At 39.3% G+C, this 57,671-nt stretch carries 54 protein-coding genes (2 of these 54 only partly in view); 1 reads left to right on the plus strand and 53 read right to left on the minus strand.

Annotation, left to right across the window (positions count from 1 at the left end; translation table 11 throughout):
- From mrdA to VRHSUH10_RS03285, 9 genes are all read right to left on the minus strand, one after another.
- On the minus strand, positions 1 to 1,668 hold the 5' portion of the coding sequence (gene mrdA / locus VRHSUH10_RS03245; RefSeq protein WP_105089429.1) for a penicillin-binding protein 2. Its footprint begins 255 nt before the window's first position; 1,668 of the gene's 1,923 nt are visible here — the first part of the coding sequence; it begins with the start codon at positions 1,666 to 1,668; its stop codon lies beyond the left edge, outside the window.
- Positions 1,669 to 1,691: 23 nt separating this feature from the next.
- Positions 1,692 to 2,183, minus strand: a complete 492-nt coding sequence (gene mreD / locus VRHSUH10_RS03250) for a rod shape-determining protein MreD (protein ID WP_105085900.1) — start codon at positions 2,181 to 2,183, stop codon at positions 1,692 to 1,694.
- Complete coding sequence (gene mreC / locus VRHSUH10_RS03255; RefSeq protein WP_105089430.1) at positions 2,180 to 3,097, minus strand: rod shape-determining protein MreC; 918 nt, start codon at positions 3,095 to 3,097, stop codon at positions 2,180 to 2,182. Before mreC ends, mreD begins: the two co-directional genes overlap by 4 nt.
- A gap of 1 nt (position 3,098) precedes the next feature.
- The gene (locus tag VRHSUH10_RS03260; protein ID WP_105089431.1) at positions 3,099 to 4,136 is read right to left on the minus strand and encodes a rod shape-determining protein; all 1,038 of its coding nucleotides are present in this window, start codon (positions 4,134 to 4,136) and stop codon (positions 3,099 to 3,101) included.
- 326 nt (positions 4,137 to 4,462) lie between these two features.
- Entirely contained in the window at positions 4,463 to 5,161 is a 699-nt protein-coding gene (gene radC / locus VRHSUH10_RS03265) for a DNA repair protein RadC (RefSeq protein WP_005386030.1), read from the minus strand.
- 187 nt (positions 5,162 to 5,348) lie between these two features.
- Positions 5,349 to 5,915 (minus strand): nucleoside triphosphate pyrophosphatase, encoded by a 567-nt coding sequence (locus tag VRHSUH10_RS03270; RefSeq protein ID WP_105089432.1) that lies wholly within the window; start codon positions 5,913 to 5,915, stop codon positions 5,349 to 5,351.
- Between the two features lie 114 nt (positions 5,916 to 6,029).
- Entirely contained in the window at positions 6,030 to 6,653 is a 624-nt protein-coding gene (locus tag VRHSUH10_RS03275) for a hypothetical protein (RefSeq protein ID WP_105089433.1), read from the minus strand.
- Positions 6,654 to 6,804: 151 nt separating this feature from the next.
- Positions 6,805 to 8,010, minus strand: coding sequence for an acetate/propionate family kinase (locus tag VRHSUH10_RS03280; RefSeq protein WP_105089434.1), 1,206 nt, complete (start codon positions 8,008 to 8,010; stop codon positions 6,805 to 6,807).
- A gap of 3 nt (positions 8,011 to 8,013) precedes the next feature.
- Positions 8,014 to 8,577 carry a hypothetical protein gene (locus VRHSUH10_RS03285; protein ID WP_039969076.1) on the minus strand — a complete coding sequence of 188 codons (564 nt, stop codon included), beginning with the start codon at positions 8,575 to 8,577 and terminating at the stop codon, positions 8,014 to 8,016.
- 185 nt (positions 8,578 to 8,762) lie between these two features.
- Here VRHSUH10_RS03285 and VRHSUH10_RS03290 point away from each other — a divergent pair, with 185 nt between their 5' ends.
- The gene (locus VRHSUH10_RS03290; protein WP_105089435.1) at positions 8,763 to 9,956 is read left to right on the plus strand and encodes a nucleotidyltransferase family protein; all 1,194 of its coding nucleotides are present in this window, start codon (positions 8,763 to 8,765) and stop codon (positions 9,954 to 9,956) included.
- A gap of 44 nt (positions 9,957 to 10,000) precedes the next feature.
- Here the strand turns inward: VRHSUH10_RS03290 and pyrR are convergent, their stop codons facing one another.
- The 44 genes from pyrR to VRHSUH10_RS03505 all read right to left on the minus strand — a co-directional run.
- Positions 10,001 to 10,522, minus strand: a complete 522-nt coding sequence (gene pyrR / locus VRHSUH10_RS03295; protein WP_105089436.1) for a bifunctional pyr operon transcriptional regulator/uracil phosphoribosyltransferase PyrR — start codon at positions 10,520 to 10,522, stop codon at positions 10,001 to 10,003.
- 168 nt (positions 10,523 to 10,690) lie between these two features.
- Positions 10,691 to 11,614 carry an RluA family pseudouridine synthase gene (locus tag VRHSUH10_RS03300; RefSeq protein WP_105089437.1) on the minus strand — a complete coding sequence of 308 codons (924 nt, stop codon included), beginning with the start codon at positions 11,612 to 11,614 and terminating at the stop codon, positions 10,691 to 10,693.
- Positions 11,615 to 11,675: 61 nt separating this feature from the next.
- The gene (gene lspA, locus VRHSUH10_RS03305; protein ID WP_105089438.1) at positions 11,676 to 12,116 is read right to left on the minus strand and encodes a signal peptidase II; all 441 of its coding nucleotides are present in this window, start codon (positions 12,114 to 12,116) and stop codon (positions 11,676 to 11,678) included.
- A gap of 107 nt (positions 12,117 to 12,223) precedes the next feature.
- Positions 12,224 to 12,388 (minus strand): DUF362 domain-containing protein, encoded by a 165-nt coding sequence (locus VRHSUH10_RS03310; RefSeq protein WP_005386021.1) that lies wholly within the window; start codon positions 12,386 to 12,388, stop codon positions 12,224 to 12,226.
- 490 nt (positions 12,389 to 12,878) lie between these two features.
- Positions 12,879 to 13,142 carry a SemiSWEET family transporter gene (locus VRHSUH10_RS03315; protein ID WP_004696474.1) on the minus strand — a complete coding sequence of 88 codons (264 nt, stop codon included), beginning with the start codon at positions 13,140 to 13,142 and terminating at the stop codon, positions 12,879 to 12,881.
- Positions 13,143 to 13,381: 239 nt separating this feature from the next.
- The gene (locus tag VRHSUH10_RS03320; RefSeq protein ID WP_105089439.1) at positions 13,382 to 14,680 is read right to left on the minus strand and encodes an SLC13 family permease; all 1,299 of its coding nucleotides are present in this window, start codon (positions 14,678 to 14,680) and stop codon (positions 13,382 to 13,384) included.
- Positions 14,681 to 14,718: 38 nt separating this feature from the next.
- A complete protein-coding gene (locus VRHSUH10_RS03325; RefSeq protein WP_005377387.1) occupies positions 14,719 to 14,976 on the minus strand; it encodes a hypothetical protein in 258 nt (85 codons plus the stop codon).
- A gap of 192 nt (positions 14,977 to 15,168) precedes the next feature.
- Positions 15,169 to 16,290 carry a sodium ion-translocating decarboxylase subunit beta gene (locus tag VRHSUH10_RS03330; RefSeq protein ID WP_005386017.1) on the minus strand — a complete coding sequence of 374 codons (1,122 nt, stop codon included), beginning with the start codon at positions 16,288 to 16,290 and terminating at the stop codon, positions 15,169 to 15,171.
- Positions 16,291 to 16,360: 70 nt separating this feature from the next.
- Complete coding sequence (locus VRHSUH10_RS03335) at positions 16,361 to 16,744, minus strand: biotin/lipoyl-containing protein (RefSeq protein WP_105089440.1); 384 nt, start codon at positions 16,742 to 16,744, stop codon at positions 16,361 to 16,363.
- 101 nt (positions 16,745 to 16,845) lie between these two features.
- Positions 16,846 to 17,013 (minus strand): hypothetical protein, encoded by a 168-nt coding sequence (locus VRHSUH10_RS09500; protein ID WP_004696483.1) that lies wholly within the window; start codon positions 17,011 to 17,013, stop codon positions 16,846 to 16,848.
- A gap of 23 nt (positions 17,014 to 17,036) precedes the next feature.
- The gene (locus VRHSUH10_RS03340) at positions 17,037 to 17,381 is read right to left on the minus strand and encodes an OadG family protein (protein WP_105089441.1); all 345 of its coding nucleotides are present in this window, start codon (positions 17,379 to 17,381) and stop codon (positions 17,037 to 17,039) included.
- Positions 17,382 to 17,454: 73 nt separating this feature from the next.
- Positions 17,455 to 18,984: a carboxyl transferase domain-containing protein gene (locus VRHSUH10_RS03345; RefSeq protein WP_005386013.1), complete on the minus strand. Its 1,530-nt coding sequence runs from the start codon at positions 18,982 to 18,984 to the stop codon at positions 17,455 to 17,457.
- Positions 18,985 to 19,135: 151 nt separating this feature from the next.
- The gene (gene mce / locus VRHSUH10_RS03350) at positions 19,136 to 19,558 is read right to left on the minus strand and encodes a methylmalonyl-CoA epimerase (RefSeq protein WP_005386012.1); all 423 of its coding nucleotides are present in this window, start codon (positions 19,556 to 19,558) and stop codon (positions 19,136 to 19,138) included.
- Between the two features lie 51 nt (positions 19,559 to 19,609).
- Positions 19,610 to 20,548 carry a methylmalonyl Co-A mutase-associated GTPase MeaB gene (gene meaB, locus VRHSUH10_RS03355; RefSeq protein WP_005386009.1) on the minus strand — a complete coding sequence of 313 codons (939 nt, stop codon included), beginning with the start codon at positions 20,546 to 20,548 and terminating at the stop codon, positions 19,610 to 19,612.
- 78 nt (positions 20,549 to 20,626) lie between these two features.
- Positions 20,627 to 21,022, minus strand: a complete 396-nt coding sequence (locus VRHSUH10_RS03360) for a cobalamin B12-binding domain-containing protein (protein WP_005386008.1) — start codon at positions 21,020 to 21,022, stop codon at positions 20,627 to 20,629.
- A gap of 28 nt (positions 21,023 to 21,050) precedes the next feature.
- The gene (locus VRHSUH10_RS03365) at positions 21,051 to 22,697 is read right to left on the minus strand and encodes a methylmalonyl-CoA mutase (RefSeq protein WP_005386006.1); all 1,647 of its coding nucleotides are present in this window, start codon (positions 22,695 to 22,697) and stop codon (positions 21,051 to 21,053) included.
- 28 nt (positions 22,698 to 22,725) lie between these two features.
- Positions 22,726 to 24,231 (minus strand): acetyl-CoA hydrolase/transferase family protein, encoded by a 1,506-nt coding sequence (locus VRHSUH10_RS03370; RefSeq protein WP_039969068.1) that lies wholly within the window; start codon positions 24,229 to 24,231, stop codon positions 22,726 to 22,728.
- 519 nt (positions 24,232 to 24,750) lie between these two features.
- On the minus strand, positions 24,751 to 25,989 hold the full coding sequence (locus VRHSUH10_RS03375) for an O-antigen ligase (RefSeq protein ID WP_105089442.1): 1,239 nt from the start codon (positions 25,987 to 25,989) through the stop codon (positions 24,751 to 24,753).
- A 9-nt stretch (positions 25,990 to 25,998) separates the two neighbouring features.
- Positions 25,999 to 27,306 carry a folylpolyglutamate synthase/dihydrofolate synthase family protein gene (locus VRHSUH10_RS03380; RefSeq protein ID WP_105089443.1) on the minus strand — a complete coding sequence of 436 codons (1,308 nt, stop codon included), beginning with the start codon at positions 27,304 to 27,306 and terminating at the stop codon, positions 25,999 to 26,001.
- 12 nt (positions 27,307 to 27,318) lie between these two features.
- On the minus strand, positions 27,319 to 29,976 hold the full coding sequence (locus VRHSUH10_RS03385; protein ID WP_105089444.1) for a valine--tRNA ligase: 2,658 nt from the start codon (positions 29,974 to 29,976) through the stop codon (positions 27,319 to 27,321).
- A 21-nt stretch (positions 29,977 to 29,997) separates the two neighbouring features.
- On the minus strand, positions 29,998 to 30,888 hold the full coding sequence (gene tatC, locus VRHSUH10_RS03390; protein WP_005385998.1) for a twin-arginine translocase subunit TatC: 891 nt from the start codon (positions 30,886 to 30,888) through the stop codon (positions 29,998 to 30,000).
- 1 nt (position 30,889) lies between these two features.
- Positions 30,890 to 31,861, minus strand: coding sequence for a polyprenyl synthetase family protein (locus VRHSUH10_RS03395; protein WP_105089445.1), 972 nt, complete (start codon positions 31,859 to 31,861; stop codon positions 30,890 to 30,892).
- Positions 31,858 to 32,556 carry a ribosome biogenesis GTP-binding protein YihA/YsxC gene (gene yihA / locus VRHSUH10_RS03400; RefSeq protein WP_105089446.1) on the minus strand — a complete coding sequence of 233 codons (699 nt, stop codon included), beginning with the start codon at positions 32,554 to 32,556 and terminating at the stop codon, positions 31,858 to 31,860. The genes VRHSUH10_RS03395 and yihA overlap by 4 nt, the downstream gene beginning before the upstream one ends.
- Positions 32,556 to 34,865, minus strand: coding sequence for an endopeptidase La (lon, locus tag VRHSUH10_RS03405; RefSeq protein ID WP_105089447.1), 2,310 nt, complete (start codon positions 34,863 to 34,865; stop codon positions 32,556 to 32,558). The genes yihA and lon overlap by 1 nt, the downstream gene beginning before the upstream one ends.
- A gap of 65 nt (positions 34,866 to 34,930) precedes the next feature.
- Complete coding sequence (gene clpX / locus VRHSUH10_RS03410) at positions 34,931 to 36,184, minus strand: ATP-dependent protease ATP-binding subunit ClpX (RefSeq protein WP_105085922.1); 1,254 nt, start codon at positions 36,182 to 36,184, stop codon at positions 34,931 to 34,933.
- A gap of 12 nt (positions 36,185 to 36,196) precedes the next feature.
- Complete coding sequence (clpP, locus tag VRHSUH10_RS03415; RefSeq protein ID WP_005385987.1) at positions 36,197 to 36,790, minus strand: ATP-dependent Clp endopeptidase proteolytic subunit ClpP; 594 nt, start codon at positions 36,788 to 36,790, stop codon at positions 36,197 to 36,199.
- Between the two features lie 36 nt (positions 36,791 to 36,826).
- A complete protein-coding gene (gene tig, locus VRHSUH10_RS03420) occupies positions 36,827 to 38,131 on the minus strand; it encodes a trigger factor (RefSeq protein WP_105089448.1) in 1,305 nt (434 codons plus the stop codon).
- Between the two features lie 163 nt (positions 38,132 to 38,294).
- Positions 38,295 to 38,750, minus strand: coding sequence for a CBS domain-containing protein (locus VRHSUH10_RS03425; RefSeq protein ID WP_005385985.1), 456 nt, complete (start codon positions 38,748 to 38,750; stop codon positions 38,295 to 38,297).
- A gap of 202 nt (positions 38,751 to 38,952) precedes the next feature.
- A complete protein-coding gene (rlmH, locus tag VRHSUH10_RS03430) occupies positions 38,953 to 39,432 on the minus strand; it encodes a 23S rRNA (pseudouridine(1915)-N(3))-methyltransferase RlmH (RefSeq protein ID WP_105089449.1) in 480 nt (159 codons plus the stop codon).
- Between the two features lie 3 nt (positions 39,433 to 39,435).
- The gene (locus VRHSUH10_RS03435) at positions 39,436 to 40,242 is read right to left on the minus strand and encodes an MBL fold metallo-hydrolase (protein ID WP_005385983.1); all 807 of its coding nucleotides are present in this window, start codon (positions 40,240 to 40,242) and stop codon (positions 39,436 to 39,438) included.
- Between the two features lie 81 nt (positions 40,243 to 40,323).
- Positions 40,324 to 41,511: a RuBisCO large subunit C-terminal-like domain-containing protein gene (locus tag VRHSUH10_RS03440; RefSeq protein WP_105089450.1), complete on the minus strand. Its 1,188-nt coding sequence runs from the start codon at positions 41,509 to 41,511 to the stop codon at positions 40,324 to 40,326.
- Positions 41,512 to 41,716: 205 nt separating this feature from the next.
- A complete protein-coding gene (locus tag VRHSUH10_RS03445) occupies positions 41,717 to 43,102 on the minus strand; it encodes a nucleobase:cation symporter-2 family protein (RefSeq protein ID WP_105089451.1) in 1,386 nt (461 codons plus the stop codon).
- A gap of 145 nt (positions 43,103 to 43,247) precedes the next feature.
- On the minus strand, positions 43,248 to 45,797 hold the full coding sequence (gene xdh, locus VRHSUH10_RS03450; protein WP_105089452.1) for a selenium-dependent xanthine dehydrogenase: 2,550 nt from the start codon (positions 45,795 to 45,797) through the stop codon (positions 43,248 to 43,250).
- 17 nt (positions 45,798 to 45,814) lie between these two features.
- The gene (gene hydA, locus VRHSUH10_RS03455) at positions 45,815 to 47,164 is read right to left on the minus strand and encodes a dihydropyrimidinase (RefSeq protein WP_105089453.1); all 1,350 of its coding nucleotides are present in this window, start codon (positions 47,162 to 47,164) and stop codon (positions 45,815 to 45,817) included.
- Entirely contained in the window at positions 47,161 to 48,852 is a 1,692-nt protein-coding gene (locus VRHSUH10_RS03460) for a selenate reductase (RefSeq protein WP_105089454.1), read from the minus strand. Before VRHSUH10_RS03460 ends, hydA begins: the two co-directional genes overlap by 4 nt.
- A gap of 28 nt (positions 48,853 to 48,880) precedes the next feature.
- Complete coding sequence (gene ssnA, locus VRHSUH10_RS03465) at positions 48,881 to 50,209, minus strand: putative aminohydrolase SsnA (protein WP_105089455.1); 1,329 nt, start codon at positions 50,207 to 50,209, stop codon at positions 48,881 to 48,883.
- Positions 50,210 to 50,261: 52 nt separating this feature from the next.
- Positions 50,262 to 51,197: a carbamate kinase gene (arcC, locus tag VRHSUH10_RS03470; protein WP_105089456.1), complete on the minus strand. Its 936-nt coding sequence runs from the start codon at positions 51,195 to 51,197 to the stop codon at positions 50,262 to 50,264.
- A gap of 69 nt (positions 51,198 to 51,266) precedes the next feature.
- Positions 51,267 to 52,460, minus strand: a complete 1,194-nt coding sequence (gene ygeW, locus VRHSUH10_RS03475) for a knotted carbamoyltransferase YgeW (RefSeq protein ID WP_105089457.1) — start codon at positions 52,458 to 52,460, stop codon at positions 51,267 to 51,269.
- Positions 52,461 to 52,615: 155 nt separating this feature from the next.
- Entirely contained in the window at positions 52,616 to 53,926 is a 1,311-nt protein-coding gene (locus VRHSUH10_RS03480) for a YgeY family selenium metabolism-linked hydrolase (protein ID WP_060924011.1), read from the minus strand.
- 12 nt (positions 53,927 to 53,938) lie between these two features.
- Positions 53,939 to 55,150, minus strand: coding sequence for a diaminopropionate ammonia-lyase (dpaL, locus tag VRHSUH10_RS03485; protein WP_024065752.1), 1,212 nt, complete (start codon positions 55,148 to 55,150; stop codon positions 53,939 to 53,941).
- 9 nt (positions 55,151 to 55,159) lie between these two features.
- Positions 55,160 to 55,792, minus strand: a complete 633-nt coding sequence (locus VRHSUH10_RS03490; protein ID WP_105089458.1) for a transcriptional regulator — start codon at positions 55,790 to 55,792, stop codon at positions 55,160 to 55,162.
- Between the two features lie 571 nt (positions 55,793 to 56,363).
- Complete coding sequence (locus VRHSUH10_RS03495; RefSeq protein WP_105089459.1) at positions 56,364 to 56,783, minus strand: flavodoxin; 420 nt, start codon at positions 56,781 to 56,783, stop codon at positions 56,364 to 56,366.
- A gap of 10 nt (positions 56,784 to 56,793) precedes the next feature.
- Positions 56,794 to 57,381 carry a DUF3793 family protein gene (locus VRHSUH10_RS03500; protein ID WP_060924014.1) on the minus strand — a complete coding sequence of 196 codons (588 nt, stop codon included), beginning with the start codon at positions 57,379 to 57,381 and terminating at the stop codon, positions 56,794 to 56,796.
- Between the two features lie 101 nt (positions 57,382 to 57,482).
- A protein-coding gene (locus VRHSUH10_RS03505; RefSeq protein WP_105089460.1) for a hypothetical protein crosses the window boundary here: on the minus strand, positions 57,483 to 57,671 show its 3' portion. The gene runs 447 nt beyond the window's last position; 189 of the gene's 636 nt are visible here — the last part of the coding sequence; its start codon lies off the right edge, out of view; its stop codon occupies positions 57,483 to 57,485.

The following is a 57,671-nucleotide window of genomic DNA, read 5'->3' on the forward strand; positions in this document are numbered from 1 at the left end:
GCCATGATCTCGGCCATGTGCGTTTTCCGCAGTACCAGTTTTACCCGCTACATTTATAGGGAATCCTTTAAATAAATCCCCTGCTGTACCGCCCTCATTCGTTACATCACGCAAGCCTTCTCTAATGAGATCCATAATATTTTTAGGAACTGGTAGAATTCCTAATTTATCAGGTCCAAAAATTTCTTTTGGCGTGCCATCTTTATTATCGATGCGGCTTACCACATACGGTCTATATTTAATACCTCCATTAGCCACTTCACTGAGCATTACAGCCATTTGTAATGGCGTAACCAATGTGAAAGATTGACCAATTGCAGCATCAAAGGTTTCCCCTAAGTACCAATCTTCATCATATACTTTTCGTTTGTACTCAGGGCTTGCCATAATACCAGCAGCCTCACCCGGTAAATTAATACCAGTCTTTTCACCAATGCCAAAATACGCAGCATATTTATCGAGATTTTCTATGCCTACACGATTACCCATTTCATAGAAGTAAACGTTATCTGACTTAGCAAGCGCTCTATTAAAATTAAGCCATCCTAATGCTTCACCTTCTGCATTTCGTTTATCAATCAACCAGTGTTTACCACTGTCAAAGATCATCTCTTCAGGAGTAACCTTTTTAAGATCTAATGCGGCCGTACCAGTAATAATCTTAAACGGTGAACCTGGAGGATATTCACCAGAAATAACCTTATTATCAAAAGGATGGTTTTTATCAGTATTTAACTGATTCCATTGAGCTGTTGTAATCCCCTTAGCAAACCAGTTTGGATTGAACTCAGGAGCGCTGACCATAGCTAAAATAGCCCCTGTATTAGGATCCATAGCCACCACTGCAGCCCCTTGTGCGGGAATACCTTGAGCACGCAACTGATTAAGCTGATTTTTAACGGCCTCTTCAGCAGCCTTTTGAAGATTTACATCGATAGTTAAATGAATATTAGCACCAGGTACTGTATGTTTTCTATCGACCTCAGCTACGGGACGACCTGTAGCATCTACTTCAACTTGCTTACCACCATCGGTACCACGCAAGATAGAATCATATAATTTTTCAAGGCCAGAACGACCTAAAATAGTACCACCACTTACGAGTGTATTAGGATCTTGTTGTTTTAACTCTTCTAATTCGTCTTCACTCACTTCACCAACATAACCGAATAGTTGAGAAGCCATCGTTTCATATGGATAGTATCGAAGTGGCTCCACATCAATCGTTACCCCCGGCAATTCATGTCGATGCTCTTCAATGGTTGTTACTACGTCCATTGAAATATCATTAGCGATACGTATTGGCTCATAGCCATACTTATGATCATTAACCTTCTTTGTAATATCTTCAGGCTTCATTTTTAATAAAGCTGCTAATTTAGCAACTTCACCATCATCCAAAGCCTTCCCTGTAGGCATGATAGATATTGTATAAGCAGGTCTAGAGCCTACAAGAATTTGACCATTGCGATCATACATAATACCTCGTGCCGCAGTCATCGGTACCATACGCAGACGGTTACCTTCCGCCTTAGCTTGATAATACCCGCCAGCCAAGATTTGTAGCATAAATAAACGCAATGCTAATACGATGAATATGCCCGCTACAATGTAAAAGAGTACATCAAAGCGACTCGTTTTTCTTCGTTTATAGAGGCTTTCAAGCACTCTTTCACCCCCTTACCAAATTATTACCAAATATAATCTTGTTGTTCATCCTTACGCCACAACAATCCATGTACGATAGCAGCCAATACGCCGTTCCAAAACAGTACAGGTATAACCATATGCCACATATATAAACCAATATGCAAATCCCCACCACTAGCCAAAATCATAAGGCTACGGATAAAACCATCCAGCAAGGTACATATAGCTACGATAGCACTAGACCAATACCAACGTTCTTCATATAGTCTATGTTTTACAGCGGATAATAGGTAAACCACAAGAACGTAAGGGAATAAATGGAGCCCAAAGAAATTAGATATCAATACATCATGAACGATACCACCTATAACAGCGGCCATTATCCCCATACGACGCCCTTTAAAAAGAGTAACCATAACAATGATGGTCAAGATTAAATTGGGTAACCAATTCGTATGAAAAATAGCAGGCAATAATTGAGCCTGTATAAAATAAATTAAAAATCCACAGAGGACTAAAGCTAGACGCGTCATGGTTTAACGGCCCCCTTTGCCCCTTCTACTTGATCTCGTTGTGTTTGAGGTACAAGCTTAGGCTCAAGGCCTGGTTTTTGTGGTGCACTAACAGAAGATGATGTAAGAACAAACACCTCTTCCAGACGGTAAAAGTCTACACTAGGTGTGATAACGGCATTCTTAACAAAGCCTTCTGTATCATTTTCGATAGACTGTACATTGCCAACAGGCAATCCTTTTGGATAGATACCACCGTACCCAGAGGTTATTAATTTATCCCCTACTAATACATCGCCATCACGAGCAATATTTACCATTGATGGTGTACGAGGTGAATCTCCATCGCCCTTTACAACACCAGATAAACGCGATTCAGGACGCTGTACGATAACACCAATTGCACTACGCGGGTCAAGAATAGTTTGCACACGAGAGGAATGAGGATATACATCGGTAATAAAACCAACTACCCCACTTGGTACAACGACAGCCATATTAACGGCCATCCCATCTTCACTACCCTTATCGATAGTGAAAGTATTTGTCCATGTACCGTAATCCTTTGTAATAATGCCAGCCAATGTCATGGAAAATTCCGGATGACTACTCTTATAGTTAAGAAGCTGACGAAGTCGAATATTTTCTGCCACTACCTCATCATAGTTAACTACCTTTTGTTCTAATGCGGCTTTACGAGATGCTTCCTCATCACTTTCAATAGTTGCAGAAATAGCATTGTTGAGCACTGTGAAGCCTGTTTGCACACCATCAAGTAAACGAGCAGAGCCATAAGCAAATGGTGTTGTAATGCCTTCAAGAGTAACAGTAACAAAAGGGATACTAGTTCGTTGTTTCCATGCAAATCCGAGCAAAGCCAATAGGATACAGCTAATGACAACGACGATAATTAACTTTTTATCTGACTGTATCATATTAGTCTTGGCCCTTTCTATTTTTAGAATTTACAATAAATCTCGATAAACTCACTAAGTCCGATGAAGCCCCATTAAGGCCTACAACAACTTTCGTCTCAGGTGCGTCCGGAACGTGTACAGGCACACCTAATTCGCCACCAATACGCTCTGCCAGGCCAGATAATTGCGCTGTACCACCAGTGAGGTAGATTCCATATTGCATAATATCGGCTACAATTTCAGGTTCAGCGGAACGAATCATTTGTTTTAATTCATCCAAAAGGCCTCCGATACAGTCATTAACAACTTGGTATACTTCAGACTGATGAATGACACAACGTCTACCTAAACCATTCATCATATCACGGCCTTGAAAGGCATATTCCGCATCTTCTAGTGGTGCCATAGCAGTACCTACGGTATGCTTAATATCCTCTATAATTTCATCAGAAACGATAACCCCAAAGCACTCGCGTACATAGCGTAGCAACGCATTATTAATATCTGAGCCACCAAAGCGTATGGTTTTGCTATCTACAATACCGCCCAATGAAACAATACCCATATCTACGGTGCCACCACCAATATCAATGACCATGGATCCACGAGCTTCAAAGATAGGTGCACCGCAACCAATAGCTGCAGCCACAGGACGTTCAATAAGAAATACTTCGCGGGCTCCCGCCTGAATAACGGCATCCATCATCGCTCTTTGCTCAACATCAGTCATACCACAAGGAACACCAACAAGAACTCGAGCACGACGCAATGCATTAGATACCTTATTCAGAAAATAGTTAAGCATCGTATGCATAACGCGGTAATCCACAATAAAGCCATCTTTCAACGGTGTCAAAGGTCGCCACATATCTGGCATACGCAATACAAGGCGAGCCGCTTCATCGCCAACGGCTACTACTTTTTCTTGTTTCGTATCAGTGGCTATAATAGATGGCTCGCTTATAACGGTTCCTCGCGTCCCCCCCATGAGGCGCGTCTGTATGGACCCAATATCTATACTTACATCTTTTCCTAGAGTAGGTAAAATGGAACTCATAGTAAAATCTCCTTCATTACATCATCATTCCATTTTACCACATATAATGCGACTTTTTCTATTAATATCAAGGCTTTTACCATTGTTAGCAGCACAGAAAATGCATAATTCAAGTACCCTTAAGTCATACATAATTTACACACTCATAAGTAATACATTACAAAGCTACCTATAGGTCGAACAAAATAGAAAAAGCACCCATATCATGATGCATTCTCTATTTACTAGACATAATAAAGAACGCATCATTATGAGTGCTTATTTACTGATACAACAAACTATAAAGCCATTATTATACATTTTAAAACTTATCATATACGAATAACTTAACTGAGTTTACCGATTTCACTAAGGCTAGTGAATTCATTATCACCAATGACGATATGATCTAACACAGGTATCCCCATGAACTGACCTGCACTGACAAATAACTTGGTTAGTCGTATATCTTCATCACTAGGACGACTATCGCCAGATGGATGATTATGTATTAAGATAATGGCCGCCGCATTACACGCTATGGCCTTCTTAAAAACAGCACGTTGCTCTACGAGACTAGATACTAGACCGCCATTAGAAATATGTTCTAATTGAATCAATTTATTTCGTGACGTCAACATAGCTGCCCATACATGCTCTACCTCTTCGTGACGCAAACGCTCCATTACATATTGGGCTATAACAAAGGGCTGTGAAAAATCTTCGTAAGTTTCCTTGATTTTAAGCTCTCCCAAGCGCCGCCCCATCTCAAGAGCTGCACATAAGGTCACCGCTTTATCTGTACCAATACCCTTGATTTTAACGAGTTCTTCAACGGTCATTCGATTTAAACCATATACGCCATCATCAAAGGATTGTACGATATCGTTAGCTAAGGAAATGGCGGACTGCCCCTTTACCCCTGTTCGTAATAAAATAGCTAATAGTTCCTCCATCGCCATATGGGATGGCCCTAGGGTAAGAAACTTCTCTCGGGGCCGTTGAAACGGCAACATGTCTTTTACACTTACTGTTGGTACTTCCATAGAATCTCTCCATTCAAATAGATAACACCATCTATCGATCAAGCAACCAACACATCTACTCTCTTTATATATTTCTTGCACAGCACAGCACAGCACAGCACAGCACAGCACAGCACAGCACAGCACAGCACAGCACAGCACAGCACAGCACAGCCAATTATAGCACTATCACTATAAAGCGATAGTATTATTTAGCACCTAATGCTTTACATAGTTCATCATACACATGCTCTACAGGTAAGCCAACCACATTAGTATAAGAGCCTTCAATCTTCTCTACCCATAAAGCGCCTTTCCCTTGTATACCATAGGCTCCAGCTTTATCCATAGGCTCACCACTACCGATATAGGATTCAATTTCAAAAGGTGCTAACTTTTTAAAATATACCTTTGTTTCATTATGAAAAACTATTTCCTGATTTTTAATGAGTAAGGCTACCCCCGTAATAACAGAATGAACTTGGCCTGATAAACGTTCTAGCATCTGACGGGCCTCAGCCTCATCACTAGGTTTACCTAACACTTGATTCTCTAGCACGACAATCGTATCAGCGCCAAGCACAATACTGCCTTCAGGGACATCTACAGCAGCACGAGCTTTACCTAAAGCCTGTGCTTTTACCATTTCAATGGGATCATCATAACCAGCATTAGCCTCTTCATAGGCGCTCGATACGACAATATGATCAATGCCAACTTGTGTTAACAATTCAGTTCTTCGCGGTGATTGGCTCGCCAAATATAATCCAGCCATTTGCACTCCTTTACGGTATAAGAATTTTAGTTAATTTAACTATTTTATTAATAAGACTAACTAGCATAGCTCAGAAAATATAGATCACAAAATATAAATCAGAATATTTGTAAACTAAACAGTAATATCTGGACCATCCTTTTCAGGAGTAGTTAACTTTTTATAGTACTCTTGTACATCTTCTCCGTGTTTTACCGCATCAGCACGCACTGCAGCATAGAATACAATGTCTGCTTGTGGCACACGGATACGCCCTGGTACATGTTCTTCTAAGATTTCAAAGAATTTATCATCTGCTTTCAGTAATAGGCGACCATTTTGGACCTTATCACCCTTTACAATCGCATACACTAGAGACCATATAGGACGTGGATCAGAAGTAGAACATTTTCTGTATTTATATCGATATTTAATATTCGTCAATAATTCACGTTCAAACTTAAACACCCCATCAATCATATCGTAATCCACTTCAAAATGGCGTTTTCTAAAAATAGAAGATTCTTCAATGACCAACTTTGTGTCTGTCAAAATATAGGTATATCGGCTAACCGCCTGTTTCACAATTACGATGATGGCCATAATTTCAATAAAGTATTCAGCTATTAGCACAGTATGTAAATTAATGCTACGATATGTAGTGTATGCTACACCGCATAATAATAGAATAACAAAACATAATACTAGCCACTCTGCACTTTTAGCACGCTGAGATTTTTCTTCATATAATACTGTCATGTGTTACCCCTTTAAAAGAACTACTACTTTATAACTATACATTCTATTATAAGGTATTCTAAGTATAAAAACTACAAAAACCCCGCCTATATCTATGATATAGACGGGGTTTTATGACTCTATTAGTCACCTAGTTCAGATACGAACTATATTATTTTTTCAAGGATGCTGTAATACGTTGAGTATCGCGAGCAATCATGATTTCTTCGTTTGTAGGGATTACGAAGATTTTAACTTTGGAGCCTTCAGCACTGATTTCTTGTTCTTTACCGCGGATGTTGTTGCGTTCAGAGTCAATGCGAGTACCCAAGTATTCTAAACCGTTGCAGATTGCATCACGGTTACCGATACCGTTTTCACCGATACCAGCTGTGAATACGATAGCATCAACGCCACCCATAACTGCTGCGAATGCACCAATTACGCGGCGAACTTTGTAATGGAACATGTTCAATGCTAATTGAGCACGTTTGTTACCATTAGATGCTGCTTCTTCGATAACACGGAAGTCATTGGACACACCGGAAATACCAAGTACACCGGATTTTTTATTCATAATAGCGTCTACTTCATCGTAGTTCATGCCAGTTTTGTTCATCAAGAATGGAACGATAGCTGGGTCAATATCACCAGTACGAGTACCCATGATCAAACCAGACAATGGAGTAAAGCCCATTGTAGTATCGATGGAGCGACCACCTTTAATAGCGGATACGGAAGAACCATTACCTAAGTGACATGTAATGATGCGAAGATCAGACATGTGTTTGCCCATCAATTCAGCGCAACGTTGTGCAACATATTTGTGGGATGTACCATGGAAACCGTAACGACGGATGCCATAATCTTCATAGTATTCGTAAGGAAGCGCATACATGTAAGCTTCTTTAGGCATTGTTTGGTGGAATGCAGTATCGAATACAGCAACTTGTGGTACGTTAGGCATGATAGCTTGGCAAGCTTCGATACCTTGAATGTTTGGTGGGTTATGCAATGGAGCCAATGAGCAGCATTCTTCTAATGCTTCCATAACAGCTGGAGTGATCAATACGGAGTCAGCGAATTTTTCACCGCCATGTACTACACGGTGACCAACAGCGTCGATTTCGTCCATAGACTTAATTACACCATATTCAGCATCAACTAAAATATCAAGTAAAATACGAAGAGCTTCTTTATGATTCAAAATTGGTTCAACGCGTTCTAATTTATCTGCGTTAGGACGTTTATGAGTGAAGATAGCGTCTTGATCACCAATCTTCTCAAAAAGACCTTTTGCCAATTCTGTTTCAGTTGTCATATCAAGTAATTGATATTTCAAGGAAGAACTACCGCAGTTAACTACTAATACGTTCATCGATTAACCCTCTTTCTGTTGTGTAACTTGAATCTTGTTTTGAATTTCTTTGCTGATATCAGCACCTACCTGATCCTTTTCAGGATATTGGTAGACTATATTCCACAATACGCCATGATCTAAGAATACGTATTGAGAAAATCTAAATGTTTGCCCTTGAGTTGTATAAGTCACATCAAGCTTTTTAGCAGACGCGCCTTCTAAAGCTACAGACTCTTCTTTGATGGTGCCGCCGATTTTAGTAAACTCAGATTTGCTGCGGTTAACATACTCATCCACCGTTGGCAATGGTTTATTTTCACCGGCACGCAAAGCCTCAACCTCAATCACCATATGGTCTGTAACAGATCCATAAATATCAATTGGATACCCATCATCAGACATATTTTTTGTGCTTTTACCCATTTCATAAGGCAAAGCAATGGTAATTTCAGATTGACCAGCACGGATAACTTGATGGCCAAAACTATATGTATCCATTACATTTGTAGAGCCACATCCCGCCATTGCTAGTAGCGCAGCACCGAGCAGAGCCCCTTGTAATGTACGTTTCCAATTTTGTTTCATCATATACCTCACATCAATTCAGCATTTACAGTTAATTATAGCCTATAGAACAAATAAAATCTACAATAAACTTTAGTTTTACGTACATTTTTACGTCTATTTCTTTCACGTATAGCCACTAAGTTCAAAATTTATTTACAGTACCTCTATGCTTTGTTACACTAACACTAATGAAAGGAGTCACTATGAAAACCATCGGTATTATTTGCGAATACAATCCATTTCACAATGGACATGCACACCAACTACATACGTTAGCTTCAGAATACCCTGATGCATTGCGCATCTGTATTATGAGTGGCTCCTTTGTGCAACGTGGTGAGCCGGCCCTATTCTCTAAGTTCGATCGTGCTCGTTGGGCCATTCTTGGCGGTGCAGATATCGTTATCGAACTCCCTACACTCTATTCCTTAGGTAGCGCGCAACTATTTGGAACTGGCGCCATCCGTATGGTGAAAGCACTCTCTATTGATACCCTCTCCTTTGGTTCTGAAACTACTGATCTAAATACGCTCATAGGTATAGCCAAACGTATCGATTGTGAAAGCACCCAAAATGAATTACGCAATTATTTAAATAAAGGCATGTCCTATGGTACAGCCTTCCGCAAAGCGCTAGGCTCCGAATCACTTAGCACACCTAATGCCTTATTAGGGCTTGAATATATCCGTGCTGCATTAAAGTATTATCCAAACTTAGAATATATTCCTATTCAGCGTACATCTGATCACCACAATTACAATTTCGATCAAGAGTTACCATCCGGTACGGCATTGCGTCAACTCATCACTACTGCTAATCCCTTAGATATGTGTTCAACGCTTCAAAGTACTATTCCAACACCAATTCTAGATGATATGACGCATAGAATCACAAATGATGACTATGTCGACTACAATAGATATTACAATATGGTACATATGTTGAGTCGCCGCATGACAGCCAATGAGTTAGAGCGTTTTGTTGATTTTACTGAAGGTATTGAACACTTGTGGTTAAAAGCAGCACAACAGCCTTCATGGGAATCTGCCATTGAGCAAATAAAATCCAAGCGCTACACCTACGCCCGTTTACAGCGCATGGGTGCATATCTTACATTAGGCATTACGAAAGACTTGATAAATATCGCTATGCAAGACGGTCCTCAATACGCTAGATTACTAGCCTTTAACGACAGAGGACGTCAATGGCTGAGAACTAAACATGACATTCCACTCATTCAAAAATGGGCTAAAGCACCTACTCAGCTCAATAATCTTGGAAAATCTATGCATCATATAGATACACTAGCTACAGATATACAAGCCTTATGTTTCCATAATAAAGATAAACGTATAGGGCATACAGACTATACCTATACACCGCAATATATCAAATAAAAAGTATAATTTTAATTTAAGCAAAAAGGGGGTTACAATACAGATTATTCCTGTATTGTAACCCCTTCTTCACCATCTAAGTCTTCTACGGCAACTCGTACACTTTCAAGATGTGATGTAGGAATATTTTTACCCACATAGTCTGCGCGAATCGGCAATTCACGATGACCACGGTCCACGAGTACTGCTAATTGAATAGATTTAGGTCTACCAGATGTCATCAATGCATTTAACGCTGCACGAATAGTACGCCCTGTGTAAAGTACATCATCCACGAGAATGATTGTTTTCTCCGTTGTATCAATCGTACATGGTTTCCCCTCTTTTTGGCGAGCATCACGATCATCACGATACATAGCAACATTGAGTGATTCACATTCAATACGAATACCTTCAATGCGTTCGATTTCGGCCTGCAAACGTTTTGCCAAAATAACACCACGTCGTTCAATGCCTACAATAAGAGCATTAGATAAGCCTTTATTACGTTCTAGGATTTCGTGACTAATACGACGAATCGCGCGCATAATAGCATCTTGATCCATCAATAAGCGTTTCTTTTCCATATATACGCCCTTATAGCACAGAGTTCTCTATGCCCCTTTACAAATATAGTTAGAAGATTATTTAGTAAACCACAATATAAGACAGTTATTTCATTTGCATGTATTTACGTTTGTCTACGTTTGTCTACGTTTCTTTACATTTCGTTTGATTTCTTTTCATTTTTTCGCTTATTTACGCTTATCTTCTCGATATGTTTTAGCAAACTCTATACATGCTTTGAAGTCATCTGGAAGAGGCGCCTCAAAATGCATACTTTCACCTGTAATAGGATGTTTTACATCTAAAGATTTAGAGTGCAATGCCTGTCCTTCAATAGGAAAATCCATACGACGGTAACCATAGAACGGATCATTAACAACAGGATGTCCAATATGAGCAAAATGTACACGAATTTGATGTGTGCGCCCAGTCTCTAAATTACATTCAACCAAGGTTTGATGGCCAAATCGTTCAACCACGTTAAAGTGAGTGACTGCATCCTTACTATTTTCAAAGACAACAGCCATTTTCATACGATCCTTAGGATGTCTTCCAATAGGAGCTTTAATAGTACCCTTTTCTTCTACAATATTACCTTGTACTAATGCTAAATATGTCCGTTTAGCAGAATGCTCCTTTACCTGCTCCGCTAAACCTATATGAGCTGCATCATTTTTAGCAGCCATCATAACACCAGATGTATCCTTATCTAAACGGTGAACAATACCAGGTCTAATCTCACCATTAATACCGGACAAATCCTTACAATGATATAGCAATGCATTAACAAGTGTACCCGAATAATTGCCCACCGCAGGATGAACAACCATACCACGTTGTTTATTTACAATGATAATATCATGATCTTCATACAATACATCTAAAGGAATATCCTCTGGTTTTACCTCTACAGATTCAGGCTCCGGTATCTCTACACGTACAACAGCATTTGGTGTAAGTCTAAGATTTGCTTTCCCTACCTTAGCACCTACTGTAACGTGACCACCTTTAATTAAACTTTGAATATAGCTACGAGACCCTTCCATGTGTTCTGTTAAGAACACATCCAGTCTCATACCGTCTTGCTCAGCACTTACAATATATTCGTTCATCCTCTACCTCTCTATGAGTTAAGTATCATATATTAATTAATTATTTGTCATAATATATGAATTATTTATCATCATCTTTTAATGTAAATAAATAGTAGACTACTAAAGCTACGCCTACACAGATACCAATATCAGCAACATTAAAAATAGGCCATATACGGAAATCAAAAAAATCTACAACGCCATGAAGCATGTAACGATCTATGCCATTACCAATAGCACCGGACACTAATAAAGCAGATCCAATCTTTAAAGTCCAAGGACCTTTTGATAAGCGCTTCCAATAATATGCACAAGCACCAAGCAAAATAACTGCTACCAGTAAAAAGAACCATCGCTGATTAGCAAGCATGCCAAATGCTGCACCGCGATTAATAATATATGTTAAATGAAATACATTGGGTATAACCACTAAAGACTCACCTAACATAAAATGATTCATAATGTAATATTTAGTCCATTGATCTAAAAGTAACCAAAGGATTAGTATAATATAAAACAAGCTGTACTCCCTTATAATAATATATATCTTAATAGTCCTATTATACTAAGTTAACCAAATTTAGGCAAAATAAAAAGCCCCTCAATGAGGGGCCGTTTAATTTGTGATTACTCAGCGGAAATTACAGATACTGGGCAAACGGATTCGCAAGAACCGCAATCGATGCAAGTATCGTTGATTTCGTATTTAGTTTCGCCTTCAGAAATAGCAGAAACTGGGCAAACAGATGCGCAAGAACCACATTTAATGCAACCATCAGCAATAACTCTCATAATTAGGACCTCCATAAAAATATAGATCAGAACTTTTTATTATCATTTAGAAAGGCACTTGCCTCAACTTATGTTCTCATTATCACACAGTTCTTTTTGAAAGTCAAATGAAAATGATAAAAAACTGTATATATTTTTGCATATCACTTTTTCATTTTTATCATACAAAGCCTATGTTTATAGGTATTTTGATATTACTTTTCATTTAATTAATTGAATATGATATTCAACAAATGAGAATGTTGTAATTATCAATTTTATAAAATCCTAATCATTATAATAGGAATTTAATTATCAATATTTATTATCATAAAAACTATTTTTTTATTACAACAGATTTAACGCTTATCTATATTTTAATCTAACATATAAACTTCACTCTAAAAAAGGCCGAATCATACGATTCGACCTCATTTATATTTATAAAGTAAAGTAATATCTTTACTATTATTCAATATATAACAATAATACTATTTTTTTCTTATAGCACTTAGAAAGATGTTAAGAATGTTAGTGTACCTAAAATAACGCCTGCAAGGTTTGGTACGATTAAAATATAATCACGTTTAGGTGATTTTGTCCAACCATATAATACCCAGATCAAACAGGATACTGCTGCAAATAATGGTTGCCATGGTTGACTAGGTTGACCATGAAGATTAGCAATTATTTGTGGGATATAGGCTAAAAATACAAATACACCAATAAATGCACCAATAGAACCAACTAACATGTTAAATCTTTCTTTTGTCATAGATGACCTCCTTATTCAACATTACATTATTATATCTTACACAATATACTATATCATATTTTTTTCGATGTAGTCAATTGTGTAAAATTAATCATGCAAATTAGTTTAATTCATATTGCTTTTGATTACACTTATATGTTATCTATATTAAAATCATATAGGCTAAAATCATAAAAAACGAGGCCGAATCTTACGATTCGACCTCGTATGTGCTTTATAGTAGAGTAACCTATCCCCTATTATTTACCAGGGAAGAATGGCCATACCATTGGAATGATAATTAAGCTTACTACGAAGCAAACTAAAATCAATGGAACGCCGGCTTTTACATAGTCTGTAAATTTGTATTGACCAGGGCCAAGTACTAATGTATTTGGAGGTGTACCTACAGGTGTACCGAATGCACAAGATGCAGCAACGCCGATAGCCATCAATACAGCATGAGGGTCAGCGCCCATACCTTGAGCAATGGAGATACCGATAGGAGCCAACAATGCACAAGATGCTGTGTTAGACATAAATTGAGTCATAACACAAGACAATGCGAATAATACTGCTGTTGCAAAGTAAGGGCTAGGGTCAGAACCCATAACACCGATTACTGCATTAGCAATCATTTTACCTGCACCAGATTGGTCAAGTGCAGTTGCTACTGGCATCATACCAGCAAATAAGAAGATTGTTACCCAGTCAATAGATGTGTAAGCTTGTTTTTCGTTCAAGCAACCAGTTAATACGCAAAGCATTGCGCCAATAACTGCAACCATGCTCAATGGTAAGTTGATACCATAACCTTTTAGGAAGTCACCTAAAATCATAGCAATGATTACACCTAAAAGAATAAGACCAGAGTATAATTGTTTCTTAGGATCGTTAGAAATATCTTCAGCAGCTACTTCTTGTTCAACGTCGCCAGCATCTTGAATTTCATGTTTAGGCAATAAATGTTTACCAATAAGCATCATGAATGCGATTGTGGCGATAGTCAAAGGAATACCGATCCAAGCAAATTCGAAGAAACCAAATGGTTGTTCACCAAATTTAGTTAATGTACCACTTACAATAATGTTTGGAGGTGTACCAACCATTGTAATGATACCACCAATACCTGCAGCGAATGCTAAAGGCATCAATTGGCGAGATGCAGGAATCTTAGCAACAGCACAGATACCAACAACTACAGGAAGTAAAGCAGCTGTAGTACCAGTGTTAGATAAGAATGCGGACATAGTTGCTGTAACAACCATGATTGCTAGCATTAAGCCATTTTCGCTAGTACCAGCATGAGATACTACTGTTTCCCCAATTTTTTGAGCCAAACCAGTGTAGAACAATGCTGCACCAACAACGAACATGCCAGCAAACAACACAACTGTACTATCAGATAAACCAGAGAATACAACCTTAGGAGTAATAATACCCATAAGGCCAAGTGTAATAGCGCCGCCTAAAGAAGTAATAGCTAAAGGAATAATTTCCGTAACAAATAAAACAGCCATGACTGCGAGGACGATTAAGGTTTGTTCTGCAGTACCCATACATCATCATCTCCCTTCAGAGAAATGCACTGATATAGTTATAAGAGGTATAAAATATAACCTACGATACCAATGGCGGAAGCCATCAAAAAAGTAATCCCATATCCCTCTCTTGTTTTAGGATACCCAAAGAATAAGGTTTCACCTAAAAATCCTCGGCGATTAAACCAAGTATATTTAGTTCTGCGTTGAAACCATTTAGCTTTGCCTTCAACACCGATAATCAGTGCCGTAATAAAAAATACAATAAATGCCCAGATAAAACAAATCAGTATTTTTAATTCTACAGATAACAAGTGACCACCTCTACTAAATTTAAAGCACTAGAAGGTTATTGTGTGAATGCTTGTATCACCTAATGACCAATCTGAAAAGCATTTATTGCAAATATACCCTATTTATGCATGAATACATAGATTTGAAGGGTTTTTATATTCACCAATAGGTGTACCTAATTAGGCACACCTTGGTGAATAATTATTAAATTACTAGTGGCTGGACAACATAGCAAGCATTGTACCTGCTGCTACTGCTGTACCGATAACGCCAGCTACGTTTGGACCCATAGCATGCATGAGCAAGAAGTTAGCTGGGTTAGCTTTCGCACCTACAACTTGAGATACGCGAGCCGCCATTGGAACCGCGGATACACCAGCAGAACCAATAAGTGGATTTGTTTTACCACCATCTACTAAGCTCATCAATTTACCGAATAATACGCCACCAGCAGTACCACCGATGAATGCAACTAAACCTAAGCAAATGATAAGGAGTGTTTGCACGCTTAAGAAGTGTTCCGCACTCATTGTTAAACCAGTACCAGTTGCTAAGAAGATAGTAACAGTATTGATCAAAGCATTTTGAGATGTATCGGACAACCGATCAGTTACGCCAGATTCACGGAACAAGTTACCTAACATCAACATACCTAAAAGGGATGTAATGGAAGGAAGCAATAAGGAAATGAAGATCGTAGAAATAATTGGGAATACGATTTTTTCAAAACGTGTAACTTCACGCAATTGTTCCATAACAATTTCGCGTTCTTTTTGCGTAGTGAATAATTTCATTACAGGTGGTTGAATCAACGGTACCAAGGACATATAGGAATATGCGGCAACCGCGATAGCACCTAATAAATGAGGAGCTAGCTTAGTAGCTAAGTAAATGGATGTAGGGCCGTCAGCACCACCGATGATACCGATAGCAGCTGCTTCTTGAGCTGTGAAGCCAAGCATCATTGCGCCACCTAAAGCAACGAATACGCCGATTTGAGCAGCAGCACCTAAAAGCAATGTTTTAGGATTAGCAATGAGTGGACCAAAGTCAGTCATTGCACCTACACCTAGGAAAATTAAAGGTGGGAAGATTTCTTGGGAGATACCTGCGCTAATAAGTGCCATAACGCCTTCTTCGAAACCATTACGAGGAATATTAGCAAGTACACAACCAAACGCAATCGGACCCAACAATAAAGGTTCAAACTCTTTAGCAAATGCCAAGTACAATAGGATCAAACCTACAAGAATCATAATAGCATTGCCTGTTGTAAATGCGAGGAACCCGCTATCTGTAATAACGGATTGAATCGCAACAGCAAAAGCCTCCATATGCGTTCCCCTTTCACAAATATAAAATTGTCATATGACGCGGCTCTGCCGCGCCACACACAACTTGGTATTAACCAAGAACAACCATGTCGTCGCCAGTGGATACAGTTTGGTTAGCAGCTACGCGAACTTCAGAAACTACAGCATCATGAGGAGCTGCGATTTCGTTTTGCATTTTCATAGCTTCAAGGATCAACAAAGTTTCGCCTTTTTTAACTGCTTGACCAGCGGATACTGCTACAGATAAGATTTTACCAGGCATTGGAGCTTTTACAGTTTCAGCACCTGCTGGAACTGGAGCTGCTGCTGCAGCTGGAGCTGGAGCTGGTGCAGGAGCTGCTTTAGGAGCTGCTGCTGGAGCTGCTTTAGGAGCTGCTGCAGGAGCTGCACCTTTTACTTCATTAACTTCTACATCATATGCTGTGCCGTTTACTGTAATGTTGAATTTTTTCATTTTAAATTCCTCCAAAATGTGTAGTGTCTACACAATACTTATAAATTTTCTTTACACATATAAATTGGATAATCTATTTGATTATCTAACTGCCAATAATCTTATCGATTACCGCGCAAACGTCCTTCCATTTTCCAATTATAGCTTACGATTGGACGGATATGCGCGATTTGATCAGCGGAATAACCCATTGCCGCTAATGCACCAACGATTACTGCTACTACATCTTGAGATGGAGCTTTACCGTTAGTTGTTGTAGCATTGCTCATTACAAATGCCTCCTAAAATATTATTAACCTCTACCGCTTAAACGACCTTCCAAGCGCCATTTAGCACTGGTTGCTGTAGGTCGAATAGATGCAATTTGTTCAGATGAATACCCCATCGCCACAATGGCACCTACGATAGCTGCTACTACTTCACCTTCATTTTGAGCAGATGCATTTGGTGCAGCCACCGGTGTAGCTGCGGAAGCCGCAACAGGTGCACTTGGTGGTACGTCTTTTTTCTTCTTAGTAGGGTCAATCAAATGAACGATTGACATCAAAATACCTAAAAGAATCAACACAACAAATACAACTGTCATATTAATGGCCATGATTAACCAAGGATTGGTAGTAACTGCTTGTCCTTCCATAATCATTCCCCTTTCTAAAAAAGTAGTAAAGAAAGGTATCTCCCAAATTCGATGATCTTGTTATCGAATCGAATTATAATGGAATATTACCATGTTTCTTTGGAGCACGGTTTTCGCGTTTGCTTGCAAGCATAGCCAAAGCGTTGATAACTGCTGGACGAGTTTGTTTTGGTTCGATTACAACATCTACGAAGCCACGTTCTGCAGCTTTGTATGGAGTTGCGAACTCTTCTACGTATTTAGCTGTTTTAGCGTCTTTGTCTTCATCTTTTTTGAAGATAATGTTAGCTGCACCAGCAGGACCCATTACAGCGATTTCGGATGTAGGCCAAGCGTATACTTGGTCAGCGCCCAAATCTTGAGAACACATAGCGAGGTAAGAACCGCCGTATGCTTTACGAGTGATAACAGTAATTTTTGGTACTGTAGCTTCAGAGTAAGCATACAACATTTTAGCACCATGACGAATGATACCGCCCCATTCTTGATTTGTGCCAGGCAAGAAACCAGGAACGTCAACGAAGTTAACGATTGGAATATTGAAAGCATCACAGAAACGGATGAAACGGGAAGATTTGTCGGATGCATTGATGTCCAAGCAACCAGCCATTACTTTTGGTTGGTTAGCAATGATACCAACGGATTGACCGTCAAAACGTGCGAAACAAGTAATAATGTTTGTAGCATAGAATGGTTGTACTTCATAGTATTCACCATTATCTACAGTAGCTGCAATAACATCTTTCATGTCGTATGGCATGTTACTGTTATCAGGCAACAAGCTGTTCAAGCCTTCGTCTTCGCGAGTTGGATCATCGCCAGTATCTACTAATGGAGCATCTTCCATATTATTGGATGGCAAGAAGCCTAATAAGTAGCGAATTTGAGCGATGCAATCATCTTCGTCTTCAGCTGCAAAGTGAGCAACACCAGACACAGAGTTGTGAGCCATTGCACCACCAAGATCTTCAGCTGTTACTTCTTCACCAGTTACAGATTTGATAACTGCAGGACCAGTGATGAACATTTGAGATGTGTGTTTAACCATGTAGATGAAGTCAGTCAATGCTGGAGAATATACAGCACCGCCTGCGCATGGACCCATGATTACGGAAATTTGTGGAATAACGCCAGATGCATTTGTATTTTCAAAGAAAATTTTACCGTAACCAGCAAGAGCATCTACAGCTTCTTGAATACGAGCACCGCCGGAATCATTGATACCAATGATAGGAGCACCCATTTTCATTGCTAAACGTTGTACTTTAACGATTTTAGCAGCATGCATTTCACCAAGGGAACCACCTTCTACAGTGAAATCTTGTGCGAATGCATATACTAAACGACCGTCAATAGTACCATAACCAGTTACTACACCTTCGCCTGGTAATTCTTTCTTGTCTTGACCGAAGTTAACACAACGATGTTTAACAAATTGATCAAGTTCAACGAAAGAGTTATCATCGAACAATTTAGCCAAACGTTCACGAGCAGTCATTTTGCCTTGAGCATGTTGTTTCTCAACGCGTTTTTCACCGCCACCAGCTTTAACTTTAGCTAGTTTTTCGTGCAATAACTCGATTTTTTCTTGCACTGTTGCCATTATAGCACCTCCAAATAAAACTTGTTACAGTATCATTTTATTTCATTAATAATTAAAGTTCAAGCATGCATACATATTTAATATATAACTCATGATTATATGAATATGTATATCTATTACTCATACATAATGATGTGAATTGGATACTGTATTATTTCATACGTTGACATAATTCAAGCAATACGCCGCCTGTTGCTTTTGGATGTAAGAAAGCAATGGAGGAACCGCCTGCACCGTAACGAGGTTTTTCGTCAATCATACGAACGCCTTTAGCCATCAAATCAGCAATAGCATTTTCAATATTATCAACGCGCAATGCAACATGTTGGATACCATCACGACCGCCATTTTTTTCGATGAATTTACCAATAGGGCCATCTGGAGTTGTAGTTTCTAAGAATTCAAGTTCAGCATCGCCACATGGGAAGAAGGATACTTTTACTTTTTGTTCTTCAACCACTTCATCTTCAGGAAGATGTTCAATACCCAATGCATTTTTATAGAATTCTTTAGTTGCTGCTAAATCATTAACACCAATACCGATGTGATCCACTTGTAATACTTTAAAAGCCATTTCGATTATCTCCTTTATAAGGCTAAATCTCTAATGCTATGTAGTCGCCGTCTACTTTAGCACGCTTGTCATTACGCCGTTAACAACTGTGTATGGATCGCTTTCGCGTTCATTAACAGCTGCCACTTGGCTATTAAATTCGTCGCTTGTAACGATTTTGTCAGCTACATAACGACCAATTTGTTCATTAATCATTGCGATGATTTCATCACGAGTACGTTCTGCCCGACGAGATTCCAATTCACCAGAATCTTCAAGATACTCAAAATGTTCATCTAAAGCGTCGATGAGTTCATCTACGCCTTGGTCTTTACTAGCAATTGTGCGCTTAATCGGTGGGCGCCATTTTACTTCACGAGAGTCTAGGTCAAGCATCATTTCAATTTCTACATTCAAACGATCACAACCATCTCGGTCAGCTTTATTGATAGCAAATACATCGCCAATTTCAAGAATACCTGCCTTGATAGCTTGGATATCATCACCGAGACCAGGAACAAGTACAACCAATGTAGTATCTGCATTTTTTACGATATCTACTTCCGATTGACCTACACCTACTGTTTCAATGATTACTAAATCCATGCCAAAGGCATCCATGAGTTTTACAACGTCTGCAGTCTTTTTGGACAAACCACCAAGACTACCACGCGTGCCCATGCTTCGAATAAATACATTTTCATTTAATGTCAAATCATTCATTCGAATACGGTCCCCCAAGATAGCACCACCAGAGAATGGGCTAGTTGGGTCGATGGCAACGATGCCGATTTTCTTACCTTGATCTAGATAATGTTTAACAACTTTATCTGTCAACGTACTTTTACCAGCACCAGGGGCCCCAGTAATACCGAGAATACGTGCATTCCCTGTTTTAGGGTAAATAGCCTTCATAATATCAATGGCATTATCATACTCGTTTTCTACAGCTGTTATGGACCGTGCTAAGGCTAGTCGAGAACCTTCGAAAAGTTCTTTAACTAAATCCACTCGCCTCACCACCTATCTTAGAATATGGGAATAGAGGGGAGCCAACAATTCAGTTGTGCTCCTCTCTTGCCCAATTAATTATTTAACGTTTTCGTTGATGAATTTAACGATATCGCCAGTTGGTGTACCAGGTGTGAATACTTCTGCTACGCCAGCTTTTTTCAAGCCAGGGATATCAGCGTCAGGAATAACGCCACCACCGATTACAAGTACATCGCCCATGCCTTTTTCTTTCAAAAGTTCAACAATTTTAGGGAACAATGTGTTATGAGCACCAGAAAGAAGGGATAATGCAACTACATTAACGTCTTCAGAAAGAGCTGCTTCAACGATTTGTTCTGGAGTTTGACGAAGACCTGTGTAGATTACTTCGAAACCAGCATCGCGAAGTGCGCGTGCTACTACTTTTGCACCACGGTCATGACCATCAAGACCTGGTTTTGCTACGATTACTCTAATACGTTTTTCTGCCATGATTAATTACCTCCGAAATTAGCCGATATTATAATGTGGAATGAGCTTCGTATTCACCGAATACTTCGCGCAATACATTACAAATTTCACCCAAAGTAGCATATGTTTTAACTGCATCAAGAATTAATGGCATCAAGTTAACGTTTTCATCAGCTGCACCAGCTTTAAGAGCTGCTAATGCTTTATCAACTGCTGCTTGATCGCGGTTAGCGCGAACTGCTTGAGTTTTCTTGGATTGGTTAACACCAACGGAAGCATCTACGCGAAGTAAGTCTTTTGGAGCTTCTTCTTCAACTTGGAATTTGTTTACGCCAACGATTGTGCGCAAGCCAGATTCAACTTCCATTTGCCATTTGTAAGCGGATTCTTGAATTTCTTTTTGGATGTAGCCTTTTTCGATTGCTACTACAGCGCCGCCCATTTCATCAATTTTCTTGATGTATGCCATAGCTTCGTCATAGATAGCGTTAGTCATAGCTTCTACATAGTAGGAACCGCCCAATGGGTCAACTACGTCAGCCAAACCAGATTCGTAAGCCACGATTTGTTGTGTACGAAGAGCTACTTGTACAGATGCTTCTGTAGGAAGAGCCAACGCTTCGTCACGGGAGTTTGTATGTAAGGATTGAGTACCGCCCATTACAGCAGCTGCAGTTTGAAGAGCAACACGAACGATGTTGTTATCAACTTGTTGTGCAGTCAACATGGAACCAGCTGTTTGAGTATGTACACGAAGCATCATGGATTTTGGTTTTTTAGCACCAAAACGTTCTTTCATGATTGTTGCCCATAAACGGCGGGATGCACGGAATTTAGCAACTTCTTCAAGTACGTTGTTATGAGCATTCCAGAAGAAGGAAAGACGACCAGCAAATGTATCAACATCAAGACCAGCTTTCAAAGCTGCTTCTACGTATGCGATACCATCAGCAATTGTGAATGCGATTTCTTGAGCTGCTGTGGAACCTGCTTCACGGATGTGGTAACCGGAGATGGAAATTGTGTTCCATTTTGGAACGTTTTGAGAACAATATTCGAAGATATTAGTGATCAAACGCATGGATGGTTTTGGTGGGAAAATGTAAGTACCACGAGCTGCGTATTCTTTCAAAATATCATTTTGAATTGTACCTTTCAATTCTGTGGAAGGTACGCCTTGTTTTTCAGCTACTGCGATATACATTGCCAACAAAACAGATGCTGGAGCGTTGATTGTCATGGATGTGGATACTTTACCAAGGTCGATGCCGTCGAACAAGATTTCCATATCTGCCAAGGAGTCAATCGCTACACCTACTTTACCAACTTCGCCTTCTGCAACTGCATCGTCGGAGTCGTAACCGATTTGTGTAGGTAAGTCGAATGCGCAGGAAAGACCAGTTGCACCAGACTCGATTAAGTAGCGGTAACGTTTGTTAGATTCTTCTGCTGTAGCGAAGCCTGCATACATACGCATTGTCCAGAAACGACCACGGTACATAGTAGGTTGTACGCCACGAGTGTAAGGGAATTCGCCAGGCATACCCAAATCACGTTCATAGTCAAAACCTTCGATATCAACTGGTGTGTATACACGGTTGTATTTTAAATTTTGACGTTCTGGAGTTTTTGCACTTTTTTCGTCACAAAGTTTGTTGTACTCAGCAATTTGGGCTTTTAAGTTTTCGTAAGCCATGTTTTCATCATCCTCCTAAAAAAACAGGTTATTTTTTCATGCTTCCAGTTTCTGTGAAGCGTTTATGCCAAGAAAGAGCTTCATCAAGCAACATAGGTGTATGGGCATTCTTTGTTGCAGCTAATGCTTTTTCTAGGTATTCAGTTAACATAGGTTTGTAGTCTGGGTGAGCACATTTTTCAATGATTAAACGAGCTCTTTCCACTGGGCTCAAACCACGGCAGTCAGCAACACCTTGTTCTGTACAGAAAATCATAGTGTCATGTTCTGGGTGATCCACATGAGATACATATGGAACGATAGAACTGATGTCGCCATTTTTAGCAACGGAGTTAGTGCAGAAAATAGTGAGATATGCACTACGTGCAAAGTCACCAGAACCACCAACACCATTCATCATTTTGCTACCCATAATATGAGTAGAGTTTACATTGCCAAAAATATCAAATTCGATAGCGGTATTCATGGCAATGACACCAATACGGCGAGCAATACCAGGGTTGTTGGAAATTTCTTGCGGACGAAGAATGATTTTTTTACGATATTCATCAATATTCGCATAGAAACGTTTCAACCCATCTGGAGAAGGACTTAATGCAGTACCGGAACATACAGTTACTTTACCAGCATCGATCAAGTCGAACATACCATCTTGGATTACTTCTGTATAGATGGACAAATCTGTGAATGGGCCTTTAGCAAGACCACTGATTACCGCATTCGCTACGGAACCTACACCAGATTGTAATGGAAGCAAGTTTTTAGGTAAACGACCTTCTGCAATTTCTTGTTCGAAGAATTTGATAAGGTGTTGACTCATTGCTTTTGCATCATCATCGATAGGTGCCAAAGGTCTTGTTGTATCAGGAACATCACAAGGTACTACTGCAACAATTTTACTTGGATCACAAGGAATTGCTTCAGTACCAATACGATCACCAGGTGTTTCCAATGGAATTGGTTTACGATGTGGTGGATCGAGTGGTTCATAGATATCATGCATACCTACCAAGGAAAGTGGTTGGGATACGTTTACTTCTACGATAACTTTTTTAGCTTGGCTAACAAATGTTGGAGAGTTACCAACAGATGTTGTAGGTACTAAAGAGCCATCTTCGTTGATTTGACAAACTTCTACGATAGCTACGTCTAAATCGCCAAAGAAACCATAGCGAACATTTTGTGCCATTGTGCTTAAATGCATATCGATGTATTTAACAGCACCGCTATTTAAGGCTTTACGTGTATCCCCATTTGTTTGATATGGGAAACGACGATTGATACCGTTAGCACGAGTTAACGCGCCATCAGCTTCATCACCTACGGAAGCACCTGTCCACAAATCAATTTTGAATGGTTCTTTTTCCATTCTTTCTGCCAATGCCAATGGCACTGCTTTTGCATAACCAGATGGAGTAAAGCCGGAAATACCAACTTTATCGTTAGGGTTAATCAAAAGAGCTGCATCATAAGCAGTGACAATTTTACCTTGGAGGGCCGCACATTTAACGCGGTCTTTGATGTCTATCACCATTACCATCTCCTTTAAGAGTAACATTGTATAAACGACAGTTTGATCTCTTGGTCGTTCCTTAAACCGACTTCATCGTAGTCCACATCCAATGCATTGTCAACTTATATGACTAAAATGTATTTTTTATCACACTTTGATTAGCATTATGATTAAAATGCATAGATTTTCACATTTCCACATAAGTTTTATTCACATCGTTATAACTCACAGGAATCATCGATATATGGCATATATTGATGTTTTTCAATTAAATCGAACTCTCTCCATACAATATATAGACCCTTTTCAATATAAAACAACATCTCATATACAAGAACTAGACCTTACACCTCCCTATAAAGATACAATGATATACAAAAAACCGGCTTTCAAATGCTAACGATAATGTTCAATTATGTCTAACATTAGAAAACCGGTTATACTACCTAATACGTACCTACCCAAGGTATGTATTAATTATACCATATTATGAAATTATATATCTACCATAAAACATGCTAATTATACAAGATATTACAATTATGCAGATTTATCAGCAGATAACTGAACTTTTACAAAAGCCCCTACCCAACCAAACAATTGCCAAAATACGATGGTTACTTGATGACTATATAGCTCAAAATCGGATAAGCCACTAAATAAAACACCTATAGCTAACGCACCTACACCAACTTGTGCAGCTTGGCGGAATATATCCCCTTTAAGTCTTATAGATGTAATAACATGACCAATAATAACTGCTAGGAATGATATCAATCCTGGGATGCCTGATTCAGCTAATATATTGAGATACAAATTATGAGCATGATACATCAAGACGTGAGGTCCTTGAATGTAATAATTATAATCAGGATATACTAAGTAAAATGTATTCCACCCAATACCAAAGATAGGATTTTCACGTACGATATACATGGTACTATCCCATAAAGCCCATCGAAGATCAGCTGATGTATCATGGCCTTGGAATATAGACCACAACCTTGAAGCTATTTCACCATCATAAAAATATAAAATTACTGGCACTGCTAATAAAGATAAGAATAATCTTCGTTCCACAAAGATTGCCCAATACAAAATCATCGCTCCAAAGCTAATCCAAATTCCCCTAGAATAGGTTAGTAGCATCGTTAAGAATAATATAATACCTATAACGAGCATCGTAACGACTTCGCGGGTACGATTTTCTTTCATATATACCAAGATATAGCTGATACATACGCTGAGCACCATCAATAGATAGGCTCCCAACAAATTAGGATTTTGTAAGGTGGAAGACATGCGTCGCATCAATTTTGGGAACTGTGCTGCATCTACCCACTCTTTTATATGGATATTAGGAACAAATACATATTGATAAGCACCTATGATACACACCAGAACAGCAGTACCTAATAGAGCACGAAGAAAATAATTCCACTGTTTAGGTGTTTGAATGTATGTGCGAACTAGATAATACATGCCTCCGCTGGCTACGATTTGATAAAACCAACTTTGAATTGACCAATCCCAATTTTCTGATACTAGTGCAGATATGCCAGTCCATACCACAAATATCATAACAGACCAGGATAAATAACCCGTCGGTAAACTCAGTGATTTACTAGATATCAAATCATATAAAGCAAGTCCTATCGCTAGCCACAGGAGTACATCCCCCACCATAGGTTGTAATGGCATAGCAACCACCACACCATAAATTAGACGCTCAATATAGAACGTGATTCTCTTCTGATTAGGAATAAGTGAGAGTTCCATAGGCTCACCTTAGTGACTCATCTCATGGTTAAACCACTGACGAGCATCTCCTAAAATATATAAAGAACCACAAACAGCGATAATATCACCATTCTTTGTATGTTTGTAGGCTAAAGCCAATGCGTCTTCAACAGAATCAGCTGTTTGGGCTACAGCTTTTGGAACAATGTGACGTATTTTTTCAACCAAAACCTCTGGTACTTCTGTTCTATCTGTTGGTGCAGATACTACGAGAACCGTATCCCCTGCCTTAACTACTTCACGAATAATAGCATCTTGATTTTTATCTTTAAGAATTGCCATCACAATCGTTTTTGGGGCGTCCTTAAATAGCTCAGCATAGGTCATACTGAAGGATTCTGCGCCAGCCGCATTATGTGCACCGTCAAAGATAAAGGTGCGATCTAAGCCGCGTTTAACTTCAAAACGTCCTGCCCACGTAGTCCGAGCAAAGCCTTCGCGCATCGTTTCTTCACTGATGCTCTTATCTTCTTTCATCAATAGACGTACAGCCATCAATGCACATGCGAGGTTTACAGATTGATGAATACCGGCCATTGTCGTAAAGAGCATCGCAGGAGCGGCATCATTAGTACTCACAGTAATCATTTGACCACCTGTTACGGCACTACGGCTATCGATACCAAAATCTTTATTGAAAGCATATACTTTAGCATGCTTCTCTTTAGCCACTTCTTCAATAATACGAAGAGGTGCATCCTGTGCAGCCGTTACAACAGGAACTTTGGATTTAATAATCCCTGCCTTGTGACGTGCAATTTCCTCAACAGTATCACCACAATATGCTTGATGATCGATTGTTACATTGGTAATAACAGATACTTTTGGAGTCACGATATTTGTGGAGTCTAGTAGTCCACCTAAGCCAACTTCTACCACTGCATAGTCTACAGCTTGATCTTTGAAGAACAAAAAGGCTGCAGCCGTCAAGATTTCAAATTGCGTTGGTGCTTCTATGCCGTTACTAATGATAGTATCAACTGCCACTTTTACACGGCTAACTAATTCGCCAAAGGCTTCCTCTGTAATATTTCCATCATTGATTTGAATTCGCTCCGTATAGGATTGAAGGTGAGGCGATGTAAATCGCCCCACCCGTAATCCACTTGTAAACAGTGCGTAGGAAATATATGAGGTAACCGAGCCCTTACCATTCGTCCCAGTAACATGAACAATTTTATAGTCCTCTTGTGGATTCCCAAGGGCTTCCATAAGCGCTGTAATTCGTTCAAGGCCAGGCTTAATACCGAATGAAGATGCCTGTTCTAAATAGGCTAAGGCCTCTTGATATGTCATATAAACCTCCTATTATAAGGTTTCAAGGAACGCTTCACGTTCCAATAACGCTTGTTGTTTTTGTTTATATTCTTCTAACTTTTCTTTTTCTTTTGCTACTACAGCTTCTGGAGCTTTTGCGAGGAAGCCTTGGTTAGACAATTTGCCTTCCAAACGGGAAATTTCTTTTTCCATTTGGATTTTTTCCTTTGCAATACGCTCTCTTTCTTTTTCACCGTCGATCAAGTCTTTAAGTAAGAGATATACTTCCATACCATTTACAACTGTTACAGTTGCATTTTCTGGTTTTGGATCATCGGCACCAAGAATTGTTACCTTCTCAGCCCAAGCTAATGTAACAAAGTAATCCCTATGATCTGCTACAGTTTGAGCTAATGCTTCATCTGTTGGCGCTACGATAACCTCAGCTTTTTTACCTAAAGGCACATTCATTTCAGCACGCATGTTACGAATACCTTTGATGGCATCCATCATGACTTCCATTTGACGTGCTGCACCTTCAAGATTATCAAACTTTAATGCTTCAGGCCATTTTGCAACAACGATGCTATCCCCTTCATGAGGTAAATGTTGCCAAATATGTTCTGTTACGAACGGCATAAATGGATGTAACAATTCAAGCATTTGACGCAAGATTGTTACAAGTAAATATTGAACTGTACGACGATCACGTTCATTACCATCGTTGTATAAACGAGGTTTAGCTAACTCAATATACCAGTCACAGTATGTGTTCCAAATGAAATCATATACAGAGCTTGCTGCTTCACCCAATTCAAATTTATCTAGGTTAGAAGTTACACTTTGTACTGTTTCATTGTATTTTTGAACAATCCATTGGTCTGCTAATGTCAAATCATCTGCTGTTGGAACGAAGCTTTCATCATAATTTGTAAGATTCATCAATACAAATTTAGATGCATTCCAAATCTTATTAGCAAAGTTACGATTTGCTTCAACCCGTTCCATATAGAAGCGCATATCATTACCAGGTGTATTGCCAGTTACAAGAGTAAAACGCAATGCATCAGCACCATATTGGTCGATAACTTCAAGAGGGTTAATGCCATTACCCAAGGATTTACTCATTTTACGGCCTTGACTATCACGAACTAGACCATGAATAAATACATGTTTAAATGGAATTTCATGTTCAAATTCAAGAGCCATGAAGATCATACGAGCAACCCAGAAGAAGATGATATCGTAACCAGTTACAAGAACACTTGTTGGATACCATTGTTTAAGTTCTGGTGTTTGTTCAGGCCACCCCATAGTAGCAAATGGCCACAAACCAGAGCTAAACCATGTATCAAGAACGTCTGGATCTTGTGTAACATGACCATGGCAATGAGGACATTCAGTAATATCGTCACGACTAACGATTGTTTCACCGCAATCATCGCAGTACCATGCAGGAATACGATGGCCCCACCATAATTGACGGGAAATAGTCCAGTCGCGGATGTTTTCAAGCCAGTTTACATAAGTTTTTGTAAAACGTTCAGGAACAAACTCTACTTCGTGGTCTTTAACAACCTTAAGAGCTGGCTCTGCTAATGGTTTCATATCTACGAACCATTGTTTAGATACCATTGGCTCGATAATTGTATTACAACGAGAGCAATGACCTACTGCATGATCATGATCATCGATTTTTTCAAGTAAGCCTAGTTCTTTGAGTTCAGCTACAACTTGTTTACGAGCTTCTTCACGAGTCATGCCATTGAATTTGCCAGCACCTTCATTCATTGTGGCATCATTGTTCATAACAACGATGGATTCTAAATTATGACGTTGGCCCATTTCAAAGTCATTAGGGTCATGAGCAGGCGTAATTTTTACACAGCCTGTACCGAAGCTAGCATCTACATAATCATCGGCAATTACAGGAATTTCGCGATTAACAAATGGTAAAATCAATGTTTTGCCGATGAGGTCTTTATAACGATCATCATCAGGATTTACTGCTACTGCTACGTCACCGAACATTGTTTCTGGACGTGTGGTAGCAACAACTACGAAACGATTATCCTCACCTTTTACAGGATATTTAATATGCCATAAGTGGCCATGTTCGTCTTCATGTTCAACTTCAACATCAGATAAAGCAGTAGCACAACGAGGGCACCAGTTGATAATGCGTTCACCGCGATAGATTAAGCCTTTTTCATAAAGGCTTACGAACACTTCACGCACTGCATGATAGTACCCTTCATCTAATGTAAAGCGTTCGCGAGACCAATCACAAGATGCGCCTAAGCTACGGATTTGTTTTACAATAGTATCGCCGTATTCTTTTTTCCATTCCCATACGCGTTCTACGAATTTCTCACGGCCTAAATCATAGCGAGATTTGCCTTCTTCTTTAGCGAGCATTTCTTCTACTTTAATTTGTGTAGCAATACCAGCATGGTCAGTACCTGGCATCCACAATACATTGTAGCCTTGCATGCGTTTGAAACGAATAAGGATATCTTGCAATGTATTATCTAAAGCATGGCCCATGTGCAACATACCAGTTACATTAGGAGGCGGCAACACGATACTAAATGGTTCTTTATTAGTGTCTACTTCTTCGTGAAAGTATCCTTGGTTTTCCCAATATGAATACCATTTCCCTTCTATTTCACCGGGGTTATAAGTGGTTAAATTTTCGTAGGTTTTCATCGTTCCTCCTAAATAAACTCCTTAGCGCTTCATAATCTTAGCCAATACAAATAGGCTCGTTTCATATAGCAATATCATAGGCAATGCAATCATCGTTTGAGAGAACATATCCGGTGTTGGTGAAATGACAGCACCTATGATAAAGGATATAAGAATAAATATCTTTCGCTTCGTTTTTAAAAAACGCGATGTAATTAAGTTGAAATATCCCAAGATGATTAAAATCAACGGCAACTCAAAGATAAATCCAAAGGGTAGTACAAAGGATAATACAAAGTCCATGTACTGACCAATGGAAAATAGCGGTTGTAATTCGTCTGTAGCAAAGCCCATAAAGAACTTAACGGCTGCAGGTAGCACGAGAAAATAAGAAAATACAATACCGATGCCAAATAGTCCTATGGCAACCGGTAAAATCCAGTTAGATAACTGCTTTTCTCGTACAGTAAGGGCTGGCTTAACAAATAGCCAAATCTGATGCAATATAATAGGCGCCCCTATAATAAGACCACCTACTATAGACACCTTCATATATGTAAAGAAGGCTTCAGTTGGTTTCATATAATAGAGCTTACCAGCTGGTTTTAGGAGTATTTCCAATAAAAAGTCTACATAATAATAAGAAATACAAGTTCCTATAACAACTGCAACAGCCATTATAATTAGACGCTTTCGCAATTCAGATAGATGTCCCACAAGGGATAGTTCCCGAGCTTCGTCCATCATTTTCTGTTCCATCTCAGTATAAATAGGTTCATCTTCTGGTTCCTCAGGAACCCGCTGATTTGCCACCTTATACCGTTCTTGCTCAGCCTTTAATTCAGCTTCACGACGCTTTTGACGAACTACACTATCAAAAGAAGGTTTTTGTATGGGATATTCGAAGTCCGGTTTTGGTTCGAATGGTTCCATATTATACCTTTCTATCAGCTAAATTTTTTACTGCCATCACAAGGAATTCCTTCCCTGGGAAATCACGTACAGCATTGAGTGCTGCCAAAGCATCTTTGCAATATTGATCAGCTACAGCTAATGTATTATCAATACCACCTTGACTGATAACATAATCGATAATCGCCTGCTCATCACCACCATGATTCAAAGCCTTAATGTCTGCGAGCAATGTATCTTTATTATCATCATTGACGATGCTCAACAACGGATAGGTCAATAAACCTTCGCGCAGATCATTCCCCACAGGTTTACCAGTCGTCTCTGTTGTTTCACGATAGTCCATAATATCGTCAGTAATTTGGAATGCCATGCCCAACGCATGACCATATTTTTTCAACTCAACGATTTCGGATTCGCTCCAGCCCCCCAAGAGGCCCCCCAATTCCATACAGCCTTCCATAAAGTCTGCTGTTTTCTTTTGGGTCTTGGTCATATAACGCTCAATACCTTGATCAATGCGATATACATCTTCCATTTGCATGAACTCGCCTTCCACAAGGCAAGTAATAATATGGGAGAAAACCTGCAAATACTTCATATTAGGCATTTCAGACACGATTTGGAATGCTTTAGCAAATAAGTAGTCCCCACTAAGGATAGCTACCTTATTGCCTTTGTGCATATGAATCGTTTCTTCACCACGACGAATCTCAGCTTGATCTAATACATCATCGTGAATCAGTGTCGCTAAATGAAGCATTTCTACAGCTTCAGCAATTCTAATACGCTGACGTTCTACAGATGTACCTGCATTAGCAATCAATAAACATAATTGCGCACGCAAGCGCTTGCCACCTGCAGCAGATAATGGTCGAATCAGTGCATTAAAGTCTTCTGCACCTGTATTAAAAGATGATGCAAGAGACTCTTCCACACCCTCTAAATCTAGAGCGATGCGTTCCATAATCTCTAATTCATTGGTTTGACTCATGCTTCATCTCCTACTAGAACTTTATTGATGCGTTGCTGTAAAAGCTCACGGCCTGTATGCTTCAAAGAGCTATACAGAATTGGCGGCGTTGCAGTTGGATACATTTCTTTAATAATCGCTAAATTAGCAGATTTTTCTTTAGCTGTTAATTTATCGACCTTAGTCACTACAATTTGTAGTGGTACACCAGCTTCAACGAGCCAGTCATAAGCGACCTTATCAATAGGCATCTCAGGATGACGACCATCAATTAGTAAACACAACAACATCAATCGTTCAGAATGTAAAATATAATCGGCAATAAAGGAAGACCACAAATTGCGGTTTCCTTTATTTGTCTTTGCAAATCCATACCCAGGAAGGTCAACGAGGAACCAATGATAACGGCGCTCCTCTGTTTCAGAAATATCCTCTTTTGACTCCACATCAAAATAGTTTATCGTCTTTGTCTTACCTGGTTGGCCACTAACGAGAGCCAACCCACGATAATTACACAACGAGTTAATCAACGAAGATTTGCCCACATTAGAGCGCCCGATGAAGGCTATTTCCACAGTATCCCCTTCAGGATATTGATCAGCCTTAACACAGGAAGTATTATATTTTGCTGCTATAATACGAGGCCCCTTCGGTTCTTTTCGTGTATATTGTGGTTTTGGGCCCATTTGTTTAGTGGATTTTTTCTTTTTTTGCATTACACAAGTGCCTTTGCTAATACTTCATCCATTGTCTTAACTGGCGTAATAATGAGACCGTCTTTTACAATATCAGGTAATTCTGCAATATCCTTTTCATTACCTTTAGGAATCAATACTTCTTTAATACCATTAGACAAGGCTGCTAATAACTTTTCTTTTAAACCGCCGATTGGTAGTACACGGCCACGCAATGTAATTTCACCAGTCATGGCAATATCAGAACGAACCTTACGGTTTGTTAAAATAGATACCATAGCCAATGTCATCGTAATACCTGCGGAAGGGCCATCCTTAGGTGTTGCACCTTCTGGCAAGTGAACGTGTATATCGAGTTTCTTATAGAAATCATCTTCAATTTTTAAGGCTTTTGCATTGTGGCGAATATAGCTCATTGCAGCTTGACCAGACTCTTGCATAACCTTACCTAAGCTACCAGTTAATGCAAGTTTACCTGTACCGTTCATAGTTGTTGCTTCGCATGGCAATACAACGCCACCTACAGAAGTCCAAGCTAGACCATTTACATAGCCAATTTGCGGTTTCTTTTCGCGCTCTTGGTCAACAAAAATTGGTGCACCCAAGAATTCGTGAAGATTTTTTGTCGTTACTTTCGGTGCATCCCCACCTTCTTCAACGACTTTATAAGCAATCTTACGACAAATCTTAGCAATCGTTTTTTCTAAGGTACGAACACCCGCTTCACGAGTATATTCGGAAACTACCTTTTTCAACACTGCATCAGATAATTTAACCTTGTAATCTTCAAGGCCATTTTTCTTGATTTGTTTAAGTACTAAATAGCGCTTAGCAATTTCTAATTTTTCTTGTTCCATATAGCTAGATAATTCGATAATTTCCATACGATCTAACAATGGACCAGGAATATTGGATGCAACATTAGCCGTTGTAATCCAGAATACTTCGGAGAAATCAAATGGTACTTCAATGAAGTGATCACTAAATGTGCTATTTTGTTCAGGGTCCAATACCTCTAACAATGCAGAGGATGGATCGCCTTTATAATCAGATGCAAGTTTATCAATTTCATCCAATAAGAATACAGGGTTCTTAGTGCCTACATTCTTGAGGCCTTGAATCATACGACCAGGCAATGCACCAATATACGTACGGCGATGGCCACGAATTTCAGCTTCATCACGTACACCACCTAAAGATGCACGGATGAACTTACGGTTCATTGCTTTAGCTATAGACGTAGCCAAGGATGTTTTACCAACACCTGGTGGTCCAACTAAGCAAAGAATGGAGCCACTATTCTTACCAGTTAACTTACGAACAGCTAAGAATTCAAGGATGCGTTTCTTAACCTTTTCAAGGCCATAATGATCAGCCTCAAGCATATCATGAGCCTCTTTAATATCTAAGCGATCCTCAGTCAATTCGTTCCAAGGTAACGCTAACACCCAATCTAGGTAATTGCGCAAAATAGTTGCTTCTGGCATCAATTGAGGCATGCGACTATAACGAGAGATTTCTTTATCGATACGTTCATGTACATCTTCGCTAAGGTTGAGTGCTTTCAATTTAACACGTAACTCTTCTGCTTCTTCCTCTGGATCTCCTTTGTCACCCAACTCATCGTGGATAACTCGGATTTTTTCACGCAAGAAATATTCTTTTTGCGCTTTTTCCATAGATTGACGAACTTGATTATTAATAGAATTTTCCAAATCAGAAATTTGTAATTCCATATTCAAGATGCCTACGATCATATTTAAACGACGAGCTACGGATAACTCTTCAAGTAACTCTTGGCGTTTAGTATTATTAATAGGCAACAAGAACGCAACTTGGTCAGCTAATTCACAAGGGTCACGTAATTCCATAACCCGTGTTACGCCTTCATCGGTAACAGATTTGGCCTCTTCAGCCCATTCGCCAAACTTAGATTGCACTAAACGACGATAGGCTTCTAACTCAACATCGTCTTCAAATTCGGAGGCTACACGCTCGTAGTCCCCTACATAGTACGGATCCATACTTGTTATATTCATTACGCGAATACGTGTAATGCCCTCTACAAGAACACGTACAATACCACCTGGCAAGCGTAACATTTGCTTAATTTTTACTAATGTACCCATTTGGGCTAAGTCATGAACAGTTGGCGAATCAACAGCATCATCCTTTTGGCTGACAACTGCTAAAATGCGATCCTCGTTCATTGCGGCTTCTACCGCTTTAATGGATTTGTCTCGACCGATATCGAGGTGAATCACGATATTCGGGTATACAACCATGCCTCTAAGGGGTACGGTTGGAATCCCAATTTCGAGTAAATTCATACTTCCTCCAGGTATTTATATTATGAAAAGAAACTCATTCCTACACAGAAATGAGTTTCTTCGAATTACGATTTCAACTGGATGTCTTGGTCTGCCTCATTTTTGAGTATAGGTTCACCTGTGCTCAACACGGATTCACGATTAACTATGCACTTAGTTACTTCCGGCATGGAAGGAACTTCAAACATAACGCGTTTCATCACCTTTTCAATGATAGCACGCAAACCACGAGCACCTGTTTTTCGCTGTAATGCTTCATCAGCGATTTCTTCTAATGCATCTTCAGTGAAAGTTAATTCTACACCATCAAGGGATAGAATTTTTTCATATTGTTTTGTTAATGCATTTTTAGGCTTTGTCAAAATTTGGATCAATGCATCTCTATCCAATTGATCTAATGTTACCATTACTGGCAAACGACCAATGAACTCAGGGATTAAGCCAAACTTCAATAAATCTTCAGGTACAACATCCTTCAAGATAGCCGATATATTACGTTCTTCTTTACGTTGTACATCTGCACCAAAACCAAGGGTTTTCTTAGCGGTACGCTTAGTAATAACCTTGTCCATACCATCAAATGCACCACCACAAATAAAGAGAATATTTGTAGTGTCAATTTGAAGCATTTCTTGATTTGGATGCTTTCTACCACCTTGAGGCGGAACAGAAGCTACGGTACCTTCTAAGATTTTAAGTAATGCTTGTTGTACGCCTTCACCAGACACATCACGTGTAATGGAAGGGTTCTCAGACTTACGGGCAATCTTATCAATTTCATCGATATAAATAATGCCACGTTCAGCCCGAGCTATATCATAATCTGCAGCTTGGATAATTTTGAGCAAGATATTTTCCACATCTTCCCCTACATAACCAGCTTCAGTTAAGCTTGTAGCATCTGCAATAGCAAATGGTACTTCTAGCATTTTCGCTAAGGTTTGAGCCAATAGTGTTTTACCACTACCAGTAGGACCAATGAATAAAACATTAGCCTTTTGTAATTCTACATCATCAACTACATTATCTGTTTGTAAACGTTTGTAGTGATTATATACAGCCACAGCTAAAGAGATTTTAGCATCATCTTGACCAATAACATATTCGTCAAGATGAGCTTTAATTTCTCTCGGCGTTGGCAATTCTTTTAAGTTGAAGTCGTCCGTCTCTACGTCACCTAACTCATCAGCAATAATACGTTCACATACTTCAACGCATTCATCACAAATATATACGTTAGGACCCGCTACTAATTTGCGGACTTCTTCGCTTGTGCGTCCACAAAAACTGCAGCGCATAGTGTCTTTATCTTTTGCCAATGGGCGCCTCCATTACTTGCTTTCTACAGGTTCTCTTGTGAGCACCTCATCAATTAAGCCGTATTCAACGGCATCCTGAGCACTCATGAAGTTATCGCGATCTGTATCGCGCGCTACAACCTCAATATCTTGTCCACTGCGAGAAGCTAAGATACCATTTAATTCTTCACGCATACGAAGAATCTCACGGGCATGGATTTCAATTTCAGATGCTTGCCCTTGAACACCACCTAATGGTTGGTGAATCATAACGCGTGCATGAGGCAACGCATAACGTTTGCCCTTGGCACCTGCTGTTAAAAGCACGGCCCCCATGCTTGCTGCAGAGCCTACACAAATGGTAGACACATCTGGTTTAATATATTGCATCGTATCATAAATAGCCATGCCGGCAGTTACAACACCACCGGGGCTATTAATGTACAAATGGATATCCTTATCAGGATCCTCTGCTTCTAGGAATAACATTTGCGCAATAACCGCATTTGCTACATTATCATCAATAGGTCCACCTAGGAAGATAATGCGGTCCTTTAACAAGCGAGAGTAAATATCATAGGAACGCTCGCCGCGTTCACTTTGTTCAACTACGATTGGTACATACATATATTCACCTTTTCATGTACCTAGTTGAGCAAACTATTATTTAGCCGCTTCAGCGCCTTTTGCATTATCAATAATGAATCGAGCTGCTTTTTTGCGAGCTACAGAGCCTGCCAACATAGCTACACGACCTTCTTTTGCAATAATATCCCAAACTTCTTTAGGATCTGCCCCAAAGTTTTGAGCCATAATGAAGATTTCACGGTTCATATCATCTGGAGTTACTTCGATACCTTCAGCAGTTGCGATAGCGTCTAATACTAAATCAGCGCGTACGTTTTCAGCTGCGGAATCTTTGTATTCAGAGCGTAAATCTTCGATAGTTTTGTTGGAGAATTTCAAGTAGTCATCAAGTTTCAAGCCACGACCTTCCATGTTCATAGCCAATTCTTGAATCATTTGTTCTACGCGATCTTCGATCATTACTTCTGGGATGTCTACAGTTGCATTTTTAACAGCTGTTTGAATCAAGTCAGCATTGTAAGTATCGATTGCGCGACGGGAAGCTTCTTCTTCCATTTTTGCGCGAAGATCTTTTTTCAATTCTTCAATAGTTTCATAAGAGCTTGCTTCTTTTGCGAACTCATCGTTCAATTCAGGCAACTCTTTACGTTTAATGTCATGGATATGAGTTTTGAATTCTGCTTCTTTACCAGCAAGTTCTGCTACGAAGTAGTCTTCAGGGAATGTTACTTTTACAGTTACATCATCACCAGCTTTAGCGCCGATCAATTGATCTTCGAAGCCAGGAATGAAGCTACCAGAACCGATTTGTAATGGGTAGGATTTACCTTCGCCACCATCGAATGGTTTACCGTCAACGGAACCAGCGAAGTCGATTACTGCGAAGTCGTCTTTTTGAATTGTAGCGCCTTCTTCAGCAACAACCATTTTCGCTTGTTGTTCACGAATGTTGTTCAATTGTTCTTCGATTTGTTCATCAGTTACTGTAGCGTCTTGTTTTTCTGCTTCTAAGCCTTTGTAATCGCCAAGTTTAACTTCAGGGCGTTTAGTTACAGTAGCTTTGAAAATCAAGTCTTTACCTTCTTCGAATTGTTCGCGTTCGATTTCTGGTTCAGATACTGGAACGATATCGTTTTCACGAAGTGCAGCACTGTAGTTTTGGCTAGCCAATACTTCGAATGCTTCTTCCAAGATAGCGTCTTTGCCGAAGTTCATTTCTAAAATACGGCGAGGCGCATGGCCTTTACGGAAGCCAGGAATGTTTACTTGACCTGCAATGCGTTTTACAGCTTGTTTAATGCCTTTATCTACTTCTGCTGCAGGTACTTCAATAGTTAACGTTACTACGTGTTGATCAACAGGATTTACAGTTGCTTTCATTTAAAATATGTCCTCCTCGAAGGGCAATACGCCCAAATTTCTGTAGTATATTATGCACTCCTAATAATAACATAAATGCAAGGTCAATGCAATTCTTCTCAATTTACACTAAAAGACCACCCCAAAACGGGTGGTCTTTATATGTATTACATAATTATGCGAATTAGTTATCTTTAGCGATCAATTTGATGATGTCACGGCGAGATAAGATACCAATCAAATGGTAATCCTTGTCTACTACAGGAACATTCTTTAAATGTTGATCAAGCATAACAGATACAATTTCTTCTACATCTTTATCCGGTGTAGTTGTAATGACTTCTTCAGTCATCAACTCATGAACATGAGATGCTAACAATTTTTTAAATTGAGCATTATATTCGCCAATGCCATTGTAATAGATACTAGCGCCTAATACATTTACATAGTGAGGTACATGAGGACGTACTTTTTTGTAAAGCAAATCGCCTTCAGAAATAATACCTAATAATTTATTGTTGTCATCCACTACGGAAACAGCTGTTAAATTATATTTTACCAACAAATCAGCTACATCAGAAATTGGCGCATCTTTGCCAACAGTAACAGGGTATTTATTCATTACTTCTTGGATTTTCATAGTGAATTCCTCCTTACAAATACATCTTGCTTTATTATACTATTCGACATAATATAATAAAACTCCTTTTTTTATAAGAACATTATATAAATAATTTGTAAGTCTATTCTAATAGTGTTTCTTATACTGATACTAAATCAATCTACCCTCATCATAATTATATTATTTATTCAAGCGATAGGATCTATTGAAATTAAATACATCACCAATGATATGGTTCATTTCGATTAATTTTAGATGCTCTATAAATTTGCTCTACTAGTAATAAACGTACCATTTGATGGGTAAATGTCATAGGACTAAAGGATAATTTATAATTCACGGACTTGCGCAACTTATCACTTACACCAAAGGCGCCTCCGACGATGAATGCCATGTCACTGATACCATCTACTTCAAGTTTAGCTATCGTTTTAGCCAAGTCTTCAGAGGACATCGTTTTACCGTACACATCTAACAACACTGTATAAGCATTCTTTGGAACAGCTTTTAATAAACGTTCCCCTTCTTCTGCAACGACTTGTTTTCGATCTGCATCACTGGGCTTATCCCCAATTTTACTTTCATTTAGTTCAGTAATGGTAATCCCACCATAAGGTCGCATCCGTTTCACAAACTCTGCCACCCCATCGCGCAAGTAAGCATCTTTTAACTTGCCAATACAAACTACATAAAATCTCATACTCTACCTCTTTACAGATTGCATAGACACAATTTCATTAGGTTGTCCATGTTGCAATTTCATTTCCGGTCCAATGCGAACGCCTCCATCTACGAGCATTTGTCCTATCGTTTGCGTAACAAGGACGGCATTATTGTTGTTTTCAGAACGATGAGCCAAAATAACTTGCATAAAGTCAGGTCGCTTCATCATGAGCAAAGCTCGGGCAGCCATTTCATTGCTTAAATGACCTTCATCACTAGCAACACGTTGTTTTAAAAATGGTTGATACGGACCAAAGCGCAGCATATGAGGGTCATAATTGGCTTCTAGTACTAATAGAGTTGTATCATCCATACGATGTAAGATACTATCAGAAATTACACCCGTATCGGTAACGACAGTAGCCTTATCTTTTCCAGCAAATACATTAATACCTATTGGATCAGCCGCATCATGACTAACGCCAAATGACTCGACTACAAGATTGCCAAGAGAGAGGCTACCCTTAGTCAATTCGATTAATTGGTTTTTTGGCACAATTAACTTATCTTGAATTTCACGCCACGTCCCTTGTTTCGTATACACAGGGATATCAAAACGTTTCAACAATTGTTGAAGCCCTGCAATATGATCACTATGTTCATGACTGATAAAAATGCCCTCTACCTGTGCCATATCGATATGCAATTCTTTTAAACCATTGACGATGCGCCGGCAACTAATGCCCACATCGTGCAATATGACGGAGTTCCCTTTTTTTATTACTGTACAATTGCCTTTGCTACCACTAGCAAGAACATGGACCTCCAACGGTGAGGATTCACTCATCAAAACACTCCATATACTAAATCATAATTTTTACATATGTCTGTGAAAGTCAATCTATTATCACTTTCACTAACACAATCATTAATTGGTTTCAGATAATTCACTCAAGCGTTCTACAAAGTATGACATATTAGCTTCAATATCTGGTCCACGGCGGAACATGTCACCACCAACGAGGAACATCGTATCATTTCCGTACAACTCTACCAGCTCATTAAGCCGAGCATCTGTTACACCACCACCCGGTGCTGGACAGGCGGCTTTCATCAATCCAAATGGATGTTTAATATAAGAGGAAATTCTCTTACATTGCTCTACTGTGAAAGTAAAACGTCCACCATAGGATACAAAGATAGGCATATCTGCACCAAAGATACGTGGTAACAGTCCCAATTGTAAATAATCGGCAATACCAGATACACCAGGGCTCACAAAGCCACCAGAGTAAGCAGGATGATGAATGATTGGTAAGCCTAACTTTTCATCACTTGCTAATTTATGAAGCCATCCAAAGCCAACAAGACCGGAAGCCACCATAAGAGCTGTGGCACCTGCTTCTTTAGCAAAATAAGCTCGTTCTATTACGTCTGTGCCATCACCAGATACATTGGCAGCATATAATGTATGTGTACCATGGGCTTCATTCATTTCACGCACCATAGCAGCACATCGCTTTACACGATCCTTAAATTGAGAGAATGACTGATTAGAGATGCCATGGTCATCCTTGATAACATCGGCCCCACCACGTGTATAAGCACCGCACATGCGAGCGAGCTCTTCATTCGGTGTTCCCATAGGTTTTACTACAGCCTGAATCATAGGGCGCGTTGGCGTTTCAACCAATTGACGAAGCCCTTGTAAGCCAAATCGAGGGCCTTTAAATACATCATATAAAGTTGGACAGAGTTCAATATCAACAACCCAAATATGTGGTTGCAACGATGAGTTACCAAAGACTACATTTAAGAATTGCGTTGCTTCTAGCGCTGTTGTATCTACAAGGTATGAAATACGAGCCAAATAGTAATGAGACGGATTAATCGTAACATTAGGCATAACCCCTACATTGGCATATGTGGAATCAGGCCCCATAGGTTCAAGTGACTCTAATCTACCAGTGACAGTGCCTTTAATATACGGATCCGTAACAAACTCATAAGGAAACTCTATGGTTTGTTCTACCTGAACAGCCCAGGCAATGGCTTTTGCCTCTTCATATGAACTTGCTTCTATTCGATACGTAACTATAAATCGCTCGTCTTTCATAATGCGTCTCCTTTGCAATAATATTATTTAATTATATACCAAAGTAGTACACGATTCCATACAAAAAAGGCCTCACTCTAAAACTAGAGTGAGGCCTTTTGAAAGAGCGAAAACATGTATATAGATTTTTACCTATATAAACAAGGTTTCTACCGTGAGAGACAATACATGTAATCGTATGAGAATTAACTAATTTAACTATATCTTATTGATAGAAATGTTTAGGATAACCTTTGAATCGTGTGAAGTGACGATATTTACGTGTTGCACGGTTAGGTTCATTAACTGTTTTGTAACCGAAGCCGTTGAATACAACGTTCAAAAGAACGGCTACGATACTACCAGCTGTGATACCAGATTTCAAAAGAATTTGTGCCCAAGCTGGGAAGTGTGCATAGATTTGAGGCGCTGCCAATGGAATCATGGATACCCCAATACTAATTGCAACGAGCATCAAATTATAGTTACCATCGAAACTAACTTTACCAAGGGAGCGAATACCGCTGGCAATAATCATACCAAACATTGCGATACCTGCGCCGCCTAATACAGCATTAGGGATACATGCTACAATAGCTGCTAACTTAGGGAAAAGACCTAATAAAATCAAGATTACACCAGATGCGGCTACAACGAAGCGACTTTTTACGCGTGTTACAGCGATAAGACCAACGTTTTGAGCGAATGCAGTGTAAGGGAAGCTATTAAGGATACCACCGATTAAAGTGGATAAACCATCAGCACGAAGTACTGCAGCCAATTCTTTTTGGCCGATAGGTTTGTCTACGATTTCACCAACAGCAATACTATCACCTGTTGTTTCTACCATAACTACAAGCATTACAATAATCATAGAAATAATAGATGCAAAATCAAAGGTAGGCATGCCAAAGTAGAATGGTGTTACAACGGAAATCCATTGAGAACGACCTACTTCAGAGAAGTCCGTAATACCACAAATCATAGCAAGAGCAGTACCTAGGATAAGCCCTACCAAGATAGCCAGATTACCAAGGAACCCTTTACCAAATCGATATGTCAAAATAACGAGAATAAATGTAGCTACACCAAGAGCTATGTATAGCGGATCTCCGAAGTTTTTATTACCTACGCCACCACCCATCCAGTTAACGGCTACTGGCATCAAGTTGATACCAATAATGGTAATGATGGTACCTGTTACCACAGGTGGGAATAAGCGAATCAAACGACTGAAGAATGGTGCCACAATAAATGTAAATATACCAGCTGCAATAATAGCACCATAAATGGTATTAATATCATGCTGTTGACCAATCATGATCATCGGTCCTACAGAAGCAAATGTTACACCTTGAATAAGAGGAATACGACCACCAACAGGGCCAAAGCCTAATGTTTGAATCAATGTGGCTACACCACATGTGAACAAATCAGCTGTAATCAAACGAATTAAATCTTCAATCGGCAAATGCATGGCTTGCGCAATAATGATTGGTACCGCTACGGCACCAGCATACATGGCTAACACGTGCTGTAAACCATAAGCAAATAATTGCGGGATTGGCAGCATACCATCTACATGGTTGACACCAGATACACCTTTACTCATAAGAATCACCTCATATCTTACGTTTTAGTTACTAGTAAATAATATAGTCATACTATCGTACTTGATAGAGTTTAAAAATCTCATAGACTTCACGTGGGAACCTTGATGGACAGGGGCCGTAGCCCCTCTCCACTAAGCAAATATTCTATTTTTTATAACCTGTATGTTGAATCGGCAAGGACCTACGTGGTTCTCCGTCGATACGACGATACGCATTTGCAATGGCCGGAGCAATTGGAATACTGGAGATTTCACCAATACCTTTGGCACCGTATGCATATTGTTCTGGTGTCCCTTTTTCAATAAGGCTTACATGAATTGGAGGACATTGTGTAGCTCTAAGAAGGCCTAACGTACCATATTTAGCTGTTACATAACCATCTTTATAAGGGAAGTCCTCTGTAACGGCATAGCCCATACCCATGATGGCACCGCCTTCAGCTTGACCAGAGCAAGATTGAGGATTAACTACACGACCTACATCATATGCTACATGAAGCTCAGCAACTTTATTATCTTCGCCAATTCTAGCTACACATGCACCATACCCATAAGCAACGTGATTTTTTGGATGTGGTTTATCAGAGTTGAATGGATCTGTTGCACCAAGGAACTCTTCATAAATTTCTACACCATTCAATTCTTCTAAGGTCTTAGTTTCTAACATTTCTTTTAAGCGAAGACTTGCTTTACGCGTTGCTTCACCAGTGAATACTGTTTGACGAGATGCAGTAGTTGTACCAGAGTCTGGTGTACGTACCGTATCCGGACGTTCCACAAATACTTTATCCGCTGTTAAGCCAGTTGTTTCACAAAGCACTTGAGTAGCCATAGTCGCCATACCTTGACCGATACATGCTGCACCTGTACGGATACGAACTTTACCATCACGTACTTCTAAGATAACGCGACCAGTATCAGGTAAACCTACACCGATACCACTGTTTTTCAAACATACTGCAAGACCTGTACGGTCAGATGCATAGTATGCATCTTTTACTGCTTCCAAACATTCTGCTAATGCAGTTTCTTCGGAGCAAATTTGGCCGTTTGGTAAAGAATCACCAGGGCGAACAACGTTTTTATAACGGAACTCCCAAGGATCCATGCCTACCAATGCAGCTAATTCATCAATGTTTTGTTCTTGACCAAAGATGGTTTGTGTTACACCGAACCCGCGGAATGCACCACCAGGAACAGTATTTGTGTAAACGCAAACACCATCAAAGGCAAAGTTATCAAATTTGTAAGGACCACAAGAGTGTGTACCTGCACGTTGAAGTACAGGACCACCTAAGGATGCATATGCACCACAGTTAGATACGATGTTCACCTTACTTGCTACCAAGTTACCTTCTGCATCACAAGCCGTAGTAATATCCATTTCCATCGCATGTCGTTTAGGATGAATATTAAGACTTTCTTGACGAGAGAAGAGAACCTTAGTTGGTTTGCCTGTGAGCCAAGCTACAAGAGATGCATGATGCTGTACGCTCATGTCCTCTTTACCACCAAAGCCACCACCTACAAGCATACTATGAACTTTTACAGATTCCTCAGGAATGCCAAGCATACGAGATACTTCATGACGATCATCGTAAACATTTTGGCTACCGGAATGTAAATGAATTACATCGCCTTCACGATATGCTACCGCACACTCTGGTTCCATGAATGCATGGTCTGTTTGTGGTGTAGAATAGTGATTAGTTACAACAAATGCAGCCTCAGCAATAGCCTTATCTACATCGCCACGAGATAATGTTTGACGAGTCAATACATTTCCGTCTGGATGTAATTGAGGAGCATCTGGTTTCAACGCCTCTAATGGATCTACTACTGGCTCTAACTCTGTGTAATCTACTTCAACTAGAGCTAATACTTCATCTAAGTATTTCTTTTCTGTAGTTGCCACAAGTGCAATTGCATCACCAACATAGCGAGTATTATCACCTTCTGCGATGAGTACATCCCAGTCTGGCACTAAGTGACCAGTCTTATTGAATGGTACATCTTTAGCTGTCAAAGCCGTTACACACTTAGGATGTGCAAGTGCTTTAGACACATCAACGCGATCGACTCTAGCACGAGGGTATTTAGAACGCAACGCTTTTGCGTAAATCATGCCATCCATATGGATATCGTCAGCATATTGTCCAACGCCTAATGCTTTTTCCTCCGCATCAACGCGGTGTAAACGAGAACCAACATTACCAGTTGTATCCTTTTCAGGAACTGGTAAGTTCTCACGGAACATTTTTGCTGCCAGCATAATGCCTTCTTCGATTTTCACATAACCAGTACAACGACAGATATTGCCTAAAATAGCTTTTTTAACATCGTCAGGTGTAGGGTCATTATTTTCATCAATCAAAACTTTTGCACTAATAATCATACCTGGGATACAGAAACCACACTGCACCGCTCCGCATTCACCAAAAGCATAGGTGTATACCGCTTTTTCCCGTTCAGATAAGCCCTCAATTGTTACTACTGATTTACCATCTAATTGGGATAATTTAGTTACACAAGCCTTTGCTTTTTTTCCGTCTATAATTACTGTACACGTACCACAAGCACCAGCACTACAGCCTTCTTTAGTGCCCGTCAATTTCAAATCAGCTCTCAAGAAATCAATTAAACGTTGATCCTCTTGAACCTCATGTTGGGTGCCATTCACTTGAAAGCGGTACATATATAGCCCTCCTCTCATTAAGGAATACATTCACCAAGATATGATTCTAATAAGGATCCATCTTGTACCACATGGTGACCTCTAAGGATAACATCTCGAACTTTGCCTGTTACGGATATGCCCTCATAAGGTATATAGTCAGCCTTTGTATGGGCAGACTCTTTTGAAAGCACATGCTCAATGCGCTTATCAACAATTGTAATATCCCCATCGCTACCTATGGATAATGTTCCCTTCTTAGGGTACATACCATAAAGTTTTGCAGGGTTTTCACTAACTAATTTCATAAAATCTACAGCGCTCATATTGCATTGGTTTACCAACACATCATAAGCGACAATCCCTCGTTCCTCAGCACCTGGGATGCCACCAGGAATCCGGGTAAAGTCATGTCGACTCTTTAATTTTTGATCATTAAAGGTAAAGCTACAATGATCAGAACCAATAGTTTGGAATAGACCATTTACTAATGCATTCTTTAATGCCATTTGATCTTGTATCGTTCTCAGCGGTGGACTCATCACATATTTAACACCTTCAAAATCAGGTAAATTATATCGTGATTCATCAAGCACCAAATATTGTGGGCAAGTTTCACAAGTTACTTTATGTCCAAGGTCTCGTTCCCGAATAACCTCTTCTATACCCTCTTTAGAACTTACATGAACAATATGTACGGGATACTCTAATGCAGCACCGATTGTACTAAAACGCTTAATCGCTTCCGATTCAATTATGGCCGGTCTTGTGAGTGGATGATTGCCTACATCTAATTCACCACGTTTACGTTTATCAGCTACGAGAGCGTCAATTAAATCACCATTTTCACAGTGTGCTCCAACAAGAGCTCCTGTAGGTTTAATTGCCTCTATAGCATCATAAATTTCTCGATCTGTTAAACGGAAACCATACGCTAAGTACACTTTAAAGGATGACACACCAGCCTCTACGACCTGTGGTATCTCACGGGCTACATCTTCATTCATTTCTACAAGTTCCATATGGAATTTGTAGTCACAGGAGCAATGCCCTACAGCACGCTCCTTGTGAACTTCTAAACCTTTACAAAGGGATCCTTCCTCAGGAGAAGCAAAATTGATGATTGATGTTGTCCCACCAAGAATAGCGGCTTTTGTACCACTATCAAAATCATCCGCAGTAGACGCTAAGGCATTTGTCATCTGAAAGTGTGTATGAGGATCTATAAATCCTGGGAACACATAGCAACCTTTTGCATTAATAACTTCAGCACCTTCTGGAACAGAAAGGTGTTCATCGATGGCGACAATTTTGTCGCCATCGATAAGTAAATCTCCGGTAAGAATTCGATCAGTTAAGACCAAGTCCCCTTGTTGTATGATAATCATGATACATAGTACACATGCTCTTTACAGAAGGCATGTACGACTCCTTTCAATTCTTCAGGTAATGCATCGATGTCACATACTGCTTCTTCACCTTTGAAGCGATAACCACAGCTAGTGCCTGTGATGTAGAAACCATCATTTGTACTATCTGCTAAAGCTTCAGCATTGTGGAAGAATGTAATGCGATCCTTGTATGGTTGACAAGGTTCTACGCAATGACATGCACAGTTACCACACTCATTACAGCTTTGATCTACATGAACGATCAATTTAGCATCATTTACAGTAACGACTTCATTACATCTATTAGGACATACGCGAACACAAGATCCACATGTTACACGGCAGTGATAATCAGAACTACGTGTGCCTGGGAAGGATGGCATTGCTTCACGTTTTTTCTTCATTGCATCGCTCTTCTTGAAGATTTTATTTTCACTAATGTCTTTAGCAAGTTTAGCGATTAGATCTTTATGTACTTTCAAAGCAGCGTTGTAATCAGTAGATTCTACTTCATCGGCTAAACCTTTAAATGTATTGTAGCCTTCACCTTGAAGAAGAATTGTACATACTGTTACAGGCCAGATACCACAATCAAAGATAGCTTTGATATTTTGTTTTACAGCGCCACCGCTGTAAGACATTGGTAAGCGTTCGCCGAATTGAGCACTTAAGAGCTCAGCTACACCAATTGTTACAGGTAACAAGGATTTACCAGACATGTACATTTGCTCACCTGGCAATTCATTGTTGTGAATTTGTACAGGGAATGTATTTGTCAATTTAACGCCAAAGATCTTGTTGTGTTTTTCACCAAGAGCGATAAGACGTTCTAACATTGGAACAGCTTTATCAAATTGAAGGTCAACTTCGAATTGGTGATCTTCAAAATCAATGTATTCAAAGCCTGCATTATCTAATAACTCTCTAATGCGTTTTGGACCTAACAATGTAGGATTGCATTTCAAGTATAAATGAAGCCCTTTTTCACTGATAAGGTAAGAACAAATCGATTCGATTTCTTCTGCTGGGCAACCGTGCATTGTGGACAATGTAATTGCTTGGCAAAGTTCATCACTAATTGAGTTGATATAATCAACATCGATATGTTCAAATTCATCTACATGGTCAAGGCACCATTGTTTACAAGTATCCCACATAGGAGATTGAGATGCACTGCGCATTGTGTTGATGAATTTATCAACCATTGGGCTCTTAATACCAGCCAAGTTGTAACCAACACTCATGATGAATAGGAAACCATCTGGATCGCCTAAGCCTAATTCTTTAGAGATTAATTTTAAAGCGAACCATGCTTTGATATATTCATCAGCAGCTTCATCACAGCTATATTCAGAAGACCATTCTACGTTGTATGCTTCGTCTACAGAGTAGATACAAGGTCTAGGAATACCTAGTTCTTCGCCGTACATAATTTGTACAGTTTTTAATTCGATGCAACGAGCACCTGCTACATAAGATGCCACAATATTTTGTGCCAACTGTGTATTAGGACCTGCTGCTGGGCCTACAGGATTTTCAATAGATTTACCAAACATTGGTAAACGTTGTTCATGATTGATACGATGAATTTTATTTACATTATAAATACGATTGTACATCTTGTACTCAGTCATAATGTGGTTCATCAATTTTCCGAAACTTACCGGATACATAATGTCACTCATAATGTCACACTCCTTTAAAGCGCTTGCGTTATGGGTTTAGTCGTTTCCATAAACCTTTAGATGTTGCTAAAACTTCGTTCATTACTTCAGCTTTGTCGATGCCTTGTAATTTACGATCAATCATACGTGGTACACCATCACTAATAGTTGTTACCACATACATACCATTAGCACCGAATAATAAGTGACCATTGATGTTATTTTCATCAAGTGGTGTTGGTGCTGCGTAATCAAGAACGATTACGTCAGCTGCAGCACCTTTTTTAAGGATGCCTACTGTAGTATCAAAGAATTCATTCGCCATTTTACGGTTGTTTTCAAATAGCATATGAGGAACTTCACCCCAGCCTACATATGGTTTATGTTGCTCATGTTTTACAAGACAATTTGCAACTTTGTAGGATTCTAGCATGTCATTTGTATATCCATCTGTACCAAGGCCAACTGTGATACCTGCACCTAAAAGCTTCAAAATATCTGTTGTGCCTACTGCATTACCCATGTTACTTTCAGGGTTATGAACAACCTTAGCTTGAGATTCTTTCAATAATTCCACATCTTGGTCAGTTACGTGTACGCAGTGACCAGCAATACTCTTAGGTCCTAAAATACCAGCTTCTACAAGTCGTCTTACAGGTGTCATGCCATATTTTTCTTTACTATCTGCCACATCTTCTGGGCCTTCAGCAACATGAACGTGATATCCTAACTTGTCTTCATTTTGTGCTTTCACATAATCTAATGTTTCAGGACTTAATGTAAAGGATGCATGTAAGCCCATCATAGCAGCGAGTCTAGATGGATCTTTTTTAGCCTCTTTACCAAAACGTACATTTTCTGCAACAGCGGCTTTCATCTGATCAACACCGTTACGGTCAGACACTTCGTAGCACAAACAAGAGCGAACACCAAACTGTTTTGCTACATCTGCAATAATAGATAGGCTATTAGCTGTTTCGCCATAACTTGCATGGTGGTCAAAAATAGTAGTTACACCATTTTCAATACAACCTAAATATGTAAGCAATGCGCTTGCCTTCACATCTGGAGCTGTCAGCTTATTATCTAAATAGAACCATAGGCCTTCTAAAATTTCACCAAAGTTTGTTGGTGCTGGACCTGGTAAGGATAAGCCTCGTGCAAGAGCAGAATAAATATGATGATGTGCATTAATAAAGCCTGGCATAATCAAACCGCCATGAGCATCAATAACTTCTGCCTCTTTATATTGTTTGCATAATTCATCATATGCGCCAATATCTATAATCTGAGTTCCGTCAATAACAACAGCGCCATCATAAATGATAGGTCTATCAGTATCGCGAGTAATTACAGTACCTTTTCCTAATATAATCATAGGGCACCTCCCCAACGAATCGTTGGATGCATACTTATAAGTCTATATATTATTATAATACGATACGCGTGCCTGTTTTTCCTGCTATACCATCCTTAGATTTTTCTAATAATGTGATAATGGAAACACGGCCTTTTTTAGATTCTGCAAATGCAATGGCAGCTTCTACTTTTGGTTTCATAGAACCTTCTGCGAATTCACCTGCGGCTGCATATTCTTTAGCTTCTGCAACTGTGATTTCATCAAGCCATTTTTCATTTTCTTTACCAAAATTAATGGCTACTTTTTCAACCGCTGTTAAGATAACAAGTACATCAGCATCAATTTCTTGTGCTAACAAGCTACTAGTCCAGTCTTTATCAATAACTGCTGCTGCACCATGAAGTTCATTACCTTCTCTAGTTACAGGGATACCGCCACCGCCACAAGCAACGATTAATTGTTTACCTACTAAGCCTTTAATCGCTTCGATTTCGATAATTTCTTTAGGTGCTGGGGATGCTACTACACGGCGATAACCGCGGCCAGCATCTTCTTTTACAACATAATCGTAATTTTTTTCTGCATATTCAGCTTCTTCTTTAGTCATAAAGTGACCAATTGGTTTTGTAGGATTTTTAAAACCAGGGTCATTTTGATCAACTAATACTTGCGTAACCATTGTCATGGTTGGCAAATGTTCAATACCACGATTTAACAATTCTTCGTGAAGCGCATTTTGTAAGTCATATCCAATATATGCTTGGCTCATAGCCACACATACGGACAATGGTGTATTTGGTTGACCTTTTACTTCACGTGTCAATGCAGCCATCGCATTGTTGATCATACCGATTTGAGGGCCATTGCCATGCGTTACTACTACATCACAATTGGCTTCTACTAAATCAATGATTGTTTTAGCTGTACTTTTTACGGCAATTTTTTGTTCTGGAAGGGAATTACCTAATGCATTCCCGCCTAATGCTACTACAACTCTTTTTTTCATGTTATGCCTCATAACAAACTATTTAGAATAAAAAGGAGCCATCATCACGGATGGCCCCTAAACTTTACTTTACGGTTGAACTCGGTCAGTTCCCTTCCGTTCTAATTCTTTTAAGGTTTCTACAGGATTCTTAAATTTGCTTAAGAAGATCATAGCTGCAATAACATATGGTTTGTAGCTTGCTTCTTTATAAAGAGGTACACGATAGCGATCGAATACTGTTGCGTCTACTTCGCCTTCTTCACAACTTACACCTGTAATATCTGCTGGTAAGCAATGTAAGTAAAGAGCTTTACCGTCTTTAGTGAGACTCATCATCTCTTCAGTACATGCCCAATCTTTATGTTTACCATTTTCTTCAAGAAGAACTTTTTCTAATGCTTTAATGCCTTCATGGTCGTTTTCGCCATATAGTTTCGTACGTTTTTCCATCGCACCAAATGGAGCCCAGCTCTTAGGATATACGATATCTGCATCTTTGAAAGCGTCCTTCATGTCGTTAGTTCTACGGAAGGAACCGCCGCTTTCTTCAGCTTGTTTCTTAGCGATTTCTTCAACCTCAGGCATTACTTCGTAGCCTTCTGGATGTGCTAATACAACTTCCATACCTAGACGAGTGAATAAACCAATAGCACCTTGAGGTACGGATAAAGGTTTACCATAAGATGGAGAGTACGCCCAAGTCATAGCAAGTTTTTTACCTTTAAGGTTTTCTACACCACCGAATTCTTTGATGATATGAGCTGCATCAGCCATGATTTGTGTTGGATGGTCGATATCGCATTGTAAGTTTACAAGTGTAGGACGTTGTTCTAATACGCCATCTTCGTGACCTTCTTTTACTGCATCGGATACTTGATGCATGTAAGCATTACCTTTGCCGATGTACATATCATCGCGGATACCGATTACATCAGCCATGAAGGAAATCATGTTAGCTGTTTCACGAACTGTTTCACCGTGAGCAATTTGGGATTTACCTTCATCCAAGTCTTGAACTTCTAAACCTAAAAGGTTACAAGCGGAGGCGAAGGAGAAGCGAGTTCTTGTGGAGTTATCACGGAATAAGGAAATGCCAAGACCGCTGTCGAATACTTTAGTGGAAATATTGCGTTCTCTAAGAGCACGTAACGCATCAGCTACTGCCCAAACACCTTTTAATTCATCTTCAGATTTTTCCCATGTAAGGAAGAAATCTTCGCCGTACATTTTGCTAACGTCTAAGTCTTTTAAAGTTTCAATACTTTTATTGAAGTCTGTCATCTGTAAGTCCTCTCTTTCAATTCCCTAAAGGGCTACTTAGGATCTAACTTTATACGGTACCTCATCAAATGGTGAGGTACCATATTAAATTTGTAGTTATGAACTATGTTCTAGTGATTTCCGTTTTAAAGAGATCTAATTCAATGTATATGATATTAGTCTTTGCAGTATACGGATGGTAATAATGCATATACAGCTGCACATGTTACAAGGTCTTGTTTCCATGTGATTTCGTTAGGAGCATGTGCTTGTGCTTCTGCGCCAGGACCAAAGCCGATGCAAGGGATACCATTACGGCCCATGATAGATACGCCGTTAGTGGAGAATGTCCATTTATCAGTCAATGGGCGAGCTTTACGCATTTCAACTGTGTCTTCAGCACCAATACGTTCGTTACCATACAAGCTAGTGTAGGCTTCTTCTAAAGCTTCTGTTACTTTGTGATCTTTAGGAATTACCCAAGTTGGGAAGTAACATTCGATTGGATATGTCAAACCAGTCCAGGATGGACGAGCATATTCGTACATGGATACTTTCGCACCATATTCTTTAACATGTGGTAAAGCTTCGATTTCTGCCAAGCAGGATTGCCATGTTTCGCCAGCTGTCATACGACGGTCCAAGGAAACGGCGCAAGAGTCAGCTACTGCACAACGGCTTGGAGAAGTGTAGAAGATTTGGGAAGTAGTTACAGTACCGCGACCTAAGAAGCGAGCTTCTTCGTAGTGGTCTGGGTTGAATTTAGGGTCAAGCATTTTTACAAGGCCTTTAATTGCTGTGCTTTCATCAGCAGAGTTAGCATTCAAGTCACGGATATCTTGAAGAATATCTGCCATTTTGTAAATTGCGTTGTCACCGCGTTCTGGAGCAGAACCGTGGCAAGATACGCCTTGTACGTCTACGCGGATTTCCATACGACCACGTTGGCCACGGTAGATACCGCCGTCAGTTGGTTCAGTGGATACTACGAATTCAGGACGAATATTGCGTTCTTTAATCATGTATTCCCAGCAAAGACCATCGCAGTCTTCTTCTTGTACTGTACCTACAACAAGTACGCGATATTTATCACTTAAAAGACCTAAGTCTTTCATGATTTTAGCGCCGTATACAGCGGATACGATACCACCTAATTGGTCAGATACACCACGACCACCGATTTTAGTTTCATCTTCGAAACCTTCATAAGGATCGAAATTCCAGTTATCGCGGTTGCCAATACCTACTGTATCGATATGAGCGTCGAAGGCAATAAGAGTTTTACCAGTACCCATGTAACCAAGAATGTTACCCATTGGATCTACTTCAACTTCGTCGAAGCCAAGATCTTTCATTTCTTTTTCAATGCGTTGAACGTGTTCTTTTTCTTCTGCACTTTCACCAGGGAATGCTACGATTTCACGTAAGAACTTGGTCATCGCTGGTCCATAAGTTGCTGCTGCTTGTTTAATTGCTTGTAAATCCATAATTAATGCCTCCTAACGATCTTCACCATACCACATAATGTTTTTATATCTTTCAGGGTCTGTATCACCTTCAGTGGAGAAGCAGAGCACCTTTGAAGACGCATCTAATTCTAATTCCTTGCGTAAGTCTTCATATTCTGGCATTGTCATAATTGCCGTTACAAGACCTAGTGGAACTGCACCAGATTCACCTGTAGTGATTGGTGTATCACCTTTAATCGGTGCACCACCAACGCGCATCCCAAGTCTTGCTACCCAATCAGGAGCAGATACGAATACATCCGCATGGTTTCTCAAAATATCCCATGAAACTGTATTTGGTTCACCACATGCAAGTCCAGCCATGATTGTTTCTAAATCACCCTCAACGATACGAGGATTACCATCATCAGCTACAGCCCCTTTGTATAAGCAAGCTGCTGCTTCAGCTTCTACAACCACTAATTTAGGTTTCTTAGTTGCATTGCTGTATAAATTAGTGAAATAACCTACTACAGCACCTGCTAGGGAACCTACACCAGCTTGTACAAATACATGAGTTGGTACCTTACAGTTTTCAGATTCTAACTGATTTGCAGTTTCCATAGCCATTGTGCCATAGCCTTGCATGATCCAGTTTGGAATTTCTTCATAACCTTCCCATGCTGTATCTTGAACTACAACACCATTTGGAACTTCTTTAGATTTTTTAGTTGCTAACCGTACACATTCATCGTAGTTGAATTCTTCGATTGTTACGGTAGCACCTTCATTTTCAATTTGTTTCCTACGATATTCTGTAGAGCCTTTAGGCATGAACACTACTGCTTTTTGACCTAATTTATTAGCAGCCCAGGCTACGCCACGTCCGTGGTTACCATCAGTAGCTGTAAAGAATGTAGCTTGTCCGAATTCTTCTTTTAATTGTGGAGAAGTTAATACATCATATGGTACATCTTCAACATTTTTACCAGTTTGTTGAGCTACATATTTTGCCATTGCATAAGAGCCGCCTAATACCTTAAATGCATTTAAGCCAAAGCGGTAAGATTCATCTTTTACAAAGAGAGAATTAACACCGATATAATCTGCTAATTTTTCTAGCGATACTAGTGGAGTTACACTATACTGTGGAAAACTTTCATGAAACGCTTTAGCTTTCTTAATTTCTCTAACATCCATAACGGACAAAAACTTGTCACTAGATGGTGCCATCGTATTACGTTTCCACTGAATTCGGTCCATATTTGCCTCCTAGGATTCTTCCTTTACAGTATTTAAATCACTATAAAGAGTAAACTTAGAAATATTGAAATACTCCGCAATCTTTTCTGAAGATTTAGAGATAAGAAAAGCCCCTTTTTCATTTAAGTAGCTAATAGCTTTTAGTCGCTCTACTTTATTCATGAGTGGGCCAGGTTTGCCAACTAACCGTTCTGCTTCTAGTAGTAAATCATCTAATAGTTCCGATACACTTGTAGTAATTTTTTCAACAGTGCCAGTCTCTGCTTGGCCTATCCCTATAAGACTTTCAAGTGATCGATGCATCATAACAAACTCTGTAATATCCTGATTAATTCCTAATAGGTATTCAATATTGCCATTATCATCACGGATATACATGGTAGAGGATTTTAATATCCGTCCAGCCTTAGTTTTTGTTAGATACCCAAATCTACCTTCACTACCATCATCATAGTTGAGTACATCTAAAACCACATGTGATGGACCATCACCAACATGACGATTCGTTATCGTACCATTTTCTATATATACAAGTGATGTATCGAGATCTCCTTGTAAGTCATGTATTAGTACTTCACAAGATGGTCCGAATTGTATGGCCAATCCATGGGCTATTACTTTTAGCCGTTCCAATGTACTCATTGAGATAACCTCCCTCTCATCGGTATCGGTTAACTTTATGGTCTAAATAACTTCAGTCCGCTTATATAGTCAGCATTATGAGAACAATTCTAACTATTTTTGTATCAACCTAATTTTTTGTTAGGTTCCTTACTTAAATTATAGGTCTATGTATACAAAAATGCAATGCTATTATGCATTAAAGTTATTTATAAACATTCAAACATATACATCCATTGTTATAAACATATACATTCCCTTTGATTTCCATCATATAAACCGGATGTTATAAAAATTTTTAATGACCTTTGTGCTATCGCATCTATATAATTAAATCTATTCAAACTCTATAAAAATCAATGTATATCTATATTTTTATATGTATTAATTCAATCTGCTATGTCATTATGCATATATATATTTTTTATAAATACTCCTACATTCATAACTACCAAAAAGTTACGTCTATATACATAGTAAGTATATATAATCTTCTTATTGCATACAAAAAAGGCTGTAATAACGACATATCGTTATTACAGCCTTTATATACTGTTATCTGTTAGGATTTATGTTAATGGTTAAGAGTAAACTATGCGTTTGCTAATGTTTTACCCAATTCTTCACATTGTGCTTTACCATCATCATCAGGTTCACCCAAGATTGCCACGCCATCAGCTACTAATTCGCCACCAGCGTCTTTAATGCGAGTGCCCCAATCTTCTAACCAAGTGCCACCCCAACCATAGGAGCCAAAGATTGCTACTTTTTTACCACCCAATTTAGCTTCTAATTCTGTGTAGAATGGTTCAAATTCGCCTTCTTCTAATTGTTCTGCACCCATATCAGCACAGCCAAGAGCTAGTTTTTCGTAAGCTGCTGCGTCATCTACGGATACTTCAGAAACAGATTTCACTTCAACTTCTTGACCTGCAGCTTTGATACCTTCAGCTACTGCTTGAGCCATTTGTTCTGTATTGCCTGTACCGGACCAATAAATTACACCAATCATCTTGTACCTCCTAGGCCGTTCTTGCGACCAATGAACTAAATGTTTTTCCCAACATCAATTGAGTTTGACAAAATTCACGACATGCTTTGTAACATAAGAAAGAGCGTTTTGCATCTACCACATCATGGTAAACTTTCCACTCTCCACACATACGATATCCACTGCCACGACGAGAAATAAAATATTTCACATCTTTTAATGGATAACCTAGAAATACGCCGATTTCATGTGGAAAATCAACACTTGCTTCCATACGATATCTTAGGTGCTCAAGCATCTCCATAATGCTCATGCGATCATGATAACCGTAGGCTTTCAAAAATGTCATTACTGCAGGTTGCCGTACATAGTCTCGTAATTGTTTCTCACGGAATACCAATAATAGTCTACGCGCTTTACAGCGACATAATTCAAAGAAGAACAATCCTTTTTCATTGAACTCTTTATTATATTCTGTCAATACAAATTGGATTTGTTCATTCATGTCCCGTGGAATAGAAACCAAGTTCGAAAGTTTGATACCTCGAATTGCCGGTGCACAATGATATCCAATGATATGGTCAATTGAATTCATCATAATAGTACCTGCCTGTTGCACATCGTTAGAACTTTCTCTAATGAGAATAATTCCTATATGCCAATAGTACTCTTGATGAGAAAAATTGTCAAGAATAATTGATATATATTTTCAATAATTATTTATTTTTTAACCGTTAGCAAAGTCTTAACTTTAGGGAATATCGCAGCATCATCAGCTTCATTTATAGCTATAAAACGTGCATTCGGACCAGTATACTTATCATCAAAAAGGCTAATATGTAAAACTTCATTATAAGAATTATTATTAGCTACACTTTTATATTTTAATATTCCTTCGTATACATTACC

Origin of the sequence: Veillonella sp. T11011-6, assembly GCF_002959755.1 — a bacterium.
GTDB lineage: Bacteria > Bacillota > Negativicutes > Veillonellales > Veillonellaceae > Veillonella.

Excerpts from the sequence above, each read along its gene's own strand:
- mreD (WP_105085900.1), bottom strand. The coding sequence starts at position 2,183 with ATGACGCGTCTAGCTTTAGTCCTCTGTGGATTTTTAATTTATTTTATA.
- mreC (WP_105089430.1), bottom strand. The coding sequence starts at position 3,097 with ATGATACAGTCAGATAAAAAGTTAATTATCGTCGTTGTCATTAGCTGT.
- VRHSUH10_RS03260 (WP_105089431.1), bottom strand. The coding sequence starts at position 4,136 with ATGAGTTCCATTTTACCTACTCTAGGAAAAGATGTAAGTATAGATATT.
- radC (WP_005386030.1), bottom strand. The coding sequence starts at position 5,161 with ATGGAAGTACCAACAGTAAGTGTAAAAGACATGTTGCCGTTTCAACGG.
- VRHSUH10_RS03270 (WP_105089432.1), bottom strand. The coding sequence starts at position 5,915 with ATGGCTGGATTATATTTGGCGAGCCAATCACCGCGAAGAACTGAATTG.
- VRHSUH10_RS03275 (WP_105089433.1), bottom strand. The coding sequence starts at position 6,653 with ATGACAGTATTATATGAAGAAAAATCTCAGCGTGCTAAAAGTGCAGAG.
- VRHSUH10_RS03280 (WP_105089434.1), bottom strand. The coding sequence starts at position 8,010 with ATGAACGTATTAGTAGTTAACTGCGGTAGTTCTTCCTTGAAATATCAA.
- VRHSUH10_RS03285 (WP_039969076.1), bottom strand. The coding sequence starts at position 8,577 with ATGAAACAAAATTGGAAACGTACATTACAAGGGGCTCTGCTCGGTGCT.
- VRHSUH10_RS03290 (WP_105089435.1), top strand. The coding sequence starts at position 8,763 with ATGAAAACCATCGGTATTATTTGCGAATACAATCCATTTCACAATGGA.
- pyrR (WP_105089436.1), bottom strand. The coding sequence starts at position 10,522 with ATGGAAAAGAAACGCTTATTGATGGATCAAGATGCTATTATGCGCGCG.
- VRHSUH10_RS03300 (WP_105089437.1), bottom strand. The coding sequence starts at position 11,614 with ATGAACGAATATATTGTAAGTGCTGAGCAAGACGGTATGAGACTGGAT.
- VRHSUH10_RS03310 (WP_005386021.1), bottom strand. The coding sequence starts at position 12,388 with ATGAGAGTTATTGCTGATGGTTGCATTAAATGTGGTTCTTGCGCATCT.
- VRHSUH10_RS03315 (WP_004696474.1), bottom strand. The coding sequence starts at position 13,142 with ATGACAAAAGAAAGATTTAACATGTTAGTTGGTTCTATTGGTGCATTT.
- VRHSUH10_RS03320 (WP_105089439.1), bottom strand. The coding sequence starts at position 14,680 with ATGGGTACTGCAGAACAAACCTTAATCGTCCTCGCAGTCATGGCTGTT.
- VRHSUH10_RS03330 (WP_005386017.1), bottom strand. The coding sequence starts at position 16,290 with ATGGAGGCTTTTGCTGTTGCGATTCAATCCGTTATTACAGATAGCGGG.
- VRHSUH10_RS03335 (WP_105089440.1), bottom strand. The coding sequence starts at position 16,744 with ATGAAAAAATTCAACATTACAGTAAACGGCACAGCATATGATGTAGAA.
- VRHSUH10_RS09500 (WP_004696483.1), bottom strand. The coding sequence starts at position 17,013 with ATGAGCAATGCTACAACAACTAACGGTAAAGCTCCATCTCAAGATGTA.
- VRHSUH10_RS03340 (WP_105089441.1), bottom strand. The coding sequence starts at position 17,381 with ATGGAAGGACAAGCAGTTACTACCAATCCTTGGTTAATCATGGCCATT.
- VRHSUH10_RS03345 (WP_005386013.1), bottom strand. The coding sequence starts at position 18,984 with ATGGCAACAGTGCAAGAAAAAATCGAGTTATTGCACGAAAAACTAGCT.
- mce (WP_005386012.1), bottom strand. The coding sequence starts at position 19,558 with ATGGCTTTTAAAGTATTACAAGTGGATCACATCGGTATTGGTGTTAAT.
- VRHSUH10_RS03360 (WP_005386008.1), bottom strand. The coding sequence starts at position 21,022 with ATGGCAGAAAAACGTATTAGAGTAATCGTAGCAAAACCAGGTCTTGAT.
- VRHSUH10_RS03365 (WP_005386006.1), bottom strand. The coding sequence starts at position 22,697 with ATGGCTTACGAAAACTTAAAAGCCCAAATTGCTGAGTACAACAAACTT.
- VRHSUH10_RS03370 (WP_039969068.1), bottom strand. The coding sequence starts at position 24,231 with ATGGTGATAGACATCAAAGACCGCGTTAAATGTGCGGCCCTCCAAGGT.
- VRHSUH10_RS03375 (WP_105089442.1), bottom strand. The coding sequence starts at position 25,989 with ATGGAACTCTCACTTATTCCTAATCAGAAGAGAATCACGTTCTATATT.
- VRHSUH10_RS03380 (WP_105089443.1), bottom strand. The coding sequence starts at position 27,306 with ATGACATATCAAGAGGCCTTAGCCTATTTAGAACAGGCATCTTCATTC.
- VRHSUH10_RS03385 (WP_105089444.1), bottom strand. The coding sequence starts at position 29,976 with ATGAAAACCTACGAAAATTTAACCACTTATAACCCCGGTGAAATAGAA.
- tatC (WP_005385998.1), bottom strand. The coding sequence starts at position 30,888 with ATGGAACCATTCGAACCAAAACCGGACTTCGAATATCCCATACAAAAA.
- VRHSUH10_RS03395 (WP_105089445.1), bottom strand. The coding sequence starts at position 31,861 with ATGAGTCAAACCAATGAATTAGAGATTATGGAACGCATCGCTCTAGAT.
- yihA (WP_105089446.1), bottom strand. The coding sequence starts at position 32,556 with ATGCAAAAAAAGAAAAAATCCACTAAACAAATGGGCCCAAAACCACAA.
- lon (WP_105089447.1), bottom strand. The coding sequence starts at position 34,865 with ATGAATTTACTCGAAATTGGGATTCCAACCGTACCCCTTAGAGGCATG.
- clpP (WP_005385987.1), bottom strand. The coding sequence starts at position 36,790 with ATGTATGTACCAATCGTAGTTGAACAAAGTGAACGCGGCGAGCGTTCC.
- tig (WP_105089448.1), bottom strand. The coding sequence starts at position 38,131 with ATGAAAGCAACTGTAAATCCTGTTGATCAACACGTAGTAACGTTAACT.
- VRHSUH10_RS03425 (WP_005385985.1), bottom strand. The coding sequence starts at position 38,750 with ATGAAAATCCAAGAAGTAATGAATAAATACCCTGTTACTGTTGGCAAA.
- rlmH (WP_105089449.1), bottom strand. The coding sequence starts at position 39,432 with ATGAGATTTTATGTAGTTTGTATTGGCAAGTTAAAAGATGCTTACTTG.
- VRHSUH10_RS03435 (WP_005385983.1), bottom strand. The coding sequence starts at position 40,242 with ATGAGTGAATCCTCACCGTTGGAGGTCCATGTTCTTGCTAGTGGTAGC.
- VRHSUH10_RS03440 (WP_105089450.1), bottom strand. The coding sequence starts at position 41,511 with ATGAAAGACGAGCGATTTATAGTTACGTATCGAATAGAAGCAAGTTCA.
- VRHSUH10_RS03445 (WP_105089451.1), bottom strand. The coding sequence starts at position 43,102 with ATGAGTAAAGGTGTATCTGGTGTCAACCATGTAGATGGTATGCTGCCA.
- xdh (WP_105089452.1), bottom strand. The coding sequence starts at position 45,797 with ATGTACCGCTTTCAAGTGAATGGCACCCAACATGAGGTTCAAGAGGAT.
- hydA (WP_105089453.1), bottom strand. The coding sequence starts at position 47,164 with ATGATTATCATACAACAAGGGGACTTGGTCTTAACTGATCGAATTCTT.
- VRHSUH10_RS03460 (WP_105089454.1), bottom strand. The coding sequence starts at position 48,852 with ATGAGTGACATTATGTATCCGGTAAGTTTCGGAAAATTGATGAACCAC.
- ssnA (WP_105089455.1), bottom strand. The coding sequence starts at position 50,209 with ATGATTATATTAGGAAAAGGTACTGTAATTACTCGCGATACTGATAGA.
- arcC (WP_105089456.1), bottom strand. The coding sequence starts at position 51,197 with ATGAAAAAAAGAGTTGTAGTAGCATTAGGCGGGAATGCATTAGGTAAT.
- ygeW (WP_105089457.1), bottom strand. The coding sequence starts at position 52,460 with ATGACAGACTTCAATAAAAGTATTGAAACTTTAAAAGACTTAGACGTT.
- VRHSUH10_RS03480 (WP_060924011.1), bottom strand. The coding sequence starts at position 53,926 with ATGGATTTACAAGCAATTAAACAAGCAGCAGCAACTTATGGACCAGCG.
- dpaL (WP_024065752.1), bottom strand. The coding sequence starts at position 55,150 with ATGGACCGAATTCAGTGGAAACGTAATACGATGGCACCATCTAGTGAC.
- VRHSUH10_RS03490 (WP_105089458.1), bottom strand. The coding sequence starts at position 55,792 with ATGAGTACATTGGAACGGCTAAAAGTAATAGCCCATGGATTGGCCATA.
- VRHSUH10_RS03495 (WP_105089459.1), bottom strand. The coding sequence starts at position 56,783 with ATGATTGGTGTAATTTATTGGTCCGGTACAGGCAATACAGAACAAATG.